The organism is Sphaerisporangium perillae, assembly GCF_023276435.1.
GTDB lineage: Bacteria > Actinomycetota > Actinomycetes > Streptosporangiales > Streptosporangiaceae > Sphaerisporangium > Sphaerisporangium perillae.
The window spans coordinates 1-56,954 of record NZ_JALLPO010000036.1 but is presented as its reverse complement, the minus strand read 5'-3'; the positions used below and the strand labels follow the sequence as shown (position 1 = coordinate 56,954).

Genomic DNA, 56,954 nt, shown 5'->3' with positions numbered 1-56,954 from the left:
TGTCAAGAGGCGCTACCAATCGGCACGCAGGCAGGACCAGGCCCGCCAGACCCGGCGGGCGATCCTGGAGGCGGCGGGCAGGCTGTTCGTCGATCCCGGCTACGCCGCCACGCCGCTGACCGCCGTCGCCGCCGAGGCCGGGGTGGCGATCCAGACCGTGTACGCGGTGTTCGGCGGAAAGCGTCAGCTGCTGTCCGAGCTGGTCGACGTCACCGTCGCCGGAGACGACGAGCCGCTGAGCCTGCCCGACCGGCCCTTCGTCGCCGACATCCGCGCGCTCGCCGACCCCCGGGCCAAGCTCGAACGCTACGCGCGGCACCTCACCGAGACCCACGCCCGGCAGGCCGATGTGATGATCGCGCTGGCCGGCGCCGCGACCGCCGACCCGGACGCCGCCGCCATCTGGCGCAAGAACATCGAGGAACGCCGGCGCGGCATGGCCATGTTCGCCGCCGAGCTAGCCGCCACCGGCCGTCTGCGGCCCGGCCATGACGCCGGCAGCGTCGCCGACGTCCTCTGGCTGGCCATGGACGTCCGCAACTACGACTGGCTCGTACGCCAACGCGGCTGGTCCCCGGAGAGATACCAGCGGTGGTACGTCGACAGCGTGGCCGGCGCGATCCTCGACACCCCGTAGCAGGACTCCGCACGGCGGTCCTCTCAGCGGAGGCCGCGGCCGTGAACCCCATGACGTCTGTCGTGGGTCGGTCGTGACAAACGGCAGCTTCCGGGGAGGAGTCAAACCACCTGTCCGCGGCCATCGGCAAGACCGGCGCCGGCACGCGGGCCGAGGCCGCGCTGATCGCGGAGGAGTACGGCTGGCTCTAGGGAAGCCGGGGCCATACCCTCCGAGGAATTGTCGGCCTGCTCCCTTTCTCGCAGGATTTCGAAAGGACACACGAGAACCGAGGAGATGCAGTGATCGATATCGATGCGCAGGACCTGACCGCCCGCTACGTCGCCCTGTCCGCCGGCGGTGGTGAGCCGCTGGGCGGCGGCCTGGAGTTCGTCGAACTCGACGTGAACGGGCGGATCACCACCGACTACATGTTCCCCGGGGCCTGACCCATGCGGATGCGGCTGGGAGTCCTCCTCCCCACCAATCACAGCCAGTGGGACGACGCCCGGCGGCTGGTCGACTTCGGCGTCCGGGCCGAGCGGCTCGGCTACGACTCGGTCTGGGCCAACGACACCCTGCTGGGCGCGCGCGTCGAGCCGCTCGCGATGCTCGCCGCCCTGGCCCCGGCGACCGAGCGTGTCACGCTCGGCACCGCGGCGCTGCTGCCCGCCTTCCGCCGCCCGGTCATGGCCGCGCAGGAGCTGGCCTCCGTCGACCACCTGTCGGCCGGGCGGCTGGTCGTCACCGTCGGCGCGGGCTTCCCGGGCCGGTCGGAGGTCGAGTACGCGGTGTCGGAGGTGCCCTGGGAGCGGCGTTTCGCGCGGCTGGACGACACGGTGGCCCTGTGGCGGGCGCTGTGGGCGGGGGAGAGGACGTTCCACGGCAAGGTGCTGCGCTTCGACGGGCTGCCGGAGTCGACGCCGTCCCACCGCCCGGGTGGGCCGCCGATCTGGCTGGGCGGCGCGAGCCGTTCGGCGCTGGAGCGCACCGGCCGGCTGTACGACGGGTGGCTGCCCTACCCGCCGCACGTCGCCGACTACCACGTGGGACTGCAGGCGGTCCGGCAGGCCGCGAAGGCGGCGGCGCGCCCCGCCGGCGCGGTCACCCCGGCGCTGTTCGTCACGGTTCTGGTCACCGACGATGTGAAGCGCGGCGAGCGGGAGCTCGACGCCTACTGCCGGGCCACGTACGGGCTGCCGTCCGAGGCGGTGCGGACGATCCAGTTGCTGGTCGCGGGCCCCGCCGAGGAGGTGGCCGCCACGCTGGCCCGCTACGCCGAGGCGGGCGCGGAGCACGTGGTCTGCCGCATCGCCGCACCCTCTCTGGACGCGCAGCTGGGCCAGCTGGAGCTGATCGCCGGGATCGGCCGCCCGGCCACGACGATCCGGTAGCGCCGGGCCGGCCTGTGCCGGGTGTCACTTGGACAGGTAGAGGGTCTTCCAGGTGCCCGCGTACAGGCAGTTGAGCGACGGCTTGGCGGCCTTCGGCTCCGAGCAGACCTTCAGTTCGACCTGGTAGACGTCGTGATACTTGAAGGTGAAGTTCTTCGGTGTGCCGTAGGAGCAGTCGAGGACGCTGCGGTGCTTGAAGGGCAGGTCGCCGGAGGCGTTGCGGTAGGTGACGCGGAAGACCGCCCAGCCGCAGCTCGACTTGCGCGTGAGGTCGTAGACCTTGCCGGAGATCTTCACGGTGTCGGCGGTCGGGATGTCCGCGTGGTCCTCGCCCGTGGCCTTCAGTGAGCCGAACGCCTTGGCGGCCTTCCCGGGGGCGTAGTAGGAGCCCCACGTGGTGGCGGCGGAGCCGGCGGTGACCGCGTCCGACGTGCCGGTGGCGGCGTTGGCGGCGACGGGGGCGATCGCGACGAAGGCGGCGGCAATGGCCAGACCGGTCAGGGTGCGGGTGATCGTCATCGGAAGCGGTCCTCTCTTTCGTGATGACGGCAGTGTGTGACGGCCCGCTTTCAACCGCCTTGAACGCTCACTGCAAGCGGATGTCAGCCGTCGCCGGCCGGGGCGCAGGGCCGGCCGGCGCGGGTCAAGGGGTGCCGGAAGATCCTCGTCCCCGTGCCCTTCGGCGGGCTGCCCACCGCCTACCCGTACACGCTGATGATCTCCCAGGAGGTCACCGAGGCCGTGCTACTCGAGCGCCTCACCGAGCTCGGCGGCCGGGTGCTCCGCCCGTACACCGCGACGTCCATCGAACAGGACGGCGAGGGCGTGACCGGCATCACCGACGCCGTGGCCCTCGCCCAGGCGCTCGACGCCGTGCTCGCCGGCGGATCGCCCGAACTGCTCGACGCCTACGGCGCCGACCGCAGGCCCGTGGCCCAGAAAGTCGTGGCCCTCGCCGACCGCCTCACCCGGCTCGCCACGGCCGATCGGCGGGTCAGGCCGCTGAGGAACCTCGTCCTGCGGTCGCTGGCACGCATCCCCGCCTTCCGCCGCGGGTTCGCCTGGCGGCTGTCCGGCCTGGTCTACCGGTGAACGGCTCGCCGACGGCGACCACGCGTTCGTGGAGTACCGCCGTCTTCCTTCTGAAGACCCGAGAGCCGCCCACCTCCTCCGCGGCGCGCGGTCGGGCGTAGTGCCTGGTCACGCATAGGCTGACAGGAAGCCCCGCGCCTGTTTCCACACCGGCGCACCTCGGACGAGGTGCTGGCGCCCGGAGGCCGCCACGGGGCCGCGCGTTCAATTTCATCGAGCAGTCGCCGGAACCGATCGCCATTCGGCGAGGCCCTGCGCGTGCCCGCGCCTCAACCGCGCGGCGAGGCCGCGAAAGCCGTACGAGGGGGGACGAACCCCGCTCGCCGGGGTGATTCTTTCCACCAGGTGTGCGAACCACTTGGCCGGAATCACCGCGTCGCACTACGCTTTGCCGCAGATCATTCCGCCCTGTGTCCGCGGAGCTTCCTCATATGGAGGTGGCACCGCTATTGGCACCGGCGTTGACCATGTCAAGCGCGCTGAGGAATCGCATGCCGTCGGCCGCGCTCGTCGATCCCTTCCGTCCGGCAGACGGCGTGGTCGGCGTGCCTGATTCCGTTTCCTGGACCACCACGCCGTCCGGGTTGTTCAGGCTGTCGCTCTCCGGCGTACCGAAAGCGGGACTGTTGTGCCCGATTTCGGGCAGAAGTAATGCGAAACCGCATGCCTCTCCATGACCGCGCCGGCGTAGGGGTGAGGTTAACAAGAGGATGGGAAATGACACGTATAGATGCGGAGGCACTGGTCGCAAGCCTCAGAGGCGTACAGCAGGCCTCGGAGACCACCGGCGTCGTGCATCAATTGGAACGCGTCGTGCGCGTCGTGGACCGGCTGTTCGGCTACGCCGGAGCCGGCCTGATGTTCGCCGACGAGGGCAAGGCGCTGCGCTACCTGGTGACGACCGACGAGGCCGGGCGGAGCCTGGAGCACGCGCAGGCCGCTCTGGGCCACGGGCCGTGCGTGTCGGCGTTCTTCAGCAACGCCGCGGTGACCACGCGTGACGTCCAGAACGACGAGCGATGGCCCGACCTGGCCGAGCTGCTGGATCCCAGCGTGCGAGCGGTGGCGGGCGTGCCCGTACGGCTCGGGGACGGGCCGGTGGGCACCCTCAACGTCTACCAGGCCGAGCCGCACGACTGGGAGGAGTCCGACACCCAGGCCCTTCTCGCCTACGCGCACGTCATCGAGGAAGTGCTCGCGGCGGCGGTGAAGGCGGAGGAGAAGAGCGCGCTGGCCGACCAGCTGCAATACGCGCTGGACTACCGCATCGTGATCGAGCGGGCCATCGGGTACCTCATGGGCAAACACGACCTGACGGCCGCTGAGGCGTTCACGGGCCTGCGCAAGCGGGCGCGCGACAGCCGCCGCCGCGTGGCGGACCTGGCCGCCGAGATCCTGGGCGAGCAGGCGCCCCCGGCCTGATCCCGGCTACCCTGGGCGGTGATGTATCGACTGCTCTTCGCGCAGGTGCTCCGGCGGTTCGACGCCGAGACAATGCACCACCTGACCCTCCGCGCGCTCCGGGTCCTCTCGATCGCTCCCATCGTGAAGCGCCGGCTGTACACAAGGCTGGCGCCACACGATGAGGCGCTGAGGATCCAGGCGTTCGGGGTGCACTTCCCGAGCCCCTTCGGGCTCGCGGCCGGCTTCGACAAGGACGCCGGATGCGTGGAGGGGCTCGCGGCCTTCGGGTTCGGCCACGTCGAGGTGGGCACCATCACCGCCCACGCCCAACCGGGCAACCCCCGGCCGAGGCTGTTCCGGCTCCTCTCCGACCGGGCCGTCGTCAACCGCATGGGGTTCAACAACCGCGGCGCTCAGCAGGCCGCGCGCCGCCTGAGCCGGCCGCGGAGCCTTCCGGTCGTGGTCGGGGTCAACATCGGCAAGACCAAGGTCATCCCCGCGGAGCTGGCGGTGCGCGACTACGTCGCCAGTGCCAGGAGGCTCGCTCCGCTCGCGGACTACCTCGTCGTGAACGTCAGCTCGCCCAACACTCCCGGCCTGCGCGACCTGCAGGCCGTCGAGCTGCTCCGGCCGTTGCTCTCCGAGGTGCGGCGCGCCGCCGGGCGCACGCCGCTACTGGTCAAGATCGCCCCCGATCTGGCCGACCAGGACATCGACGCCGTCGCCGACCTCGCGCTCGAGCTGGGGCTGGCGGGCATCATCGCCACCAACACCACGATCAGCAGGGAAGGCCTGTCCAAGGCCGGGGCCGCCGGGGCGGCGGAGGCGGGCGGGCTGTCCGGACGGCCGTTGAAGGGCCGCTCGCTGGAGGTGCTGAGGAGGCTGTACGGCCGGGTGGGCGACCGGCTGGCCTTGGTGTCGGTCGGAGGCGTGGAGGACGTGGACGACGTGTGGGAACGCCTGCTGGCCGGCGCGACCCTGGTCCAGGGCTACACGGCGATGATCTACGAGGGCCCGCTGTGGGCCTGGCGGATCAACCGGGGGCTCTCCCGCCGGCTCCGCCGCCACGGGTACTCCTCGATCCGCGAGGTGGTGGGCCGCGTGGGCCGCGAGCAGGCGGCCTGAACGCGGGCAGTCCGAATGCAGGCGGCCCTGAACGCAGGCGGTCTGAACGCGGCCGGCCGGGCCGGCACGGAAGTGCAGGCCCGGGCCGTGGCGGGTGAGCGGCCCGATCCGCCGGTGGGCCCGGGACGGTCAGCCCAGGCTGGGGCGGGTGGAGTCGGCTTCGTGGGTGAGCTCCTCCAGGTGGCGCATGACCTCGCTCACCGGGACCGCCCCCGGCTGGTGCCGCCTTGCGCCGGTCCCTCCCCGCTGCCAGGGCCGGGGACCCGCCGGCGGCCGGTACTCCACGCCGTAGGCGTCCAGCCGGAGCAGGTGCGCGGGGAGCGCGCCGGTGAACCCGCCCGCGTCTCCCGACCACGCCAGCTGGGCGAGGGCGCACCCGCGAGGCCACGCGCGGTAGTCGAGCGTCCGGCCGTCGGGTATGCGCTCGGTCCACAGCTGGAACTGCGCGCCCAGCACCCGGCCGGCCTCCTCCGGCGTCCATGACACCGGCACCAGGTCGAAGGCCGCGACGTCCTCCACGGTGATCGTGTCGCCGATGGCCACGGGCTCCTCGGGCGACGCGGCCTCGGCGTAGTCGAAGTACAGCGGGAACACGGGGGTCGCCACGATGTCGTGTCCGGCCGCCGCGGCCCGCCGCCCGACCCCCATGCCGCGCCAGGGCATGACGATCGTGTCGTCGCGGAGCATGCCGCTCACGAAGGCCTCGTCCCAGACCACCGCGCGGCAGCCGAGCCCGGCGAGCACGTCGGCGAGCCGGCGCAGGAACCAGGCGTGCAGGTCGGCGGGGGAGGCCAGCCCGAGCGACTCGCGGTATGCCGTGATCTCGGCGGAGGACGCCCAGTCGTCCAGCACGCACTCGTCGCCGCCGATGTGGAAGTAGGGCACCGGGCCGAGGGCCTCGACGATCTCGGCGAAGACAGTCGCGAGGAAGTCGACGGTGCCGGGCAGCGGGGACATGATCGCGGGGGAGATCCCCCAGCGGTCGAGCACGTCGCAGGACCGCGCCGGGTCGGCGCCGAGGTGCGGGTACGCCGCGAGGACGGCGGAGGCGTGGCCGGGGACGTCGATCTCGGGGACGATCGTGACGCCCCGGGCACGTGCGTATGCGCCCATCTCGGCCAGGTCGGCCAGCGTGTAGAAGCCGCCGTGCGGAGTGTCGTCGAACCGCGGCTCCCCGCCGTGGAAGTGCGTCGTGGTGGTCCGCGCCCGGTGCGACCCGATCTCGTGCAGCAGCGGGTAGGCCTTGCTCTCGACGCGCCAGCCCTGGTCGTCCACCAGGTGGAGGTGGAGGCGGTTGAGCTTGTGGACGGCCAGCAGGTCGATCATGCGCAGCACTTCACGCTTCGGCATGAAATGTCGGGACACGTCGAGGTGGGCTCCTCGCCACGAGAACCGTGGCGCGTCCTCGACGTGCCCGCACGGCACCGTCCACCGGACGCCGGGCACCGCCACCGAGCGGAACGCCTCCGTGGGAAGCAGCTGGCGGAGCGTCTGGCCCGCGTACAGCGCCCCCGCCGCGTCCCCCGCGACGATCCGTACGCCCTCAGGGGTCACTGTGACGGCGTAGGCCTCTGCGGCGAGCTCTGTGTCCCTCTCGACGGTGATCGCCGCCTCAGGGACGTTCTGAGCGCCGCCGGCGCCCGCCTGTCCTAGATCGAGCACGGCAAGGGTCAGCCGTATCGCGTCCACCAGATCAGAGGGACCCGAGATCGGGGCCCCCGGGATGAACGTGAAGGAGCCCGGAGCGGTACGCAGGACGCGCGGACGCGGGATCAGATCGGTCACGCCTAGATCATGCCAAACCCCGGACGCCGGGCAGGCGAACCCGCCGTCAGCCGAGGTAGTTCCGCAGGCCCTCGACCAGGGAGGTGGCGATGCGCTGCCGGAAGCGGGGGTCCTTGAGCATGCCCGCGTCGGTCGGGTTGCGCATGTTGCCGGTCTCGATGAAGACCTTCGGCACCGTGGAGAGGTTCAGCCCGCCGAGGTCGCTGCGGAAGTTCAGGGCGTTCTTGCCGATATAGGTGGAGTACGGCATGCCGGTGCCCTCTTTGTACGCGTCGCGCAGCGCGAGGCCCAGCTTCTTGGACCGGGCCACGACGGGGTCGACCGGGCCGCCGATCTTCTTCGGCATGATGATGTGGAAGCCGCGAGCCGACGCCGCGGCGCCGTCGGCGTGGATGGAGACGGCGGCGTTCGCGTGGGCCTTGTTGCCGATGTCGGCGCGCTCGGTGATGCACGGGCCGACACCGGTGTTGCTGTCACGGGTGAGCTCGACGGTCGCGCCCTCCGCCTTCAGCAGCTTGACCATGCGGTTGGCGACGTCCCAGGTGAAGGCGGCCTCGGAATAGCCGTCGTCGGTGGCGGTGCCCGTCGTGTCGCAGGGCTTCCACTCGGTGCGGACGTCGACCTTCTTGTTGATGATCTCGGGGCGGCGGTAGTTGCCGCCGTTGTGACCGGGGTCGATCACGATGACCTTCCCCTCGAGGGGCCGGGCATGGCTCGGAGTGCCCGCCGTCGCGGCCCGGGCCGAGGCGGACGCCGGTCGTGCCGACACGGCCTTCATCTCCGAGGCCGCGGCCGGGCCCGAGCCGGAAGCAGTGGAACCCGCCGCTCCACCGCACGCTGAGACCCCCAGCCCGCAAAGAGCCAGGAGCGTTACGGCGAGTGCTCGACCTGTCACGATTATCCCCTCCGCAGACGACCGTCGCCCACCAACTTACGCGCAACGGAATGATGGACCGGCCTCTACGTGGGAGATCGTCGGGCTTACCAGGCAGGCTCGCCGAGATCCTGCTTCTGGAGCAGCGCGGCCAGTTCCCTCGCGTCCTCGGCGTCCAGGCCCAGGACGACGCGCGGACGGCCCCACGGATGGTCGATGGAGTGGGCGACGTAGCTGGCGACCGATTCCGTCGACCCCTCGTCGTCCTTGCCCCGGGCGGCCCGCCAGTGCGCCCACGCACGTTCGAGTTCGGCCGCCGCGCGCTGTGCGCAGGAGACCAGTTCCGGATCACGCATGTCTACCCCCCGGTCGGACGCCGGCCGCCTTCCGCCCGCTGCCACCATGACAGGCGAGCGTCCGGCCCTCGTCGGACCGGTCCGGCACGCCGGAGGACCGGCGCCATGCTACGAGTCAACACGGGGACGGTGCCGATCCCGTGGATGTTGACTCACCCTTGGGGATCACTTGGAGCCGGGCCGGTGCTGTGCCGCACGACCAGGCGCGGTGTTACCTGCCGGAGCCTCGCGGTCTTCCCCGGGTCGGTGATGCGGTCGCTGAGCAGCGCCGCGGCCGACCTGCCCATCGCCCGTCTCGGCTGGTCGAGCGTGGTCAGCGAGATGTGGTGCACGGCGGCCAGGTGGGTGTTGTCGTACCCGACGACCGAGAGGTCCTCCGGGACGCGCAGCCCCAGCTCGCTCGCCGCGACCAGCACGCCCAGGGCGACGATGTCGTTGGCCGCGAAGATCGCGGTGGGGCGGGGTGTGCGCTCGAGCAGGGCCCGGGCCGCCCGCCGTCCGCCCTCCTCGGTGAAGTCGCCGTGCTCGACCATGATGTGCGGCGCGAGCCCGTGCCTGCGCATCGCGACGAGGTAGCCCTCGCAGCGGAACCGGGCAGAGGAGGAGGGGGTGCCTTCGATGTGCGCGATGCGCCGGTGGCCGAGCTCGGCGAGGTGGTCGACCGCGAGGCGCGCGCCCAATTGGTCGTCGTCCACGACGATGTCCACGCTGTCCAGCTCGACGTCCCGTTCACCGACGACGACCGTCGGGGTGTAGGCCGCCGCCTCGGCCAGGGTCTCGCTGGACGGGGCGACGCCGAGCAGCACGAGCCCGTCGACGCGCAGCTCGAGGAACGCCTCGACGGCCTCCTCCTCGAACGCCGGGTCCCAGCGGCCGCTGCCGATCAGCAACCGGAGGCCGTCACCGTGCAGGCTCTCCTGCAGGCCGTCGAGGAACTCCGCGAAGAACGGGTTGTGCAGGTCGGCGACGAGCGCGCCGACCAGGTGGGTGCGCCCCTCGACGAGGCTGCGCGCCACCGCGTTGGGGCGGTAGCCCAGCTCCCTGGCGGCCTGGAGCACCGCTTCGCGCCGGTGCTCGCTGACGTGGGGGGAGCCCCTCAGCACCAGGGAGACCAACGACTTGGAGACGCCCGCGCGTTCTGCAACGTTCCGAATCGTCGGCCGAGGGCGCGGCCCTTGGGCGTCGCCGAGGCCTGGCTCGGTCGCGCCGAGATCGGCACGGTACCGATCGGTCGTCTGCATGGACGGTCCTGACATGGTTCTCCCCACGCTGAGTGGATGTGCACCTGTCAGACCAAACGATCGAGTCGCGAAGAGGGTACGGGTTTGTCGTGCGCCTCGGCAGATGGTCATCGGGGCCGCGCTTATTGGCACCCCCTCCGATAGTGTGCGCATTGTGGGTGCGAGATCAAGAGCCCCAGGTGAGCGGGAGAGCGCTGACCCTGGCGACGGACGTCCGGTTCGCAGAAGACTGAGCGTGGACCGCCGCCGCGAGGAGCTCATGGCGGCGGCGCTGGAGCTGTTCAGCAAGCGCGATGCCGAAGATGTCTCGATCGACGACGTGGCCACGGCGGCCGGGGCCTCACGGGCACTGGTCTATCACTACTTCGGCGGCAAGCAGGAGCTGTACGTCGCGGCGTTGCGCAGCGCGGCGCTGGAGCTGGAGGACCGGCTGCGGCCCGTGCAGGGCGGCACCGCCATCGAGGAGCTGGCGGCCGGTCTGACGCGGTACTTCGACTTCGTGGAGGACCACGCGGCGGGCTTCGCGGCGCTGCTCCGGGGAGGGCCGGCGAACCGCGCGGGCGAGGTGGGGGAGATCGTCGAGGGGGTCCGCAAGCGCCTCTTCAAGATGATCACGAATCAGCTCGGCGTGAGCGAGCCGACTCCGGCGTTGCGCACGACGCTCAGGTCGTGGATCGCCTCCGTCGAGACGGCGGGGCTCGACTGGCTGGAGAACCGCGACATCGAGCGCCCGACGCTCGAACGCCTGCTCGTCGACCAGATGGTGGCGCTCCTTGAGGTGGCCACCCGCCACGATGGCGAGGTCGGCGCGCTGCTCCCGGACTTCCCGTCGGGACGCCCGGAGCAGGGCTCGGGCGAGTAGGTCCTGCCGGGCATGAGGGCAGGTGGCCTTCTTGGGGTGACGTCCGTCGTCATACGGCGCGGGGTCGTTCGGGGCATGGGGTGGGGTCGTCTTTCGCGTGGGGCGCGCGGGTCATTCGTGCGGGACAACGGTGGTAGGGCTTCCGTGCGGTGGAGGCCCTAGTTCCGTTACCCACCGGGACGTACCCGCATAGCCGGGTGAGGTGGCGCCGGGCGGGCGGCGCCTCTCACACCGGATCCATGGCCGCGGTCACGGTCGCTCGGGCGCGCAGTGGGGGCATCTGGCCCCCGGGTAGCCCGGGTCCGCTTCACGATCATGGGTGTGTGGACGCGCTCACATACGTGACGCGAGCGCGCCGGTTCTCCCCCTAGGTCCTTGGCGGTCCCGCCTCACTCCGACCGCTGCTGCGGGATGCCCGCGAGCAGCGCACGGACCTCGGTCTCCCGGTACCGCCGGTGACCGCCAAGGGTGCGGATGGACGTCAACTTGCCCGCCTTCGCCCACCGAGTAACGGTCTTGGGGTCGACGCGGAACATGGTGGCGACCTCCGCCGGGGTGAGCAGTGGCTCGGCCTCGGGTGTACGAGCTGACATTTGTGCGGCCTCTCCTCCGTGGACCGGCGACAGCGATCCTGCGACTTGTGTTGGCGCTTGTCACGGATGTCCCTCAATGATCCATTTGTACGGATTTTTCTGGACCATATGTGGTATCACCCGATGTGACCATACAGCCACGTAGAGCGATTGGCGAGCCCTGTAAGTACAACGCCTTGTCCACGGGTTGATGTCACGCTCGGTGATTCTAGCGACACGTTTCGTGGTATCGCAGTGAAAACGGCAAACTACTCAGTTCGCAGAAGCGAGCTGGTGACTCCCGTTACCTACTTTTGCAGGTCACGTGCATGATTTGCGGTTCAGTTCGCCGATTCGAGGGCTTGTATTGACTTCCAGCGCACGATCACGCGCTGATACATGGCGAAGGCCAGCTCTTCTTGACCCGTGTCCAACCCCGTGAGGGCGGCCGCCAGCTCGGCGGCGGACTGGTCGGCCTGCAACGTCGCGTCGTCCATCAGGTGGACCAGGCCGCCGTAGTCGAGCTCCACCAGAGAGTGCGGGTGGAACTCCTCCAGCCAGCGCCCGACCTCCTCGACCTCGGTCAGGGTGCTGACCTCGCCGATGTGCCGGCGGATGACGACGAGTGCCCGCGCGACCCTGCGCCGGGCCTGCGCCATGGAGGTGACGTAGAGCAGGTTCCTCGCCGGCGCGGTGGTGGTCGAGGCGGTGGGCTCGGCGGCAGACTCCTCCTGGCGGCCGAGGACCAGCCAGCGCTCGGCCGAGTCGAACGGCACGAACCACGGGGCCGGGATATGCCAGGTGCTGGTGCGGATGTGCGTCCTCAGGGACGAGGAGCCGCCCCTCTGCTTGTAGCGGTCGAAGTCGTCGGCCGTCTGCTCGGCGATGGCCCGCGGGACGAACCGGTCGGCGAGCTTGATCGGCGTGGCGCCCCGGAAGCGGGAGAAGGCCAGCCAGGACCGGAGCCTGCTCTGCCACGGGCAGACGTACAGCGTCTCCTCGATGCGGCGCAGGTAGGCGTTCGTGCTCTCACCGCCGGGCGCCGGCATCGCCGAGACGCCGAGGAGCCGCCGGACGGCCTCCGCGTGCTCGGCTTCCAGAGCGAACGCGCGGCGGGGCCGGTCCTTGGAGTCGGCGTACGCCGTCCAGTAGGCGCGCTCGCGCTCGGTGAACGCGGACAACGGCTCGTAGACACGGAGATAGGCGGCGTAGGGCAGCACATCTCGAATGGTGCCACGTCGCGGTGAGCCGACGCGAGCGAGAGGACGGGAGTGGAGTGAGTGGCGCGGGCGGCGTGGCCCCGAGGCATGCGCGGCGCGACGCTGAAGTGTCGCAATGCGGACGATCATGGTGGTGGCGGGGGCCGCTGGATAGGGTGGTTGCGGGATCCGCCGCGACGAGGCGGCGGACGAGAACGACCGGGAGTCACCATAGTGACCGACGTCTTCGGGCTGTCCCACAAGGACGCGAGCCCATCGATCGGACAGGCACGACACGAGCAGGTCGTCTTCTGCTCGGACGACCGCAGTGGTCTGCACGCGATCATCGCCATCTACAACACCGCCCTCGGCCCCGGCCTCGGGGGCACGCGCTTCTACCCCTACGAGAGCGAGCAGGCCGCCCTCGCGGACGTGCTCAACCTCTCACGGGCGATGGCGTACAAGAACGCTCTCGCGGGGCTCGACCTCGGCGGCGCCAAGGCCGTGATCATCGGCGATCCGGCCAGGGACAAGAGCGAGGCCCTGCTGCGCGCCTACGGGCGCTTCGTCCAGTCGCTCGGGGGGCGCTACTTCACCGCGTGCGACGTGGGCACCTACAGCGAGGACATGGACATCGTCGCCAAGGAGTCCACGTTCGTCACCGGGCGCACGGTCGCCCACGGCGGCGCGGGCGACTCCTCGATCCTGACGGCGTACGGCGTGTTCCAGGGCATGCGGGCCGCCGCCCAGTACGTCTACGGCGCCTCGACCCTGCGCGGCAGGCGCGTGGGCGTCGAGGGGGTCGGCAAGGTCGGCTACCGGCTGGTCGACCACCTGCTGGAGGACGGCGCCGAGGTCGTGATCTGCGACGTGGGCGAGCACGCCGTCGAACGGGTCCGCAAGATCCACCCGCAGGTCGAGGTCGTGGCGGACGCCGCGGCGATGAAGCTCGCGGACATCGACGTGTACTCCCCGTGCGCGCTCGGCGGCGGGCTGGACGACGACGCGGTGGCGGGGCTGCGGGCCAAGATCGTCTGTGGCGGCGCCAACAACCAGCTCGCGCATCCCGGCGTGGAGAAGCAGCTCGCGGAGCGGGGAATCCTTTACGCTCCGGATTACGTCGTGAACTCCGGCGGCGTGATCCAGGTCGCGGACGAGATCGAGGGGTTCAACATGGACCGCGCCAGAGTAAAGGCGACGCAGATCTTCGACACGACATTGAAGATCTTTTCGATCGCTGATGAGGAAGGGGTACCGCCGGCGGCAGCGGCCGATAGGCTGGCGGAGCGCAGAATGTCGGAAGTCGGGCGGCTTAGGGGTATTTGGCTGGGCCGCTGACGGCGGACGTCCATACGGCGTACCGAGCGGCGCACAAAACAGGTACGGTTGTAGTCGAACGAGAGCTGAGGCCGGAAGTCAGGCGGCAGCAGCGCGTGGAGCGTTAGCGACGAGGGGTCGGGCACGACCCCGCATGAGGGGGTCGAGCCGATGGGGCGCGGCCGAGCCAAGGCCAAGCAGGTGAAGGTTGCACGCCAGCTCAAGTACAACAGCGGCGGCACCGATCTTGACCGTCTTCGCGAGGAGCTCGGAGTCAATCACGACTCCAACCAACACGATGATGACGTCATCGACGATGAGCTGGCCGATCGGTACGCCGATTACGCCGCCGACGTAGGCGACGATGACGAGGACGACAGGTCCCGACGCCGCTAGGCGATTTTCGGGTTGACGCTGGTAGGGCACCCGGTGGGCAGCGGCTCGCCGAGTGCCTCCTTCGCGCACACCGAAAGAGCTCCTTGCCCCTCAGGGTGGCAAGGAGCTCTTCGTCGTGTTTCAGGGTAGAAGCCCCCGCCTCCGGCGCCCGCCTGACCATGCCGGCGCCCCGGCCCATGAGGGCACCGGGGCGCGCGGTGACGGTCAGGCGGTGAAGCGGGTCTCGCCCGTCCCCGGGACGATCTCCCCGAGAACCCAGGCATGCTGGTCGCGGTCACGCAGCGTGCTCAAGGCGGCGTCGGCCGCCTCCGCCGGCACGATCGCGCACATGCCGACGCCGAGGTTGAACGTGCGGTCCATCTCCTCCTGCGGCACCTTGCCGTACCCCGAGATCACCTCGAAGATCGGCTGAGGCGTCCACGACGAGCGGTCGAGCACCGCGTCCACGGAGGCGGGCAGCGAGCGGGCCAGGTTGGCCGCGAGCCCGCCGCCGGTGATGTGGGCGAAGGCGTGGACCTCCACCGAGCGGGTCAGCTCCAGGCAGCCGAGCGAGTAGATGCGGGTGGGTTCCAGCAGCTCCTCGCCGAGCGTGCGATCGAGCTCGGGAAGGGACGCCTCCAGCGTGAGACCCGCCGTGCGGACGACGTGCCGGACCAGCGAGTAGCCGTTGGAGTGCACTCCGGACGACGACAGGCCCAAGACCACGTCACCCGGCCGCACGCGGTCGGGCCCGAGGAGCTCCGAAGCCTCCACGACGCCGGTGCCGGCGCCCGCGAGGTCGTACTCGTCGGCCCCCATCGCCCCAGGATGCTCGGCGGTCTCGCCGCCCACCAGGGCACAGCCCGCGAGGCGGCAACCCTCGGCGACCCCGCCCACGATGTCGGCGACGCGCTCGGGGACCACCTTGCCGCAGGCGATGTAGTCGGTCATGAACAGCGGCTCGGCCCCGCACACCACCAGGTCGTCGACGACCATGCCGACCAGATCGATGCCGATCGTGTCGTGCCTGCCGAGCGCCTGGGCGATCATGACCTTGGTGCCCACGCCGTCGGTCGAGGTCGCCAGCAGGGGGCGCTTGAAGCGCAGCAGCGCCGAGGCGTCGAACAGCCCCGCGAAGCCGCTGGCGTCGTCCACCACCTCGGGCCGCCGCGAGCGGGCGACCCGTGACTTCATCAGCTCGACCGCGCGGTCGCCGGCCTTGATGTCGACGCCCGCCGCGGCATAGCTGGTCATGGGACCTCCTTCGCCGGCCCCTGGACCCTCAGGCGGCTCCGGCTGCACGCCGTCACGCCTTGGCCTCGAGCACGAACTTGCCGACGTTGTCACGGTCGATCGGGATCGGGTACTTGCCGTCGAAGCAGGCGCGGCACAGTCGCTCGGCGGGCAGCGTCGTCGCGTCGGTCAGGCCCTCGAGGGAGATGAACCCCAGCGAGTCGGCGCCGAGGGACGCGCAGATCTCCTCCACGGACTTCGATCCGGCGATCAGCTCGGCCTTGGTGGCGAAGTCGATGCCGTAGAAGCACGGCCAGGCCACCGGCGGCGAGGAGATGCGCACGTGCACCTCGACGGCGCCCGCCTCGCGCAGCATCTTGACGATCGCCCGCTGGGTGTTGCCGCGCACGATCGAGTCGTCCACCACCACCAGGCGCTTGCCCGCGATGACCTCCCGGAGGGGGTTCAGCTTGAGCCGGATGCCGAGCTGGCGGATCGTCTGCGACGGCTGGATGAACGTGCGGCCGACGTAGGAGTTCTTGACCAGCCCCTGCCCGTAGGGGATGCCGCTCTCCTCGGCGTAGCCGATGGCGGCCGGCGTGCCCGACTCGGGGGTCGGGATGACCAGGTCGGCCTCCACGGGGTGCTCCCTGGCGAGCCTGCGGCCCACCTCCACCCGCGTCGCCTGGACGCCGCGCCCCGCGATGGTGGTGTCGGGGCGGGCGAGGTAGACGTACTCGAACAGGCAGCCCTTGGGCTCGGCCAGCGCGAACCGGCGCGAGCGCACCCCCTGCTCGTCGATCGTCAGCAGCTCTCCCGGCTCGACCTCGCGGACGAAGCTCGCGCCCACGATGTCGAGGGCGGCCGTCTCGGAGGCGACCACCCATCCGCGCTCCAGGCGGCCGAGGACCATCGGGCGGATGCCCTGCGGGTCACGGGCGGCGTACAGGGTCTTCTCGTCCATGAAGACCAGGGAGTAGGCCCCCTTGACCTGCGGAAGCAGCTCCGCGGCCGCGTCCTCGATGGACTTGGTGCGATCGTGCGCGAGCAGCGAGGTGAGCACCTCGGTGTCGGTGGTGGCCCTGATCACGCCGGTCGGCAGACGCATGGCCAGCTCAGGGGTGTTGATGAGGTTGCCGTTGTGGGCGAGCGCGAGGCCGCCCCCGTCGGTGGAGCTGAGGGTCGGCTGGGCGTTCTCCCATACGCTGGATCCTGTCGTGGAGTAGCGGCAGTGCCCGATCGCCAGGTGGCCACGTAGCGTGCCCAGCACCGACTCATCGAATACCTGCGCCACCAGGCCCATGTCCTTGTAGACGAGGATCCTGCTGCCTTCGCTTACCGCGATGCCCGCGGACTCCTGCCCGCGATGTTGCAACGCGTACAAGCCGTAGTAGGTGAGTTTGGAGACGTCCTCCCCTGGCGCCCATACGCCGAAGACACCACAGGCGTCTTGCGGCGCGCGGTCACGGGGGTCAAGGTCATGGCCGAGCCGGCCGTCGCCCTTTAGCACGTGCTTCAGTCTAAGTTGGACGTCTCGTTGCCTGGTAATCCGGGTCAGGTCAGGTCGGTCTCCGGCGCTCCTCGGCGGGCTTTCTGTGCGCGCCATGGGGCAAAGATCCCCGTCGTTTTGCCGTGTCGGCCCCGTGCTGGGAAGGGAGATCGGGGGAGAGTGGGGGTTCCGGCATGCCCATACAGGTCGAAAGAGCACACCGTGACGACACCTGGCGATCCGAACAACTCTCCGTCGTGGGGCGCCCCACCGCCGGGCGGGACCCCTCCGGGTGGTCAGCCGCCGTACGGCACCCCTCCGGGTGGCCAGCCGCCGTACGGCGAGCAGCCGCCAGGCGGGACTCCTCCGGGTGGGCAGCCGCCGTACGGCACTCCTCCGGGCGGTACTCCTCCGTACGGCCCGCCGCCCTACGGGGGACCCTCTCCCTACGGGCAGGAGCCGCCGGGCGCCGGGCGGCGCGGTGGGGGGCTCGGCACGGCGGCGCTGGTGCTCGGCATCGTCAGCCTGTTCCTGCTGCTCCTGTGCGGCGTCGGCGTGCTCACGGCGATCGCCGGCCTGGTGGTCGGGATCATCGCCGTGGTCAAGAACAACAACAGAGGGCGTGCGATCATCGGCATCGTGCTGAGCGTGCTCACGATGGTGCTCGCCGTGATCGGCTTCCTGTGGTTCGTGAGCAACTTCAGCGAGTGCTTCAACCTGCCGACGCAGCCCGAGGTACAGCACTGCGTCGAGCAGAGGCTGAGCGCCGACATCCAGCACCCAGCCCGGTGAGCGCCGGGTGACCGGCATCGAGCAACCGTCCCGGTGAGCGCGGGATGATCGGCGTGCAGAGCCCCTGCCAGTAAGCGCCGTGACCGGGCGGCTCAGCGCAGGGGCAGGTGGTCGGACAGGTCCGCGCGGGCGCCGCTCGCGCTGATCTTGCCGGCCTCCATCGCGTCCTGCCAGGTGCGCCGCCCGGTGGCGAGCTCCAGCCAGGTGCGCGGGTCGGTCTCGACGACGTTGGGCGGAGTGCCGCGGGTGTGCCTCGGGCCGGCCACGCACTGCACCGCCGCGTACGGCGGCACGCGCACCTCGACCGTCCGCCCTGGCGCCTTCTCGGCCAGGCGCTCCAGGAGGTGCCGTACGGCAAGGCGCGCGATGTCGCGTTCGGGGCGCAGCCCTCTGTCGTAGACCCGCAGCACCACATCGACGGCGGCGTCCGGCGCGCCGTGCGCCGGGCCGTCGTAGGGATGCTCCCCGAGCTCGGTCAGCTGGGAGTCCAGCGCGGCGCGTGCCCTTTCCAGGTCAATCTTGCGAGCGGCCACGAGTCCATCATGCCGGGTGCAGGAGGGCGAGCAGGCAGGGACGCATCAGCCGTTCGATCTCCTCGCGAGGGGCGTCGCGCAGCGGGTCGAGGTCGAGCAGCTGGTGGCCGATGGTGACGCCGATCATGACCGAGGTCACCAGCGCGGCGCGCAGGCGGGCGTCGTCGCCGGGGAGTGCCGCGCCGATCTGGTCGATCTGCCCGCCCAGCGCGGCTCGGGCGGAGGAGGCCGCCTCGGGATGGGTGAGCATCGACCGCATCATCGCCAGCGAGGTCGGCGGCAGCCCGCTCAGCTTGACGCCGAGCGTTTCCAGCAGCCGCTCGATGAGCTCCCCGGCGTCCGGATCGCCTTCCGCCATGGGGATGGCCTGGACGGCGCAGCCGAACAGGAACCTGTGCTGCCGCTGCGCGACGACCACCTCCTGGCCGGCCGGTGGCACTCCGTCCACGGTGACCGTGACGGTGGCGTCCGCGGTGCGGTGCCTCTTGATGGCGCCATCGGGCGCGAGGGCCGCGGGGGCGGAGTGCGACGGCATGGAGACGTCCTCCAGGGGGTCGGCCGGTTCAGCTCTGGTCGTCGTCGATGGTGGTCGGAGTCGGAGTCGGAGTCGGAGTGGCCGTGGGGAGGGCGCTGCCCTTCTTCCACTGGTTCCAGCTCAGCTGCCAGAAACTCCAGCCGTTGCGCCAGTCGAGCTTACGCTTGGTCCCGGTGACCTGCACGACGTCGCCGCGCTGGGCGATGGTGTAGAACCACTTGGCGCCGGCCGGGGTGGCGCGCACGCAGCCGTGGCTCTGGTTGGACTTGCCGAGGAACTGGTAGTCGCCCGCGCTCTGGTGGACGTACTCGCCGCTGTCGGAGATGCGCACCGCCCAGGGGATCTCCAGCTTGTAGTACAGCGGGTCCTTGGGGTCGGTGACGCCCATCCACCCCGAGGTCATGGTCTCCACCGGCTTCTTGTCCATGGCGAGGTGGACGCCGCTGGTGGTGAGGTAGACGTCCGTGCCGTTCCTGACCAGGCCGCCGCGGCCGGCGCTGATCGGGATGGTCTTGACGAGCTTGCCGTCGCGCCGCACCTTCATCACGTGCTTCTTGGTGTCGACCACCGCGATGTTGGAGGCGCCGATCGCGAAGCGCCGGCCGGTGTCCTTCACGCTCTCGTTGCCGGGGATCTGGCTGAGTCGCGCGTAGAAGCGCACCTTCTGGTGCGGGTGCCAGTAGGTCTTGGTGCGGTACACGACCTTGCGCTCGGAGATCCAGCGCCAGGCGCCCTCGACCGGCCTGTCGGGCCGCACCTCGAGCACGGACTCGACCGCCGTGCGGTTCTTCACGGCCTGGTCGAAGGTGACGATGATCGGCGAGCCGACGCCGATCTTCTCCTTCTTGTCGCCCATCGGTGTGATGTCGGCGATGCGCAGGGGGGCCTTGAGCGGCCGGAGGGCGCTGGTGGCGCCTCTGGCCTGGGTCTGGGTCTGGGTCCTCGTCGCGGCCGGGGACGGGCTGCCCGCCGTGGCCTGGGGCTGAGCGTCCGTCCCGGCCGTGACCCCGCCTGGCGCGGGCTGTGCCGCGCGCGCGTCCGACGAGCAGCCGGCCGCGGTGGCAAGGGCGACGAGGGCCAGCAACGCGGGGGCCGTCCGCTTCAGGGGGTTCACGGTCTACTCCTCATATACGTGCTTCGCTCGGATGTTGGTCCGAATGCGTTCCATATGTGAGACATCTGAGCAGGCTGTTTTGTGCGCGATGGGGCCTAACGATCAAATAACGATGCCTTGTCCCCGGTTCTCAGGCGACCGGCTCGGGCACCGTCGATCGCTCCGGGGTGACTCCGGTGTCCGCGGGCCGGGTCCGCAGGGACAGCAGGCCGACCGGCACTCCGATCGCCACGATGATCCCCGCGACGATCAGCGCGAGCTGGTACCCGTCCAGGAACGCCGTGATCGGACCCGCCCCGGCCCTGGCGGCGGTGCCCTGCCGGGCGCTCAGGACGGTGCCGAGCACGGTGACGCCCAGCAGGCCGAACACCTGGCGGGAGACGTTGAGCACCCCCGACGCCAGGCCCGCGCGCCCGGCCGGAAGCGCGCCGAGGATGGCGTTCGTGAGCGGGACCAGCAGGCCCGCGCCCAGGCCGTACAGCATCAGCCACGGGAAGAGGCCGGCGTAGGTGCCGTGCTCACCGATGGACGACATCGCGATCATCGACCCGGCCATCAGGCCGAGGCCCGTGGCGACGGTCGGGCCGGTTCCGAAGCGCGCGGCGATCCGCGGGGCGAAGACGGCGAGCCCGGCCATGAGCAGCGCCATCGGGACGAAGGCGGCGCCGGCCTCCGTGGGGGAGAAGCCGAGGACGTTCTGCAGCCACAGCGCGGTGAAGAAGTAGATGCCGAAGACCCCGAACGACCACAGCCCCATGGCCAGCATGCCGCCGCTGAAGACCCGCTCCCGGAACAGCGACAGCTCCATCATCGGCTCCTCGGCGCGTGACTCCCACAGCACGAAGGTCACGGCCGCGGCCGCCGCCAGCGCGAACGCGAACGCGATCGCTCCGGAGGTCCAGCCCTCGCTCTCGCCCTCGATGAGCGCGTACGTCAGCGCGAACAGCGCGAGCGTCGAGGTCACCAGGCCGGGCAGGTCGAGCCGTCGCCGCGCCGGGGTGCCGGATCGGCCGATGGCCCACGCGCCGAGGGCGAAGGTCACGGCGCCGATCGGGACGTTGATGAGGTAGATCCAGCCCCAGTGCCAGTTCTCGCTGATGAGGCCGCCGGCCAGCGGGCCGAGGGCGAGGGCGAGGGCGCCGATCGCGCTCCACACTCCCACGGCGATCCCTCGCTCCCGCGCGTCGGGGAAGGTCAGCGGGATCAGGGACAGCGCCGTGGGGGCCAGCAGCGCGGCTCCGAGGCCCTGTGCCGCCCGGCTGAGGATCAGCGTCGTGCCGTCCCCGGAAAGGCCGGCCGCGGCGGAGGCCAGCGTGAACAGGACGAGGCCGATCAGGAAGACGCGCCGCTGCCCGAACAGGTCCGCGAGCCGGCCGCCCACCATGAGCAGTCCGGCGAACACCAGCATGTAGCCGCTGACGATCCATTCCAGGCCGGAGATCGTCAGGCCAAGGTCCCGCTGGATGGTCGGGAGCGCCACGTTGACGACGTTGTTGTCGAGATAAGTCATGAAAGTGGCCAGCGAGACCGCTACGAGTGCCCACCATCGACGATTCACGAAAGTCCTCCTCTACGATGTACTTGTACGTCGTACATGTACGTCGTACAGCAGACCTTGTACGGCGTATAGTTGTCAAGTGGCCCAAGAGAAGCTGACCCGTGAGACCGTCGTCGAGCACGCCCTGACGCTGGCCAACGACGACGGCGTGGGCGCGGTGACGATCCGGCGGCTCGCGGGCAGCCTGGGCGTCACCCCGATGGCCCTCTACTGGCACTTCAAGAACAAGGAAGAGCTGATGTCGGCGCTGGCGGAGCATGTGCTCTCCCGCGTGACCGCCGACGTCTCTCCAGGCGATCTCTGGCACCGGCGGCTGCGGGTGATGGTGGAGGCGCTGGTGCGGGTCATGCGCGAATACCCGTGCGTGCCCGACCTGCTGACCGAGGTGGAGGACAAGCACGAGCTCGAGAGCTTCAAGCGGGCCACCGAGGCGACACTCGACGTGCTGACCGCGGCGGGGTTCACGTTGCGCGAGGGCTTCCAGATCTCGTCCTACCTGCTCAACGGCACGATCGCCCTGGTCAAGGGGCGGCCCGCGTGCTCGCGCCGCCCGTTGGACGCCGAGGAGGCCGAGGCCCGGCGGCAGCGCAGGCTCAAGCTGGAGTCACTGCCGCGCGACCGCTACCCGCACATGGTCGAGTACGGTGCGACGCTCGCCGAGCCGCCGGACGTCGAGGGGTACTTCACCTTCGGCGTCGACCTGCTGCTGGCCGGCATCGAGACGCTGGCCGCCCGCCCTTCGTCCTAGGGCCGGGAGGGCCGGCGGCGGGGACGGGCGCAGGCCGCGGCGAGGACGCCCGCGAGCGCGACCGACGCGAGCACGAGGTAGGTCCGCTCGAACCCGGACATCAGCTGCTCGACCGCCACAGGGGACAGGCGCGAGAGCGTGCCGGCGTACACCAGGTCGCGCAGCTCGGGAGAGACGGCGCTGCTCAGCACGGTGAGGGTCGTGGCGACGCTGAGCACGATGCCGACATTCATGATCATGAGCCGGAAGCCGTTCACCACGCCGAGGCTCCCCGGCGGCAGCGCGCTCATCACCTGCGTCGTGTTGCCGGTGAGGAAGGTCCCGTTGCCGCACCCGGCGAGGAACAGCCCGATCGCGATGATCCAGTACGGAGTGGTGGTACCGGTCGAGAGCATCAGGCTCAGCAGCCCGGCGAAGTTGAGCGCGCAGCCGCCGATGGACAGGGCGTAGGGCGAGATCCGGCGGCCGAGGGTGCCCGCGATGGGCGAGGCGAGCGCCATGCCGATGGGGACGGGCAGTACGGCCAGCGCCGCGGTGAACGCGTCGATGCCCCGCGCCGCCTGGAAGTACAGCGCGATCAGCAGGACCAGGGCCGACCGGGACAGGGCGGTGCAGAAGGAGGCGAGGTTGGCGAAGGTCAGCATGCGCTCGCCGAACAGGCGCAGGTCCAGCACCGGGTGGGACGCGCGCCGCTCGACCACGACGAGCAGCGGGACCAGGACCACGAAGATCAGCCCGCCGGCGATCACGACCGGGCTGGACAGCCCGCGCGAACCGGCCTCGGACAGGGCGATGAGCGCGGCGGTCAGCGCGGCGAAGACGATGAGGTTCCCGGCCGCGTCGACCGGCGTACGGGGCCCGGCCGGCACCTTCCGCAGGGTCGTCCACCCCCAGATCAGCGCGATCACCCCGGGCGGGACGTTCAGCCAGAACACCCACTGCCAGCCGGCGGTGTCGGCGATCAGGCCGCCCAGGGTCGGCCCGGCGAGCTGGGCCACCGACAGCGTGCCGATGTACACGCCCATGCCCTGGCTGAGCCGGTCGGGCGGGAAGGCGTCGGTGATGATGACCGTGCCGTTGGCGAGGATCATCGCCGCGCCGAGCGCCTGCAGCGCCCGCATGGCGATCAGCAGGCCGACGTTTGGGGAGAATCCGGCGAGCAGCGAGCAGACGGTGAAGAGCGCGAACCCGATCAGGTAGATCTCGCGCCGCCCCAGCAGGTCCGCCACCCGCCCGAAGAATACGAGCGTCGCCGTGTTGATCAGCAGGTACGACAGCAGGATCCAGGAGGAGGCGAACGCGCCGGCCTGGAAATGGCGCACCACCGACGGCAGGGCCACGTTGAGGGTGCTCGCGTTGACGCCGATGAGGACGAGTCCGAGGCTGGTGACCGAGCAGACGCGCCAGGCGTAGCGCAGCCTCTTCGCGTATTCGGGGGTTCCGGGGAGAAGGGTCGTGGCCTGCTGGAGGGGGTGGGCGACCATGCCCCTAGTCTGACGTACGCCGTACGTCCGGTTTGTCGGTGGTGCGGGGTGGAAGATCCGCCTAAGGGGCGCGGCCGGGAAGACCGTCCGGTCAGCGGGCCCGTTTGCGCAGGCCGTCCAGGTCGTAGATGATCACGCGACGCCGGCCCGTCTCGATCAGTCCCCGGTCGCGCAGCGAGCGCAGCGCCTTGCTGACCGCCTCGCGGGAGGCGCCAGTCCACCCGGCCAGCTCGTCCTGGGAGAGCGGCAGCGCCACCCTGACCCCGCCGTTGGTCGGCTCGCCGAAGCGCTCCGCCAGCTCCACCAGCCGGGTGGCCACCCGGCCGGTCGTGTCGAACGCGCCGTACTCGACCCGCTTGCGGTCGGAGTCGCGCAGCCTGCCGACGACGAGCTGAAGCAGCAGGACGGCGACCCGGCCGTGGTCGTGCAGGAAGCCCGAGAAGTCGCGGACCACGACACCCTCGATGGGCTCCAGCGCGGTGACCGTGCCCGAACGAGGCTCCCCGCTGATGAACGACATCTCGCCGAGGAGCGCTCCAGGGCCCCGGATGGCCAGCACGACCTCGGTCCCTCCGGCGGTGTGCGAGGAGACCTTGACCCGTCCGGAGGTCAGCACGAGCACCCACTCGGAGGTGTCGCCCTCCGTCATCACGGTGGTGCCGCGTTCCCACCGCTTCCTGCGGCCGCTGGCGCACAGCTCGGTGATCTCGTCGTTCGTGAGCAGGGCCAGGAACTCTCCCGGCTCGGGGGCTGACGAAGACGTCATCGTTCCTCCAGATTGAGGGGCAACGCTCGATTATGTCCACCCGGCCGCGCCTTGGGCCCGGTCGTTCTCCCGGTACACATGCCGGGGATTCGCGTCCTTTTACCGGCGTCAGTCCAGCGCGGTGAGCACGAACGCCGCCACGCTCTGCTCCTTGCCCTTGAGGCTGAGCGCGCCCAGCGACCGCACCTTCGCGGCGGCGCCGATCTGCTCGCGGGTGGTGGCGCCGATGACGACCGTGCCGGGCTCGGCCATCGACTCAAGGCGCGACGCCACGTTCACGGCGTCGCCCATCGCGTTGAACCCGCGCAGCTCGGGGCTGCCGATGTTGCCCACCAGGGCCAGGCCGGTGTTGATGCCGATGCGGAACCGCGGGTAGCCGGGGTTGCCGGCGGCGATCTCCTCGGCCGCGGCCTGCATCGCGAGGGCCGCCCTGGCCGCCTGGGTCGCGTGCATCTCCTGCGCGGCCGGGGCGTTGAACAGCGCCAGCAGCGCGTCCCCGACGAACTGCACGATCGTGCCGCCGTGCCGCAGGATGCACGGCACCGCCGCGGTGTGGTAGCGGTTCAGCATCTCCACGATCTCGCCCGGTGACACCCGCTCGGAGAACGAGGTGAACCCCTTCAGGTCGGCGAACAGGGCGGTCAGCTCTACCAGGGAGCCGCCCAGCGCCGCCTGGTCGGGGTCGGCGAGCAGCGAGGCGGCCACATCGGGCGACATGTACTGCCGGAACAGCGTCTCCAGCTCGCGGTACAGCCGTGCGTTCTCCAGCGCGATCGACAGCTGGCTCGCCAGGGTGGCGGCCAGCGCCTCGTCCTGGCGGGTGGTGCCCACGGGCACCTCCAGCGCCCCGGCGACCACTCCCTTGACGGTGAGCGGGTGGATCACCCGCCCGTCACCGCTGATCGTCTCGGTGGCCTTGAATTCGTCCAGGCCGTACGCGCGGTCGCCCAGCCTGATGGCGCCGTGCGACAACAGGCCGATACGCACGTCCCCGTAGGCCTCGCGGACGCGTTCGAGCGCCCCGGCGAGCAGCCTGTCCTCCCCCAGGCTCACGCGGGCTTGACGGCCGACTTCGACCAGCGCGCCCAGCCGCAGGGACAACTCGCGCTCGGCGGCGAGGGCCTGGCCCGCCCGGTCCAGGACGGCGGCCTGGCCCTCGTTCAGCCGGAACTTGCCGGCCAGCCGCAGCGCGACCGGCGCCCGGGAGGCGGCGCCGCTCTCGCCCATGCGCCGCAGGTGGCCGACCAGCTCCTCCAGCGCCTCGTCGTACTGCGCCTGGATGCGGCGGACGGTCGCGGCGAGCGTCACCGAGTCGAACAGGCCCTGGCTGGACCCCTCCCGCCGGAACTGGATGTAGGCGCTGTAGGCGACGAACACGAAGGCCGTCGTCAGCAGCAGGTGCCACTCCCACCACGACAGCACCCAGTTGGGCCGGAAGAACCCGGCCACCATGGCCTCGCCGAGCAGGGCGTACGCCGTCACCAGGCTCACGATCATCGCCGAGGGGCGGCGGCGGTGGATGCGGAACATCAGCGCCGCGGACAGGGCGTACAGGGCCGCGCCGATCCAGGAGAAGACGCCGATGGTGGCCCCGCCGGGCGGGGGCGGGTCGCTCAGCGGTGTGAGGCCCTCCACCAGGGAGGCCCACCCCCACGCCACCAGGACGAGCACGAGAGCGGCCCGCAGCAGGTCGGCGCGGGCGAGCACGGCCGCCGCGGCCCGTTCACCGAGGGGCAGCGAGGAGGCGAAGGCCAGCACCGCCGCGACGGCCAGCCCGACCGGCTGGCCGATGTCGAAGCCGTAGCTTCCGTGCTCCAGGATGATCGTCGGCGTGGCCAGGCCGTGCAGCAGGAAGAATCCCGCGCTGCTCAGGAAGACCAGCGAGACGAGGAGCAGCCGTGCGTCCTTGTGCCGTGTGGCGGCCTGGCTGATCAGCACGCCGAGGACGACGTTGACGCCCGCCACCCCGACGATCAGCCAGAAGTGGCTCGGCGGGTGCTCCCACCGGAAGTTCAGCTGCTTGGGATAGGCGACGAGCAGCCAGAGGCCGATCAGCGGCACCGCGATGTGGATCGCCCACACGATGCCCCGCACGGGGTGCGTCGCCGGAGGCAGGTACGGCGAGAGCCCGCCGCCTTCGCCCGTGCCCTCACCTGCGGCCGGTTCGAGGGCGGTGGCGGTGGCGGATCGCAGGTCGGCGCCGGATCCCGGACCGGCGGCCGGCCGTGCCGCGGGGTCCGCCTCCGTTCCGGCGGCCCCGCCGGGTACCGGCATGGAAGCCGCCCCCGGAACGGGCCTGCGTAGTGGGCGCGTGTGATCATTCGACGGCACGGTCGCCTCCGCATCAGCCAGTCGAGTTCCCCCCGAACCTGCCGATTATCCCTTCCAGTTAGGCAGCGGGCGAACGGTGACGATGGCCGGTGGAATATCGAGATCGAAACGAGCCGCAGCTATGTACTGGAATGCCCGAAACATCCATTAGTTTGGCGGTGCCTGGCCCTATTAATCCCATATTGGGTGGCCGGTTCAGGCCATGGAGGCGGTGGATCTTGTGGGGGGTCCACCGCCCTGCCCCCGTCCGGAGCCGGCCGGTCGAGACGCCGGCCGGTCCAGAACGGCCGATCAGGAACCGAAGACGGCCGGAAGCGCCCCCTCGTGGACGGCGCGCAGCTCCTCCACCGGGACCTCCAGCACGCCCTCCACCCGCAGCGCCGGCCCCCCGGTCATGCCGAGGCAGTAATAGGGCACCTCGCGCCGCGCGCAGAGCTCGGCGAGCGCGTCGTAGGACTCGGGCCGTACGGCGAGCAGGACCCGGGCCGTGGACTCGCTGAACAGGTCGACGAACGCATCGGGACCGGGAAGCTCCACCGTGCCGCCCACGCCGCGGGCCAGGCACGCCTCGGCCAGGGCGACCGCGAGGCCGCCGTCGGACACGTCGTGCGAGCCCTCGATCAGGCCACGGCCGGCCGCGTCGACCAGGACGCCGCCCAGCGAGCGCTCGGCCTCCAGGTCGGCCGCCGGGGGAAGGCCGCCGAGGTGGCCGTGGACGACGTGCGCCCACTCGGAGCCGCCGAACTCGTCACGGGTGTCGCCCAGCAGCACGATCTTCAGGTCGGGGGCGGTGAAACCGTGAGGTACGCGCTTGCGGACGTCGTCCAGGACGCCGAGCACGCCCACGACCGGGGTCGGGTGGATCGGCGTCGAGCCGGTCTGGTTGTAGAAGGACACGTTGCCGCCGGTCACCGGCACGCCCAGCGTCTTGCAGGCGTCCGCGAGGCCGCGCACGGCCTCGGCGAACTGCCACATCACCTCGGGGTCCTCAGGGGAGCCGAAGTTCAGGCAGTTGGTCACGGCCAGCGGGCGCGCCCCGGTGACCGCCACGTTGCGGTACGCCTCGGCCAGCGCGAGCTGCGCCCCGGCGTAGGGGTCGAGCCGCGCGTAGCGGCCGTTGCCGTCGGTGGCCAGCGCGATGCCGCGGTCGGTCTCCTCCGCCCCGGGCATCACCTCGCCGATGCGCAGCACGCCGGCGTCGGCCGGCATGGCGAGCACGGTGTTGCCGCGGACGTAACGGTCGTACTGGGAGGTGACCCACTCCTTGGAGGCGAGGTTCGACGACCCGAGCAGCGTGAGCAGCGTCGCCCGCAGGTCGTCGGGACGCGCGAGCCGGACGGGGTCGTCGGCGTTGAGCGCGGCCTGGGCCTCGGGCTCGTGGAACGGCCGCTCGTACACCGGGCCCTCGTCGGCCGCGGTGCCCGGCGGGATGTCGACGATGACGTCGCCCTTCCAGGTCATCACCAGCCGCCCGGTGTCGGTCACCTCGCCGATCACCGTGGCGGGGACGTCCCACCTGGCGCAGATCGCCATGAACGCGTCGATGTCCTCCGGCGTCACGACGGCCATCATGCGCTCCTGCGACTCGCTCATCAGGATCTCCTCGGGGAGGAGCGAGGGGTCGCGGAGCGGGACGAGGCCGAGGTCGACGCGCATGCCGCCGGTGCCCTTGGCCGCCAGCTCGGTCGTCGCGCAGGACACCCCGGCCGCGCCGAGGTCCTGGATGCCGACCACCACGTCGGCCTCGAAGAGCTCCAGGCAGCACTCGATGAGGAGCTTCTCCATGAACGGGTCGCCGACCTGGACGGCCGGGCGCTTGGCGTGCGACTCGTCCTCGAACGTCGCCGAGGCGAGCACCGAGGCGCCGCCGATGCCGTCGGGGCCGGTGCGCGCGCCGAACAGCACGACCTTGTTCCCCGGGCCGGGCGCGGTGGCCAGCTTGATCTGGTCCTTGCGCAGCAGCCCGACGCACAGCGCGTTCACCAGCGGGTTGCCGATGTAGCACGGGTCGAAGGCCAGCTCGCCGCCGATGTTGGGCAGGCCGAGGCAGTTGCCGTAGGAGCTGATGCCCTCGACGACCCCTGGGAGCACCCGCCTGGTGTCCGGAGCGTCCAGCGCGCCGAAGCGCAGGGCGTCCATGACCGCCACCGGCCGCGCGCCCATCGACATGATGTCGCGGACGATGCCGCCGACGCCGGTGGCCGCGCCCTGGTGGGGCTCGACGTACGAGGGATGGTTGTGCGACTCGATCTTGAAGGTGGCCGCCCAGCCGTCGCCGATGTCGACCACACCGGCGTTCTCCCCCATGCCGACCAGCAGTGCGTCGGACTTGGGGGCCTTGGTGCCGAACTGGCGCAGGTGCACCTTGGAGGACTTGTAGGAGCAGTGCTCGCTCCACATGACCGAGTAGATGGCGAGCTCGGACGACGTCGGCCGCCGCCCGAGGATCGCGCGGACGCGCTCGTACTCGTCGGCCTTCATGCCGAGCTCGGCGTACGGCTGCGGCTCGTCCGGAGTCTCGGTGGCCCGCGTGACTGAGTCGATCATGTGTTCTCCTCGCGCCCTACTCGCATCGGCTTCGCCCATGGCCTTGGTCACAGGTTCACGAATCTCTTCAGGATCGAGGTGAAGAAGCCGCGGCCGTCCACGCTCGGGGCGCCGGTCAGCTCCTCGACGGCGTGCTCGGGGTGGGGCATCAGGCCGACGACGTTGCCGGCCTCGTTGCTGATGCCCGCGATGTCGTTCATCGAGCCGTTCGGGTTGCCGCCGAGGTAACGGAAGACGATCTGGCCGCCGCTCTCGAGCGCGCCGATCGTCGCCGTGTCGGCGACGTAACGGCCCTCGCCGTGCTTCACGGGCAGCAGGATCTCCTGGCCGGGGGTGTAGTCGCCCGTCCAGGCCGTCGCGGCGTTCTCCACGAGGATGCGCTGGTCGCGGCAGACGTAGTGGAGACCCTCGTTGCGGGTGAGCGCGCCCGGCAGCAGGTGGGCCTCGCAGAGGATCTGGAAGCCGTTGCAGGTGCCGAGCACGGGCAGCCCGGCGCGCGCCGCCGGGATCAGCTCCTCCATCAGCGGCGCGAAGCGGGAGATGGCCCCGCAGCGAAGGTAGTCACCGTAGGAGAACCCGCCGGGCAGGAAGACGGCGTCGACGCCCTTCAGGTCGCGGTCGGCGTGCCACAGGGGGACCGCCTCTCCACCCGCATGCCTGACGGCTCGTGCCGCGTCCTGATCGTCAAGAGTTCCGGGAAAAGTGACCACGCCCACACGGGCAGCACTCATGGCTCTCGTACCCCTCCACATGCGAGCGCCGCGCCGGCGTCTGACTCATCGACGGCGGCCTGCGGCGGGTACATCCAGGCTACCTGTTACCCACACGAGACCGAGACCGCGGCAGGGGGCGTGAGCGCGACCACGGCGCGGAGGCGGGCGGGGATGGGACCACGGCGGGAAGGAGAACCGCGCGACCAGGCGAAGGAGGGGAACCGCGCGAGCCCGGGCGGGAGCGGGAGGGGGATCAGACCGCGGCCAGCTCGCGGTCGTGGTTGGCGAGGAACTCCTCGTCCCAGTCGAGCTCCTTGCGGAGGCAGACCGTGGTGCCGCTGCCGGGGGTGATGTCGAAGGAGAGCTCGTCGACGACCGACTGCATGATCAGGATGCCGCGCCCGTGCTCGGTGTCCCCGGAGGGATACTGCCGCGGGATCGCCCCGAGCCCGAGGCCGCCGTCGACGACGCGAAGCTCGCACCGGCCCCCGCCGATGGCGGCCATCACCGCGTAGCGCTTGGCGGGACCGCCGTGCCGCACGGCGTTCGCGCAGGCCTCGGAGGTGGCCAGGAGCATGTCGGACACGCAGTCCTCGGTGACGCCGATGCAGCGAAGGGTGTCACCCAGAACCCGCCGGACCATCGGGATGCCCATGGCATCCCTTGGCAAGGCCAACGAGAACTCAATATCCACCGGACCCCTCCGTGGCGCCGAAAGTCACGTTGGGGAGGTTCCCCGGAGAATCAGGGCTAACCGCAGAATCACGCTGTTGTTATTTAGTGTTGGTCAGACGCTTGCTTTCTGGTCCGACCAAGATTCCCTTTTGCGTGGTTTGCGAAGAGTTGGGGCGGGCAGGAGGGGTCCTACTGTGCCTCGACGCGCACAGAGTAATCCTCGATCACCGTGTTGGCGAGAAGGGTCTCGGCCATCTTGCGGACGTCCGCGAGGGCGGCCTCGTCGGCGGGACCCTCGATCTCGACCTCGAACCTCTTGCCCTGCCGTATCTCGCTGATGCCGGAGAAGCCGAGCCGGGGGAGCGCCCTGGCGATCGCCTGCCCCTGCGGATCGAGGATCTCCGGCTTGAGCATGACGTCGACGATGACGCGTGCCACGTGGTCCTCCTGTATCGTGCCGCCGGCCCTCGCGGGGACCGGCATGCTTTCCGGCGCCACCAGCCTAACGGTGGCGGCCCGGCCGGCCGTCCCCGCCCCGCCCTCGCACCTGGGGTGCCGGGCGGGTGTGCGATGGGACGCATCGGGAACGGGAGAAGTGTGGATAAGAGGGTGTCCGGTCTTGCGCAGCGGCCTGTGATGTCTGCCACGATGTCCCCAAACGCTGAGGTACCACCACCAGAAGGTACTAATGCGTGTTAACCGGCCGAAAGATGGTGATCCCATCAGCGTGGCCCTGAACGCACAGGAGCGGCACGTGACATTCGACGCCTCTCGTGGTGCCGAGGCACCCCCCGAGCTCGTACAGCTGCTGACCCCCGAGGGTGAGCGGGTGGAGCATCCCGCCTATGACATCGACCTGACGCCGGAGGAGGTGCGCGGTCTCTACCGCGACCTGGTCCTCGTGCGGCGCGTCGACATGGAGGCCGTGGCACTCCAGCGACAGGGCGAACTCGGCATCTGGGCATCACTGCTCGGCCAGGAGGCCGCCCAGATCGGATCTGGACGCGCACTGACCGACGCCGACATGGCCTTCCCGACCTACCGCGAGCACGGCGTCGCCTGGTGCCGCGGAGTCGACCCGGTCAACCTGCTCGGGCTCTTCCGCGGCGTCAACCACGGAGGCTGGGACCCCGCCGAGCACAACTTCCACCTCTACACGATCGTGATCGGCAGCCAGACCCTGCACGCCGTCGGCTACGCGATGGGCATCCAGCGCGACGGCGCCGACGCCGCGACGATCGTCTACTTCGGCGACGGCGCCACCTCCCAGGGCGACGTCAACGAGTCCTTCATCTGGGCGTCGGTGTTCAACGCCCCCGTGGTGTTCTTCTGCCAGAACAACCAGTGGGCCATCTCCGAGCCGCTCGAGAAGCAGTCGAGGATCCCCCTGTACCGCCGGGCCAGCGGTTTCGGCTTCCCCGGCATCCGGGTGGACGGCAACGACGTGTTCGCCTGCCTCGCCGTCACCCGCCAGGCACTCAAGAACGCGCGCGAGGGGCAGGGCCCGACGCTGATCGAGGCCTTCACCTACCGCATGGGCGCCCACACCACCTCCGACGACCCGACTCGCTACCGCGTGGCGGGCGAGCTGGAGGCCTGGAAGCTCAAGGACCCCATCGAGCGCGTCAAGGCCTACATGTTCAAAAACCAGCTCGCCGACCAGGACTTCTTCGACTCCATCGAGGCCGAGGCCGCCGATCTCGGCCGTGACGTGCGCAAACGGTGTCTGGAGATGCCCGATCCCCACCCGTTGGAGATCTTCGAGCACGTGTACTCCGAGCCGCACGCCCTGCTGACCGAAGAGCGCGAGCAGTACGCCGCCTACCTCGCGAGCTTCGAGGGAGGCGAGCGATGACCACGCTCACGCTCGCCAAGGCGATCAACGAGGGCCTGCGCACCGCCATGGAGGACGACTCCAAGGTCCTCATCATGGGAGAGGACGTCGGCAAGCTCGGCGGGGTGTTCCGCGTCACCGACGGGCTCCAGAAGGACTTCGGCGAGAGCCGCGTCATCGACACCCCGCTCGCCGAGTCCGGCATCATCGGCACCGCCATCGGGCTCGCACTGCGCGGCTACCGGCCGGTGTGCGAGATCCAGTTCGACGGGTTCGTGTTCCCGGCCGCCGACCAGATCATCACCCAGCTCGCCAAGATGCCGCTGCGCTCGCTCGGCAAGATCAAGCTCCCCGTCGTCGTGCGCATCCCCTGCGGCGGCGGCATCGGCGCGGTCGAGCACCACAGCGAGTCGCCCGAGGCCTACTTCACCCACACGGGCGGGCTGCGGGTCGTGGCCTGCTCGAACCCGGTGGACGGCTATCACATGATCCAGCAGGCCATCCGCTGCGACGACCCGGTCATCTTCTTCGAGCCCAAGCGTCGTTACTGGGACAAGGCCGAGGTCGAGCGCGGCGCGGCCCCGCTGGCGTTCGACCGCGCCCAGATCGTGCGCCCGGGCACCGACGTGACCGTGCTCACCTACGGCCCGATGGTCAAGACCTGCCTGGAGGCCGCCGCCGCCGTCGAGCAGGACGGCCGCTCGCTGGAGGTCATCGACCTGCGGTCGCTCAACCCGCTGGACACCGAGATGGTCTTCGAGTCGGTCCGCAGGACCGGCCGGTGCGTGGTCGCCCACGAGGCGCCCGTCTTCTCGGGGCTCGGCGCCGAGCTCGCCGCCCGCATCACCGAGGCGTGCTTCTACAGCCTCGAGGCGCCCGTGCTGCGCGCCGGCGGCTTCTCGACGCCCTATCCCCCGTCGCGGCTGGAGGACCACTACCTGCCCGACCTCGACCGGGTCCTGGACGCGGTCGACCGTACGTTCGCCTTCTAGGAGGGGCTGTGCTGAGAGAGTTCAAGCTCCCCGACGTCGGCGAAGGGCTGACCGAGGCGGAGATCATCAAGTGGCACGTCTCGGCCGGCGACAAGGTGGTGATCAACCAGACGATCGTCGAGATCGAGACCGCCAAGGCCGTCGTCGAGCTGCCCTGCCCGTTCGAGGGCGTGGTCGGCGCGCTGATGGCCGCCGAAGGCGAGACCGTCGACGTCGGCAAGCCGATCATCGCCGTCGAGACCGGCGAGGAGGGCCCGCCGCCCTCCGGTGGCGCCCCGGCCGCGGTCTCGGGTACCGGCGCTCCCGCGGGCCGGCAGACGGCGCCGGCCGACGACATGGTCCCCGCGCCGCCCGCCGAAGGAGGCGAGGCGAAGCCGGTCCGCACGCCGGTGCTGGTCGGGTACGGCGTCAAGCCGGGGGCCACGACCCGCCGTCCCCGCAAGAGCCCGGCGCCCTCGGCCCCGGGCGCGCCCGCCACGGCGGGCGCGTACGCGGGGACGGGCGCCGAGCGGACCGTCGCCCCCGCCGAGCCGGCCGCCGTCCGCGAGCCGGCCGGCCCTGCCGCGGCGTCGCGCCAAGGGGTCGCCGTGCTGGCCAAGCCGCCGGTGCGCAAGCTGGCCAGGGATCTCGGCGTGGACCTGACCTCGATCACCGGCACCGGGCCGAACGGCTCCATCACGCGGGACGACGTCCACGCGGCCGCCGAGGGGGCCACCGCGCCCGCGGTCACGCCGGCGATCGGATACGCCGGATACGGCGAGTACGCCGGGAGCGAGAGGGAGGAGCGCATCCCGGTCAAGGGGGTGCGGAAGGCGACGGCCGCGGCCATGGTCGCCTCGGCCTTCACCGCCCCGCACGTGACCGAGTGGCTCCAGGTCGACGTGACCGCCACCATGGACGCCGTGCGGCGGCTGCGCGAGCTGCCGGACTTCGCCGAGGTCAAGGTGTCGCCGCTGCTGCTCGTCGCCAAGGCGCTGATCACGGCCGTCCGGCGGTATCCGCTGATCAACTCGACCTGGACGGGCGAGGAGATCGTGGTGAAGCGCTATGTGAACCTCGGCATCGCCGCGGCCACGCAGCGCGGGCTCATCGTGCCGAACGTCAAGGAGGCGCAGGCGCTGCCGCTCCCCGAGCTCGCCAGGGCGCTGGGCGAGCTGACCGAGAAGGCCCGGTCGGGACGGTGCACCCCCGCGGACCTGACAGGCGGCACCATCACGATCACCAACGTGGGCGTCTTCGGCGTGGACGCGGGCACGCCGATCCTGAACCCCGGTGAGGCGGCGATCCTCGCGTTCGGCCAGGTGCGCGACCTGCCGTGGGTCGTGGACGGCCAGATCGTGCCGCGCAAGGTCACCACGCTCGCGCTGTCGTTCGACCACCGCATCGTCGACGGCGAGGTGGGCTCGTACGTGCTGCGTGACGTGGGCGCGATGCTGCAGGACCCGCTGCGCATGCTCGCCTGGAGCTAGTCCTCCAAGGAGGGCGAGAGGGGGCGGAGAGGGGCCGTGAAGGGCTCCCCTCCGGCCCCTTTCGGCTTCTTCAGAGCTGTTCTCGCGATGTTCCCGCAGCTCAGAGGCTTCTCAAGTTGGCCGCAAGTCATGCCCACAGTCATCAACAAGTGTGATCCAAGTCGGGCTGCCTAACTTCGTCATCACAAGCACGACGGATCCCCGGGGGGACACCAGGGGAACGAGATTTCGCCGCGCGAGCGGCGGGAGGGAAAAACGAGATGTCGAAGATCATGCTGAACGACCTTGCCATCGACGGTGCCGAGCTGACCGACGCCGAGCTCGGCGACGTGGCCGGCGGCCGCTGGTCGGTGAGCTGGACCATCGGCGGCAAGCCCGCCGAGTGGGTGAACAACTGATCCAGCCGGACCGCGGCTGAGCGGGGCCTGCCGGCTCCGCGCTGAGAGGGACACGACGTCACAAGGACGTCGTGGACCGGCCGGGCTTCATCGCGGAGCCCGGCCGGGGTCCCGGTCGCACACGGTGCCCGGAGACCTGCGCATCACAACGAATGAGAGAGTTCGCCGCGCGAGCGGCGGGGGGAAACCGAAATGTCGAAGATCATGCTGAACGACCTTGCCATCGACGGTGCCGAGCTGACCGACGCCGAGCTCGGCGACGTGGCCGGCGGCCGGATGCACGTCTCTTGGTACACCGGCGGCAAGCCCTCCGAGTGGGAGGGCACCAACAACTGACCCGCGTCACGCGGGTCTCGATCAGGAAGGGTCGGCGGGCGCGACGGGGGCGTGCACGGGGGGTGGCACGCGGCGCCTGAGGGGGCGTACGGGGGCCAAGCGGGCGTACGGGGGCGTACGGGGGCGCCCGAGGGGGCCTACGGCCGCCGAGGCCGGTCGCACGGACCGTCCGCCGATCTCCTTCCGTTCCGGCGGAGCGGGCTTGTCCCGCTCCGCCGCTTTTATGCGGCGCGATACCGCGAGCGAGGCGAGCTGGAACATGATTCTCATACTGAGCGAGCGACTGGACGACACGGTCGACCTGGTGCTGCCGAAGCTACGGCGGCGGAACGTCCCGGTGACCTGGTGGGACAGCGGTGACTTCCCCGCGAGGAGCCGGCTCACGGCGGCCTTCTCGGCGGGAGGGCACCGGATCACCCTCCACACCGAGGACGGCCCGCTGGATCTGTCGACGGTGACGGCGGTGTGGCGCAGGCGCCCCACCCGCTCGGCGGCGTCCGCGAACGTGTCGGAGCCGACCCATCGCGCGCATGTCGACTGGCAGGCGCAGTTCCTTCTCGACGGGGCCTGGGACCTCATCCCGGCCCGGTGGCTTCCCTCGCGGCGCGAGCCCGAGCGTCAGGCGCACAACAAGATCATCCACATGGCCCGCGCGGCGAGCCTGGGCTTCTCGGTGCCGGAGACGGTGTTCACCAACGATCCCGCCGAGCTCGTCCCGGCGTACGAGCGCGCCGAGGGCCGCCTGATCGCCAAGCAGATCAACTCCGACTCCTTCACGGTGGACGGGGCCGACCACCGCACGTACACGACCGTGCTGACCCGCCGCCACCTGACCTCGCGCCACCTGCTCCGGCACGAGCCGGTGATCCTGCAGCCGTACGTGCCGAAGGCCGTGGAGCTGCGGGTGATCGTCGTCGCGGAGAAGGTGTTCGCCGCGGAGATCGACTCCCAGGCGTCCCGGACGGCCAGGGAGGACTGGCGCCACTACGACGACGACCGGGTCAGGTACGCCGCGCACGAGCTTCCCGGAGACGTGCGCAGGCGCTGCGCCGAGCTGGTCGCCTCCTTCGGGCTCACGTACGGGGCGATCGACCTCATTCTCACGCCCGAAGGCGAGTACGTCTTCCTGGAGATCAACCCGAACGGAGCCTGGGGGTTCGTCGAGACGCGCACCGGGCTGCCCATCAGCGATGCCATCGCCGACTGGCTGGCCCAAGGAGAGAGCGATGAGTGACTTCGGCGCGGTGCTGGAATCCGGCGTGGAGCTGCTGCGCAGGCTGCCGCGCAGGCGTGCCCGCGTGGAGGAGGCCCGCAGAGCCGCGGCGGAGTGGGGGAACGAGCACCCCGCCGCCGGCGCGCAACTGGTCGTCGACGTGCGGCCGGGTACGCCCGTGGTCGACTACGACCTCCTTCTCGCGCACCCCGGCGGCGGCACGGTGGCGCTGACCGCGCCGTCCGACGAGGGCGTGCCCTGGCTGATCGAGCACTCGACCCACTGGGCGGCCGGGCAGCTGGTCAGCGTGGACGACGTCCACCTTTCGGTGGCGCAGGCGCTCACCATGCTGCGCTCCCTCTCCCGCCGCGACATGACGCCGCACGACGAGATCGTCGACCAGTGCCTGATCCTCAACGAGGTCATGTCCGACGACGAGCCGCTCACCACCGAGGACCTGCAGGCGGCGGCCGACGAGTTCCGCAGGGGGCGCGGCCTGTACGACCGCGCGGCCACCGTCGCCTGGCTCGAACAGATGGGGATGTCGCCCGCGCAGTTCGAGGAGTACATCGGCGGCATCGCCCGCCGGCGCAGGTTCCGGCGGCGCAAGGAGGCCGAGCTCGCCCCGGAGTACCTCGCCGGGCACCGCTCACGGTTCGACCGGGCACGCGCCGTCTGGGCGGTCGGCTCCGAGCGGTGGACCGCCGCCACCCCGGCGGAGCTGCTGGCCATGCTGCCGGCGAGCACCGGTGAGGCCCAGGTGACCATCGGCGACCGGTGGGCCGGCGAGCTGCCGGAGCCCCTGCGGGACGCCGAGGCCGGCGCCGTCGCCGGGCCGGTCGAGCAGGGAACCGGATTCTTCACCGGCGCCGTCCTGAACCGCCGCCCGGCCGAGGACGACGCCGAGACGCTGGCCGCCGCGGGGCGTGCCGCCTTCGCGGCCTGGCTCGCCGAGCGCCGCGGCCGCGCGTCGATCGAATGGCACTGGCTGTGAGCCGCCCGATCTACCGCGAGGAGGCGCTGCGCCGGTACAGCGTCCGGGAGCAGCAGGCCGACAAACCGCTGGTCATCCGCAAAGCGTGGTTCGTCCTGTTCTGGGGGCTGGTCGCCCTCCTTGGCGCCGCCGGCGCGGGGCTGGCGGTCGTCCAGGTGCCCAACCTGGTGACCGTCCAGGTCATGGTCACCGGATACCAGGCCGAGCCGGCTTCGCACTTCGACGTCACGGCCCAGGTGCCGCAGGACCGGGACCTGCCTCGGGCCGGCGACGAGGCGACCGTACGGCTCGCGGGCCGGGCGCGGCCGCTTAGCTGCCACGTCACCGACCCCGGTGGTCCCGTGGTCACGGTGGAGCGGCTCAAGAAGCGTTTCGCCACGGCCACCGGGCCCGCCCGCCTCGCCGTGCTGTCCTGCCAGATCACCGGAGAGCAGCCTGACGGGCTGCTGCGCCGGTCCGGCGAGGCCGTGATCCCGAGCGGGACCGTCGCGGCCGGAACCCTGCTGCTCGGAGGCGGCTCATGAGAAGGCACGTGCCGGTCATCCTGCAGAACTCGGTCACCGAATGCGGAGCCGCGTCCCTGGCCATGATCCTGTCGTACCACGGGCACCGGATCTCACTGCACGAGCTGAGCGACCGGCTCCAGATCGGCAGGGACGGGCTGACCGCGCTCGCCATCGTGTCCGGCGCCCGCGACTCCGGGCTGAACGCCAAGGCGTTCTCCCTGGAACCCGCCGACCTCGCCCGCATCCCCATGCCGGCCGTGGTCCACTGGGAGTTCAACCACTTCGTGGTGGTCGAACGCTGGACGCCCGAGCGGGTGGACATCGTCGACCCCGGACCCGGGCGGCGCAGGCTCACCGCCGAGGAGTTCAACGAGGGGTTCACCGGCGTCGTCCTGGCGTTCGAGCCGGGCCCCGCCTTCCGCCGGGGAAGCTCCAGCGCGGCCAGCGCCTGGCGCCGCCAATTCCTGAAGACCCTCCTCATGCGCCGGCGCGGCCTGCTGGCGCAGGTCGTGCTCGCCTCGATCGTCCTGCAGCTGCTCGGCCTGGCGCTGCCCCTGTTCTCCCAGGTGCTGGTGGACCAGGTGCTGCCCACGGGCGCGGACGCCTTCCTCGCCCTGCTCGGCGGCGGGTTGCTGCTGGCCACGCTGACGCAGTTCGTCGTCGGGGCGCTGCGGTCGATCCTGCTGGTGTCGGTGCGGGCGAGCGCCGACGCCGAGCTGACCCGGGGAGTCATCTCCCACCTGATCGCCCTGCCGTTCCGGTACTTCGCGCTGCGCGGCACCGGAGACCTCGTGACCCGGGCGAGCAGCGTCGCCGTGCTGAGGGACATGCTCACCGGCCAGATCCTGTCGGCGCTCCTGGACGGGCCGCTCGCCGTCGGATACCTGATCCTGGTCTTCATCCGGGACCCGCTGTTCGGCGCGTGCCTGGTCGGCATCGCCCTCCTGCAGATCGTGCTGCTGCTCGTGACCACCCGCCGGGTCAACTACCTGGCACAACAGGAGCTGACGGCGTTCTCCGCGACGCAGAGCAACCTGATCCAGGCCATCGGCGGGATCGAGACGCTCAAGGCGTCCGGGGCCGAGCGGCACGCGGTCGAGCAGTGGTCCAGGAACTTCACAACCCAGCTGAACGCCGACGTACGGGGCGGGATCACGCAGGGCCTGCTGGAGGCCACCCTCGGCGCCATCCGCGTGCTGGCCCCTCTCGGCCTGCTGTGGATCGGGGCCTGGCGGGTGCTGGACGGGCAGCTCACCCTTGGGGCACTGCTCGCGCTCAACGCCATCGCCGTCGCCGCGCTCACCCCGCTGTCGTCGCTGATGTCCAGCCTGCAGAGCCTCCAGCAGGCGGGCGCGCACTTCGACCGGCTCTCCGACATCCTCGCCTCCGACCCCGAACCGGCGGAGGGCATCGAGGTCCTGCGCCTGCGCGGCGCCGTCGAGCTGCGGGATGTGGGCTTCCGGTACGACCCGAGGGCTCCCTGGACGCTCCAGGGCATCTCCCTGAAGATCGCCCCAGGCCAGAAGGTGGCCCTGGTCGGGTCATCGGGGTCGGGCAAGAGCACGCTGGCCCGGCTGCTGCTGGCCCTGCACACCCCGACCACCGGTGAGATCCGGTACGACGGGGTGCCGGTGAGCGAGCTGAACCTGCACACGCTGCGGCGGCAGTTCGGCGTGGTCACCCAGGATCCGTCCCTGTTCACCGGCACCATCCGGGAGAACATCGCGCTGAACGACCCGGGCGCCTCCTTCGCGCGCATCGTCGAGGCCGCGCGCATCGCCCGCCTGGACGACGAGATCAAGCAGATGCCAATGGGGTACGAGACCATGCTGACCGAGGGGGCCGGCCTGTCGGGCGGCCAGAAGCAGCGGCTGGCGCTCGCCCGCGCACTGCTCTCCCGGCCGAAGATCCTGCTGCTGGACGAGGCCACCAGCAACCTCGACAGCGAGAGCGAGGCGGCGATCGAGAGCCACCTCGCCCGGCTGACGCAGACCAGGATCGTCATCGCGCACCGGCTCAGCACGATCCGTGACGCGGACCTCATCCTGGTGGTGGACGGCGGCCGCATCGTCGAGCGCGGCACCCATCAGCAGCTCATGTTCCTCGGCGGCCGGTACGCCAGCCTGGTGGCCGCCCAGACCGACGGCGCCACCTCGAACGCGGGCGGCCCGGCGGAGGCGGCTCCCTCGCGGGGCTCCGAGGACGCCCACCTGACCCAGCCGCTGGTCAGGCACACCCCCGACCCGACCCACCTTGGCGCCACCGTGACGGCGTTCCCCGCAGGACCCGCCCCGAGCCGCTGAACATCCCGGACGGCCGCCTTCAGCGGGGGGCAAGTCATGGTCTCCGGGACAGGGGCGCCGGGGGTGGGCCGTACGCTGGCGGCTCAGACATTCTGAAGGAGAGACGATGTTCCGGCATGTTGTGATGTTCACCTGGGTCGCGGGCGCCACAGAGGAGCAGAAGGCCGAGGTGGAGGCCGGGCTCAAAGGGCTGCCGGCGGTCATCCCCGAAATTCGCCGCTACGATATCGGTACCGACGCGGGTATCACCCCCGGTAACTACGAGTTCGCCGTGGTGGCGGACTTCGACTCGGCCGAGGACTACCTGGTCTATCGAGACCATCCGGTGCATCGCGCTGTGATCGCCGACATCATCAGGCCGATCGTCGCCAACCGCGCCTCGGTGCAGTACTCCTTCTGAGGCGGCCGTCCGGCAGGCCCGGCGTGACCCGGGCCGTCAGACGGAGGGAGGGTTCTCGCGGTGCTGGAGTTCGCCTTCGGAGACCGTGCTGCGGCGGGACAGGAGGAAGAAGCTCAGCAGCATTCCCACGGCGCCTACGATCATGAAGATGACGCCGATGATGTCGATGTGGACGCTGCTGCCCAGCACGTCGGGCTCGATCGCGAACTTCAGAATCGCCCCGATGGTCAGGAAGAAGATGCTGACCCCGATGCCCATGCAGACCTCCGGGACTCGTGTTAGGTAAAGAACGCCTCGCGGCAGGGTAATACCCCGCCCCGCGCGCTAACACTACCTATCCGCCGCCCCTTAAAGCACGATCTTTCCCCTTGCCTGTGGGGCACCGCCGAGGCCGCTCCCGGAACGGCGGATCGCGGGCGCCGGACGCGGCAAGGGGAGGGAGCCCGCGCCGGCTCCCTCCCCTTGCCACTACTTGTCGCGAGTCGCCCCCCGGACGGCCTGCCGCGACGGGCGTCAGAAGGCGTCTTCGGGGAGCTCCATCAGGCTCTGGTCGGTGGCGGCCAGCGTGCGGCGCTCGGCGGACAGGCGCGGCAGCACCGTCTGGCTGAAGAAGGAGGCCGCGGCCACCTTGCCGGTGTAGAACGCCTTGTCCCGGTCGGACGCGCCGAGGGCGTTGAGCGCCACCTCGGCCTGGCGGAGCAGGAGCCAGCCGATCACGAGGTCGCCGAGGGCCACCAGGAACCGGGTGGTGTTGAGGCCGACCTTGTAGACCTCCTTCGGGTTCTCCATGGACCCGATCGCCCAGCCGGCCATCGTGTCGGCCATCGCCTTGATCTCGCCGGCGGCCTCGTCGAGGAGCTTGCGCTCCTCCTTGAGCCTGCCGTTGCCTGCTTCGGAGGCGGCGAAGGCCTTGATGTCGCCGAGCAGCGTGCCGAGCGCGGCGCCCTGGTTGCGCAGGACCTTGCGGAAGAACAGGTCCTGGCCCTGGATGGCAGTGGTGCCCTCGTAGAGGGAGTCGATCTTGGCGTCGCGGATGTACTGCTCGATCGGGTAGTCCTGCAGGTAGCCCGAGCCGCCGAGCGTCTGCAGGGAGCGGGACAGCATCTCATACGACCGCTCGGAGCCGACGCCCTTGATCAGGGGGAGCAGCAGGTCGTTCATCGCCTCGGCCTCGGCGTTCCTGGCGCCCTCGAACTCGGCGATCTGGACGGTGTCCTGGAAGGTCGCCGTGTAGAGGACCAGCGCGCGCATGCCCTCGGAGTAGGCCTTCTGCAGCATGAGCTCGCGGCGCACGTCCGGGTGGTGGGTGATGGTCACCCGCGGGGCGGTCTTGTCACCCGACCTGGTGAGGTCGGCGCCCTGGACGCGCTGCTTGGCGTACTCGAGCGCGTTGAGGTAGCCGGTGGACAGGGTGGCGATCGCCTTGGTGCCGACCATCATGCGGGCGTGCTCGATGACCATGAACATCTGCTTGATGCCCTCGTGCACGTCGCCGACCAGCGTGCCGATGGCCGGGTGCTTCTCGCCGAAGGTGAGCTCGCAGGTCGTGGAGGCCTTCAGGCCCATCTTGTGCTCGACGTTGGTCACGTAGACGCCGTTGCGCTCACCGAGCTCGCCGGTCGAAAGGTCGACGTGGTACTTCGGCACCAGGAACATCGACAGGCCCTTGGTGCCGGGGCCGTGCCCCTCGGGGCGGGCGAGCACCAGGTGGAAGATGTTCTCGGTCATGTCCTGCTCGGCGCTGGTGATGAAGCGCTTGACGCCTTCGATGTGCCAGGTGCCGTCCGGCTGCTGGACCGCCTTGGTGTGGCCGGCGCCCACGTCGGAGCCCGCGTCCGGCTCGGTCAGCACCATGGTGGCGCCCCAGTCGCGCTCGATCGCGAGCTCGGCGAAGCGCTTCTGGGCGTCGTTGCCGATCTTCCACATCGTGTAGGCGAAGTTCGGGCCGGCGCCGTACATGTAGAGGGCCGGGTTGGCGCCGAGCACCATCTCCGCCGCCGCCCAGGCGATGCTGCGGGGGAGGCCGGGGCCGCCCAGCTCCTGGGGCAGGTCCAGGTGGGTCCAGCCGCCGTCGAGCAGCGCCTGGTAGGACCGCTTGAACGCCTCGGGGAGCCGCACCGTGCCGGTCGCCGGGTCGAAGACCGGCGGGTTGCGGTCGGCGTCGGCGAAGGAGTCGGCCAGCGGGCCGGTGGCCAGGCGGTCGACCTCCTCCAGGATGCTCCGGGTGACGTCCTCGTCGACCTCGGCGAACCGCCCGGTGCCGAGGATCTCGCGGCGGCCGAGCACCTCGAAGAGGTTGAACTCAAGGTCGCGAACGTTGCTCTTGTAGTGGCCCATGGCTGCGCGTCTCCTCGAAAACCGGGCATGCGGCTTAGAACGTACTGGTCAGTAACCTTACCTCGAATGCTACCCGCCAGTAACCCCTAGAAAACTGGACGAACGTGGTGTTCACCACTTGGCTAGCGCGCCCACGCCCCTTCGAGGGACGGCTCCGCTTCCGCCCGCGTAGCGCCTTCGCGAGGTCGGTCGCCGCGAGTGCGGCCGCCAGGCAGGCCACCGGGATCACCGGCAGGACGTATCGGTGGTCGAAGTCCAGTGCCGCGATCGGCCCCACGAGCAGGAACATCGCCGCGATCCACGGCAGCAGCGCTCTGCGTGGCCGGACCGCCGCACCGAGCCCGCCCACCAGCAGGATCAGCCCGATCACCGGGCCGCGCAGGTAGGCCGGGTACTGGTAGGCCATGAGGAACCCCGCGTACGGGTCGACCGACCCCAGGCCGCGGATGCCCGGGTCGTACTCCTCGCGGGCCTTCCGGACGAGCGGGTAGTCCGGCAGTGACCACTGCCCCCGCGCGAAGCCGAACGCCGGCGTGACCCGCTCCGGGTGCCGTACCGGCGTCCAGGCGAAGGTCAGCGCGGTGTCCCGGACGACGTCCGCGAGATAGTCGAACGGCTGCGCCAGGATGGCCCGGACGGCGAACGAACGGGCCAGGTCGTTGTTGCCGTCCCGCCCGCCCGGCAGCCGGTTGAGCGAGGCGCCCGGGTCCCACACGTACTCCGACGCCGCGTCCTGGTGCGCCCCGTTGGGGCAAAGGCCCCGCTCCGCCACGGGAGGCCTGATCACGGCGCAGTCGGCGAAGGTCATCGTGCGCGCCCACAGCACGGCCCCCTCGCCTCCGGTCAGCGTGAACCTCCCGTTGACCTGGGCGTTCCAGCCCGCGTACGCCGCCAGTGGCAGCGCGCCCGCGATGGCCACGGCCGCCAGGCGGCGCACGCCCACGCGCTGCGAGGCCAAGACGAGCAGCACGAGCACGAGCAGGGGGAGGGCGATCGTCCGGGTCAGCGTGGCGAGGGCGAGCAGCGCGCCGGCGGCGGCACAGGCGCGAATCGACGGCCTGACCGACCATCCCAGGATCGCGAGCGCCGCCACGATGAGGAAGATGAAGAGGGTGTCCGACAGGACCCCGTGCTCGAGCCGCAGGAACGAAGCGTCGAACAGCCCAGGTACCGCAGCCAGGGACGCGCCCCAGGCCGGTACCCCACGGCGGCGCAGCACCGCGTAGATCATCAATCCGATGCCGAGCCCCATCGCGTGCTGCGCGCCCACCACCACGGCCACGCTGTGCAAGGGCCGCAGCAGCCATAGGAACAGGGGATAGCCGCTCGGATGGAACCCCAGGGACGGCCGTAGGTGCGAGGCCACGTCCAGATAGCTGAACGAGTCGTACCAATAGAGCTGCGCGGGCCGGTATCCGAGCATCGTCACCACGCGCAGCGCGGCCGCCAGGGCCAGGGTGATCGCGAAAAGCCGGTGGGTTCCGAAGACACGCCGGGTCCGCTGAAGGGCGGCGGGCGGTGACATGCGGGGGAGGGTCAGCATCACGGTCCGATTCGTTAAAGGGCATGGCGATGACGCACCGCGTCAGGGCATGCGCGCAGCGTGGTCGATGGTGGGCGTGATCGGGCATCGGCGGTGTCGCGAGGTTCAGGTCAGGTGCCGCGACGCGGACGGTGCCGCCAGGTTCAGGTCAGGTGCCGCGGCGCCGCCGGTGCCGGTGTGCGCGCCCGTCGTTGCCGCCGTGCTGCGCGGCGATCCCGTGCCCGCTACGCGCGGGCGATCGGCGTTCAGGAGCTCTCGGGGCAGTAGTTCTCGAGGGTGACCACCGAGTTCGGGCGCGGCGCGGGATCCACCAATATGAGCGCCGTGCCTGGCTTGCTCATCACGCCGTCGTGGACGTACCAGGAATCCGGTACCGATGACCTGCCGCCGTGGTAGGTCACCAGCTCGGCGCCCGGCACCCCTCGCTCCCGCAGCATCCGCAGCACGGCGGGCAGGTGCTGGTTGACGAAGCCGACGCAGTGGAGCGGCTCGCCTTCGGCGGCCAGTGACGCTCTGGCCGCGTAGAACTCACCAGGGCGTGCCCTGCGCCCGAGCACGATGTGGGCGCTGCCCTTGAAGTCGACCGGAACCCTTATGCCGATCTCGCACCCGCGCAGGCGCGCGAAGCCGCAGCCGCCGGGGCGTTCGAGGGCGGTGATGTCGTTGTTCAACGTCATGATCACCCCCTCGAGGCTGGGGGTGGCGGGCTTGAGGCGCAGCGAGATGTTCAGGTGGACGGCTTTGAACTCCCTCTCGTAGCGCTGGGGATCGGCGAAGAGATCCTTCACGGTGATGAGGTAGTTCGGGCCGATTCGGGTGATGTCGAGCGCGGCGGAGGCCGGGTGCGGCCCGAGGCCGGCGGCGTCCGGCAGGAACCACGTGAGCAGCACGATCGCGGCCGCGAGAGGAGCGAGTATCCGCAGGCGGCGGAGCGACCTCGGCGATCCCTGCGGCGAACCCGGCTCCTGCCCGGAGCCTGTTCTCCTCCGGCGCGGCAGGCGGAGACTCCTGCGATGGGCGGGAGCTCGCGGCCCGGTCGCCGGTACGCAGGCCATGCCCGTCGTGATCTCCTCCATCAGTTCGAGCGCCCCGGGGGTCATGCCAGGGCCGGCGTCGGGAGCGATGGAGGCCACCCTCCGGTCGATGTCGGTCTTCACGATTGCCCCTTCAGCAGCGCGACCGCACGCGGGCCGTACGCGAGGAGGTCCAGCTCGGCGGCCTCCAGCTCCCTTGCCAGGCGTTTGCGCGCGCGGTGCAGGCGCAGGCGCACGGCTCCACGCGAGCATTCCAGGACCGTCGCGATCTGCGCGGTGTCCAGGCCTTCCCAGCTCACCAGCGACAGCAACTCCCTGTCCTCCGGGCTGAGCCGCTGGAACGCCTCGCGTATCGCGCCGACGTCCTGGTGCGGCTGGGAGTCCTCCCACGCCGCCAGCTCCGCGCGGAGCCGTACGGCGAGGGCGCTTCGCCGTGTCTCGCCGCGGTGGTGGTTGGCGAGGACCCGCCGGGCCACGCCGTACAGCCAGAGCCGCGCCTGTTCGCCCTCAGGGATGTCGTCGATCCGGCGCCATGCCGTGGTGAACGTCTCCGAGATCGCGTCGGCGGCGTCGTCGGGGGACTCGGTACGCCGCCGGACGTATCCGAGCAGATCCGCATAGTTCGCCATGTAGATCTCCTCGAAGCGCTGCCTGGGGTCGGGTGGTCCCACGCCGCTTTCCTTCCCGATGGGGTCTGCTCCCCTCAGCCTGGCCAGAGGAGCCACTCGTCACCACACATGTCCGGGTATCAGGAAATGTTTCAGGCGTCCTTCGAGAAATTGGTACAAGTCCGGGCCGGAGCCCGGTGAGATGCCTCACCACGCAATGAGGACGAATGTGATGTTTGCTAAGGTCCGATAACAGAGGCCCCGTTCTGGGATCTCCCGGACGAGTAGCACGTCGTACCCGGCCCAGCGAAGACGACAACGCGAACCGGGGAAACACTGTCGTCTGAGACGCGAACCGGAAACGGCATCGCCCGGGAGACGGAGCGGGTGGCTCCATCGCCCGGGCGGCGGGGGGCACGCCGGTGAGGCGGCCCCGGAGGACGCGTTACTGTGCCGACTTGGCCCTTCCTTTGAGCGAGATGGTGCCGATGGCGGCGATCAGGTAGACCAGCGCGCCGCCCCAGGCGGCGTCCCAGGCCGCGCCGAACACGCCCTCCTGGTCGAAGATCAGCTGTACCGGGTACATGAGGACGGCCGCCCCGATGCCGGGATAGAGGGCGAACCTCCACGGATGCCGCAGCGACCAGAGCCGGGCCTGCCGGGTCACGCGGTCTCCCACATCCGGCTTGCTGACGGCGCCGATGGCGGCCACCGCGCTGAAGAGGCTGATGCCGAGGCAGAGCGCCCAGGTGAGGTCGGCGGGCCCAGGGAGGATGACGCCCATGATGAAGCTGATCGCCGCACTCGCCCCACCAGTGATCGCCGCGGTCTTCCACGGCGCGCCGCGCAGGGCCGCGCCGGCGAGCGACATCTCGTCGCGTCGAGTCAGTTCGTTCATGCACCCAGGTTGCCCTCCGTCACGGCATCGGCACATCGGGGACGAACCCTGATCTGCCCCTGACCCCTGGGAGACGACCTCCACGGCCGGACGCCGGCCCGCGAGGCCACCGGTTCGGAGGGGATCACCAGGGCCTCGATAGCCTTTGACCATGTCTGTGATCTTTCGTCCTGCTCGCCGGGAAGACGTCCCGTTGATCGTCGCCATGCTCGCCGACGACCCGATCGCCGCGGCCAGGGAAGGGGACCCGTCGGACGTGGTCTACCTCGACGCCTTCGAGGCCATCGACGCCGACCCCCGGCAGGAGCTGATCGTCGCGGAGGACGGCGGGCGGGTGGTCGGCACGATGCAGATCACGTTCATCCCGGGGCTGTCCCGTAAGGGCGGGGAGCGAGCCCTGGTCGAGGCCGTACGCGTGGGCGCCTCGATGCGGGGGCAGGGCCTCGGCCGCGCGATGATGCGGTGGGCCATCGACCGCGCCCGCGAGCGAGGCTGCCGGATGGTGCAGCTCACCAGTGACAAGGCCCGGGCCGACGCCCACCGTTTCTACACCTCGCTCGGCTTCGTCGACTCCCACGTGGGCTTCAAGCTCAGCCTCTGACGCCGGCGGAGTCCGGGTCAGGCCACGGGGGCGATCTCCACGAGGTTGTCGTGGTAGACGGCGCCCCTGCCCATGTCGGCGTCGCGCTCGTCGACCAGGACGTTGGCGTTGACCCCGCCCGGGCTCAGCTTGGGCCAGTTGCCCTTCGTGGTCGCCACGACGCCGGGCGCGACCCGGTCGCTGACCCGTAGCTCGACCGTCATCTCGCCGTTGTCGTTGAACACCCGGACGCGCTGGCCGTCGCTCAGCCCCCGGTCGGCGGCGTCCTTCTCGCTGACCAGGACCGCAGGGGCTCCGGCACGGCGGGCCAGCTCGGGGTTGTTCCCGAACACCGTGTTGAGGAACGTGTGGGCCGCCGGAGTGATCAACGCCAGCTTGTACGGCCCGTCGGTGTTCGCCGAGAAGGGTGGGATGTATCCCTGGTTCTCCGGCGCGAACTCGAGCCTCCCCGAGGCCGTCGGGAACCCGTCGGCGAACGGCAGGAACGGGTCGGGGTAGTTGAGGCGGACCCAGCCTTCCTCGCGGAGCCGCTCGACGGTGATCCCGTCCAGCGCCGGGTGGGCGGTGGACAGGAGCTGCTCGGCGATCTCGAGGTCGGAGTCGTACAGGGAGGGGTCGGTCAGCCCGAGGCGGCGGGCGACCCGGCGGAAGGTCTCGGTCGTGGACAGGCACTCGCCGGGCGGGGCCACGGCGGGCTCGTTCCACATCAGGTACATGTGCCCGTACCCGGCGTGCAGGTCGGTGTGCTCGATCTGCATGGTGGCAGGGAGCACGAGGTCGGCGTAGTCCACGGTGTCGGTGGGGAACTGCTCCATCACCACCGTGAACAGGTCCTCCCGCAGCAGCCCCTTGCGGACGCGGTTCTGGTCGGAGGTGCTGCCCATCGGGTTGGCGGCGTAGACCCACAGGCACTTCACCGGATGCTCGGTGTCTTCGAGACCTTCGGCAAGGCGGGTCATCGTCAGCGTCCTGACGGGCTTGTCGAGCAGGTCGAGCCGGACGTCGGCCTGGATGGGGACGTGGCCGCTGGTGGAGTAGGCGACGCCGCCGCCGGGGTGCTTCCAGTCACCGGTCACGCCCGGGATGCAGGCGATCGTCCGCATGGCGGTGCCGCCGCCCCGGTGGCGCTGGATGCCCATCGTGGCCCGGATGCCGGTCGGCCGGGTGTGCGCGAGCCGTACGCCGAGGGCGCGGATGTCCTTCTCGGGGATACCGGTGATCTCCGCCACCACGCTGGGGGGATATTTCCGGATTTCTCGCTCAAAGTCGTCCCAGCCGGTGGTGTGCTGCTCCAGGAACTCCCGATCCTCGGCGCCCTCGTCCAGCACGACGTGCATCAGCGCGAGCGCGAGCGCGGCGTCGGTGCCCGGCCGGATCGCCAGGTACTCGTCCGCCTGGTCGGCGGTGCGCGTCCTGACCGGGTCGATCGCGACGACGTGCGCCCCTGCGGCCCGCGCCTCCTGGATGAACTTCCACAGGTGGTGCCCGCTGGTCAGCGTGTTCGTGCCCCACAGCAGGATCAGCCTCGAAAGCGCGAACTGCTCCGGGTCCATGCCGCCCGGCGTCCCGTTCGTGCGGGTCAGACCCTGGTTCCCGGCCCGGGCGCAGATGTTGAGGTCGTGGTACGACGCTCCCAGCGCGTTCCACAGCCGGCGCCCGGCCTGGCCCGACTCACCCTGGATGTAACCGAGCGTCCCGGTGCCCTGGTACGGCCAGATGGCCTCGCCGCCGAACTCGTCGACGATCGCCGTCAGCCGCTCCGCGATCTCGTCGAGCGCCTCCTCCCAGGAGATGCGCTCGAACCGCCCCGACCCCTTCGGCCCGACCCGGCGCATCGGGTACAGGATCCGGTCGGAGGCCTTGGTGTGCTCCAGGTAGCGGTTGACCTTCACGCACAGAGCGCCGCGCGTGTAGGGCTGGTCATGGTTGCCGCGCAGGCGCACGGCCTCGCCGTCCTTCACGGTGACGACCCACGAACAGGTGTCCGGGCAGTCCAGAGGGCAGGCACCAAGAACATTCAGCTCACGGCTCATGGGCAGAACGGTACCTGGATCGCCCATATCACCACATGGTGGGCGGGAGTTCCGCCTGGTGACATTCACTACTCGACCTGGGGTGGTATGACCGCCCCATACTTACGGTGGATGCGCTCCCGGCCGCGGCACCGGCACCATGAGGGATGCCCATATCGCAGATCGCTCACGGCCGGGTGCGCCGTAGAGTGTCAGCGAATGGCCGGGGTGCACCGGTTCGCCGACGACCGCTGAGGCGTGAGCCCGAGGAGGGTCGCACGGACTCCGGTGGGCTTCCGCGCCCGCACCGGTGAAGACAGCCTAGGGAAAGATCATATGCCCCGAGACGTGCGTAGACGTCAGCGGTGACCGACATACGGGAGCGCGACGAGGCAGAGGAGGCCGCGGGGGAGAACATCTCCGCGGCCGGTTCTTCCGTGACTCCAGAGAGCCCGCGCACTCCTGCGGACACCTCGGAGGCCTCGGACGTCTCGGACGTCCCCGCCGGCGACCCCACCTCCGGTACGGAGACCCCCGAGGGTTCGCGTGCCGCGTCCGGTGATCCCGTCGTGCTCGTCGTCGAGCCGCTGCTGCCCCAGCGCATCCGCAGGCCGTCCGACGCGCTGCGCTTCTTCATCACCCTCCTCACACTGGCGGCGATCGTCCTGCTCGCGCTCATCGCCAAGCAGACGCTCAACGGCCTGGAGAGAGACGTCACCGACGGGACGAGCCGGGCCCCCGACCTGCTGATCGGCGTGGCGAGCTTCCTCGCCGGCACCGCCGTGCTGGCCGTGCCCAGCGCGTTCGCCGTCGAGCGGGTGTTCCACCGCGACGGGCTGCGGGTGGCCGAAGGGCTGATCGCGGCGATCATCGGGATGCTCGTCTCCTTCGTCCTCGGCGAGTGGCTGGCCGCGGCCGGCCCGGGCGACCTGCGCCTGCTGCTCACCGGAGGGCGCCAGGTCGAGCCGCTCAACACCCTGCTCACCTCGGTCGTCGCCTACGTCACCGCAGTGCGCATCTCCCGCCGCCCGACCTGGCGGGCGATGATGTGGATGGCGATCGCCCTCGACGTGTTCGCGCTGTTCACCAGCGCCGACGCCACCGCGCTCGGCGTCTTCGTGACCTACCTCGTCGGCCTGGCCGTCGGGTACGCCACCCTCTACGTCGTCGGCAGCCCCAACACCCGGCCACCGGGCAGCACCGTGGTCGCCGCCCTGCGCCGCCTCGCATTCGTCCCCGCCAGGGCCCGGCGCATCACCGACGACGCCCAGGGAAGCCGCCGCTACGGCGTGACGATGACCGACGGGCGCCGGTTCGACGTCACCGTGCTCGACAGGGACCGGCAGGTCGCCGGGGTCCTCTACCGGCTCTGGCGCGGCATCCGGCTCAGCTCGGAGACCCGCCGCCGGGCCATCCGCTCGCTCCGCGCGGAGCTCGAGCGCGAGGCGCTCATGGCCTACGCCGCCCAGGCCGCCGGCGTGAACACCCCGTGCCTGGTCGGCACCAGCGAGATCGGCACCGACGCCGCGCTGCTCGCTTACGAGCACCTGGACACGCGCGCGCTGGAGGACGTCCCCGACGACGAGCTGGACGACGAGCTGCTCATCAAGATCTGGAAGCAGGTCGAGCTGCTCCAGGCCCAGCGCCTGGCCCACCGGCGGCTCACCGGCGACAGCATCCACGTCGACGGCGACGGCGAGGTCGTGCTGATGGACGCCCGCAGCGGCGAGATCGCGGCCGGTGACCTGCTGCTCCGGCTCGACATCGCACAGCTGCTCACCTACCTGGCGCTGCGCGTCGGCCCCGAGCGTTCGGTGATGTGCGCCTCCAAGGTCATCCCGAAGCGGTCGCTCGCGGGGGCGCTGCCCCTGCTCCAGCGCATCGCCCTCACCAGGGGCACCCGCGCCCAGGTCGGCAGGAACAAGGCGCTGCTTCCCGCGCTCCGCGAGCAGATCGTCGCCCTCACGCCTCAGGTCGAGGTCGAGGAGGTGCGCCTGGAGCGGTTCCAGCCGCGCACCCTGGTGACCATCATCGCCAGCGCGCTGGCGGCGTACTTCCTGCTCTCGCAGCTCAGCAGGGTGAACCTGGCCGACGTCGTCACCCGGGCCGAGTGGGGCTGGGCCGGCGTCGCCCTGGTCGCGGCCGGCCTGAGCTACCTCGCGGCGGCGCTCATGATCCGGGGCTTCGTACCCGAGAAGCTGCCGCTGGGCCCCATGGTCCTGGCCCAGTTCGCGGCCTCGTTCGTCAAGCTGGTGGCGCCCGCCGCGGTCGGGGGAGTGGCCATCAACTCCCGTTTCCTGCAGAAGCGCGGCATCGCACCTGGGCTCGCCGTGGCCAGTGTGGGCGCCTCGCAGCTCGTGGGGCTGGCCTGCCACATCCTGCTGCTCCTGCTCTTCGGCTACCTCACCGGCATCAAGGCCGCCCCGTCGGTCAGCCCCTCGCGTGGCATGGTCATCGCGCTGCTGTCCGGCGCCGTCCTGGTACTGATCGTCCTGGCCGTGCCGCCGCTCCGCCGCCTGATCACCGGGCGCATCCGGTCGCTGTTCTCCGGGGTGATGCCCCGCCTACTGGACGTCCTGCAGTCGCCGCGCAAGATCCTGGAAGGGCTGAGCGGCACGCTGCTGCTCACGCTGGCCTTCGTCGTCTGCCTGGCCGCCTGCGTCCGGGCCTTCGGCGGCTCGCTCAGCTTCGCGGCGGTGGCCATCGTCGTGCTGGCCGGCACGGCCATCGGCTCGGCCGCGCCCACCCCCGGCGGGCTGGGCGCTGTGGAAGGGGCCCTCTACGTCGGCCTGACGCTGTCCGGGCTGGCGCCCACGGTGGCGACGTCCGCCGTGCTGCTCTACCGGCTGCTCACGTTCTGGCTGCCGGTGCTGCCCGGATGGGCGTCCTTCGCCTGGCTCCAGCGGCACGGCGCCCTTTGACCTTCGACCCCGCCGCCGTGCCCGAGGGGTCGGCGGCCTGCCTCCTTGAGCCCTGAGGGCCGGAGGCCCGGCGGCCTGAGCCCCTCGGGCCGGTGACCCTCGGGGCTCTGGGCCGGCGGGTCAGACGATGCGAGCCCCCGGCTCGGCGATCTCCTTCTCGATGGCGGCGAGCTCCTCGGCGGAGAAGTCGAGGCGGTCCACCGCGGCGATGTTGTCCTCCAGCTGCCGGACGCTGCTGGCCCCGATCAGCACCGAGGTCACCCGCGAGTCCCGCAGCGCCCACGCCAGGGCCATCTGGGCCAGCGACTGGCCACGGCTCGCGGCCAGGTCGTTCAGCGCGCGGACCCGCCGGAGCAGGTCGTCGGTGAGCTGGCTCGGCCGCAGGAACCTCTCCTGAGAAGCCCGCGAGCCCTCGGGGACGCCCTGCAGGTACCTGTCCGTCAGGATTCCCTGGGCCAGGGGCGAGAACGGGATGCAGCCGACGCCCTCGGCCTCCAGGGTGTCGAGCAGCCCGTCCTCGATCCAGCGGTCGAGCATCGAGTACCGCGGCTGGTGGATGAGCAGCGGAGTGCCCATCTCGCGCAGGATCCGGGCCGCCTCCCTGGTCTGCTCGGGCGTGTAGTTGGAGATGCCCGCGTACAGCGCGCGCCCGGACCGCACGGCCGTGTCCAGCGCCCCCATCGTCTCCTCGAGCGGGGTGTCGGGGTCGGGCCGGTGGCTGTAGAAGATGTCGACGTAGTCGAGCCCCATGCGGGAGAGCGACTGGTCGAGGCTGGCCAGCAGGTACTTGCGCGAACCCCACTCGCCGTAGGGGCCGGGCCACATGTCGTACCCGGCCTTGGTGGAGATGATCAGTTCGTCGCGGTACGGCCGGAAGTCCTGGGCGAAGATGTGGCCGAAGTTCGTCTCGGCCGAGCCGTACGGCGGGCCGTAGTTGTTGGCGAGGTCGAAGTGGCTCACGCCCAGGTCGAACGCCCTGCGCAGCGTCGCCCTCTGGGTGTCGATCGGCTTGTCGTCACCGAAGTTGTGCCACAGCCCGAGCGAGACGGCGGGCAGCTTCAGGCCGCTCCTCCCCGTCCGGTTGTACGGCTGGCGCCCATAGCGGTCGCTTGATGCCGAGTACGTCACTGGATCTCCCCTATTTCTTCGTTCTTCAGCGAGGCCGCCCGGTCGATGATCCACGAGAGGGTGAAGGCCTCCTCGCGCCACGCGTCGTACCGCCCGCTCCTCCCGCCGTGGCCGGCGCCCATCTCCGTCTTGAGCAGGAACGGCCCGCCGCCGGCGATGTCGCGGAGCCTGGCGATCCACTTCGCCGGCTCGTGGTAGAGCACGCGGGTGTCGTTCAGGCTGGTGATCGCGAGGATGGGCGGGTACACCCGGTCGTCGATGTTCTCGTACGGCGTGTACGACTTCATGTACTCGTAGACGTCCGCGTTGTGGAGCGGGTCGCCCCACTCGTCCCACTCGATGACGGTCAGCGGCAGTGACGGGTCGAGGATGGTGTTCAGCGCGTCGACGAAGGGCACTTCCGCCACGACGCCCCCGAACACGTCGGGAGCGAGGTTGGCCGCCGCGCCCATCAGCAGGCCGCCGGCCGAGCCGCCCCTGGCCACGATCTCGCGCGACCAGCCCGACCTCTTCATATGCCGGGCCACGGCCACGAAGTCGCTGAAGGTGTTCTTCTTCCGGGTCAGCTTTCCCTCTTCGTACCACCGGCGGCCCATCTCGCCGCCGCCCCTGACGTGGGCGATCGCGAAGACGAAGCCACGGTCGAGCAGGCTGAGCCGCGCCACGGAGAACGACGGGTCGATGGAGCTCTCGTAACTGCCGTAGCCGTAAAGCACGGTCGGCGCGGGCCGCTCGGTGCCCTTCTTCATGACGATCGAGATCGGGATGCGGGTGCCGTCGTCGGCGGTCGCCCACCCGCGGAACTGCTCGTAGTCGCCAGGGTCGTACCCGCCGAGCACGGGCCGGCGCTTCAGCAGGATCAGCTCGCGCCTGGCGAGGTCGTAGTCGTACACCGAGGGCGGCGTGACCATCGACGTGTACGCGAGGCGGAGCCTGTTGGTGTGGAACTCGGGGTTTCCCGCCGGCTCGGCGGTGTGGATGGGTTCGGGGAAGGAGATCTCGTACGGTTCCTCGTCCGAGGGAAGCACCCGGATGCCCGTGAGACCGTCGCGGCGGAAGTGCACGGCGATGTGGTCGGAGAACGCGTCCACGTCGAGCAGCCGGGTGTCGTCGCGGTGGGGGATCAGCGGCGTCCACGTGCCGGGGTCGTCGATGGGCGCGGTGGCCAGCTCGAAGTTCTCCGCGCCCTCGTTGTGCAGGATGAGGAAGCGGTCGCCCGCGTGGTCGATGGCGTACTCCACGCCGGTCTCGCGGGGACGCACGACGCTGAACTCCCCGGTGGGGTAGTCGGCGTCCAGGATGCGGACCTCGCTGGTGATCTTGCTGCCCGCGCTCAGGACGAGATAGCGCTCGCTTCGGGTGAGGCCGATGCCCACCCAGAACCGCTCGTCGGTCTCCTCGTAGACCAGGACGTCGTCGTCGGCCGCGGTGCCGAGGATGTGGCGGTACACGCGGTACGGGCGCCAGGCGTCGTCGATGATCGTGTAGAAGAACGCGGAACCGTCCGCCGACCAGGCGCCTCCGTAGAAGATGCCCGGGATCTCGTCGTCCAGGATCTCGCCGGTGTCCAGCCGCTTGAAGCGCAGGGTGAAGCGCTCGTTGCCGCTGAAGTCGGTGGAGTAGGCGAGGGTCGTGCCCTCCGGGCTGACGGCCGAGGTGCCGATGGCGAAGAACGGGCTGTCGCCGGCCAGCTTGTTCCCGTCGAGCAGGACCCGCTCGCCCTCCAGCGGCTCCCCGGGCTTCAGTTCCGGAGGGGTGTCGCCGGAGGCCTGCAGGCGGCACTGGATGCCGTACTGCTTGCCCTCCTCGGTGCGGGAGTAGTACCACCAGCCGCCCTTGCGTGTGGGAACCGAGAGGTCGGTCTCCAGGGTGCGGCCCTTGATCTCCTGGAAGATGCTCTCTTGGAGGTCTTTCAGGTGCTCGGTCCGGGATTGCGTGAAGGCGTTCTCCGCCTCGAGATACGCGACCGTGTCCGGGTCTTCCTTGTTGGTCAGCCATGCGTATTCGTCGATCACGGTGTCGCCGTGATGAGTCCGTTCGGCCGGGACCTTCTTCGCCACGGGAGGCGTGTCGCTGCTCACGTGGCGAGTCTATGGCCGCGGCCTTGGTCGCCTCAGAGGCGTGACGCGTGTTCGCGACATCGAAGTGTGCTCTGACGCTCCCAAAGGCTGCTAATCTTCTGTTGTCGGCATCGCCCGGCGCAACCCCACACCATCGCTTCGGCGGACTGGCGTGGGCACGTGCGGGTGATGACCGAAATCCCTCAAATTATGTAGGTCTGACCGAACGATTTGCGTCGCTCGATCCGGCCGGGTAAGTTCGAGGGGTTGCCCTGGAGACGGGGTGGCTCGAATGCTAGTGGGTTCGGGTGGCTGGAAGTCAAGTGTCGGTAACGGCGCGGTTTGCTTCTGGTCAAGCGGGTTCGGTAGGATGAGGGCATACGAGATGGAAGCCCCGGAGTTCGGGCCTTAGGGTCTGGGTGATGGTGTACGCGTCCGTTTCTTGAGAACTCAACAGTGTGTTAAAAGCCAGTGCATGATTATGCATTAACCTCCGTCTTTCGTGCCTCTTTTTGTGGGTGCGGGGATGGTTCCTTTGGTTGGCATCGCACATGTGTGTGTGGTGTCCGCCGGGATTTCTTCAGACATTGTTTGGAGAGTTTGATCCTGGCTCAGGACGAACGCTGGCGGCGTGCTT

At 70.4% G+C, this 56,954-nt stretch carries 52 protein-coding genes (1 of these 52 running past the window's edge); 23 read left to right on the top strand and 29 right to left on the bottom strand.

Annotated features, from left to right (window positions below):
* From MYF83_RS30660 to MYF83_RS30650, 3 genes are all read left to right on the top strand, one after another.
* Positions 1–637: the 3' portion of a TetR/AcrR family transcriptional regulator gene (locus tag MYF83_RS30660; protein WP_248964228.1), read on the top strand. Its footprint begins 5 nt before the window's first position; only the last 637 of its 642 coding nucleotides appear in the window; the start codon falls outside the window, past its left edge; the stop codon is at positions 635–637.
* A 281-nt stretch (positions 638–918) separates the two neighbouring features.
* A complete protein-coding gene (locus MYF83_RS30655; protein ID WP_248964227.1) occupies positions 919–1,065 on the top strand; it encodes a hypothetical protein in 147 nt (48 codons plus the stop codon).
* Positions 1,066–1,068: 3 nt separating this feature from the next.
* Positions 1,069–2,010 (top strand): LLM class flavin-dependent oxidoreductase, encoded by a 942-nt coding sequence (locus MYF83_RS30650; RefSeq protein WP_248964226.1) that lies wholly within the window; start codon positions 1,069–1,071, stop codon positions 2,008–2,010.
* A 24-nt stretch (positions 2,011–2,034) separates the two neighbouring features.
* Here the strand turns inward: MYF83_RS30650 and MYF83_RS30645 are convergent, their stop codons facing one another.
* On the bottom strand, positions 2,035–2,529 hold the full coding sequence (locus MYF83_RS30645; RefSeq protein ID WP_248964225.1) for a hypothetical protein: 495 nt from the start codon (positions 2,527–2,529) through the stop codon (positions 2,035–2,037).
* Between the two features lie 153 nt (positions 2,530–2,682).
* On the opposite strand from MYF83_RS30645, the gene MYF83_RS30640 reads away from it, so the two are divergent.
* The 3 genes from MYF83_RS30640 (at position 2,683) to MYF83_RS30630 (ending at position 5,631) form a co-directional block, all read left to right on the top strand.
* Positions 2,683–3,102, top strand: a complete 420-nt coding sequence (locus MYF83_RS30640) for an FAD-dependent oxidoreductase (protein ID WP_248964224.1) — start codon at positions 2,683–2,685, stop codon at positions 3,100–3,102.
* Positions 3,103–3,819: 717 nt separating this feature from the next.
* Positions 3,820–4,524 (top strand): GAF and ANTAR domain-containing protein, encoded by a 705-nt coding sequence (locus MYF83_RS30635; RefSeq protein WP_248964223.1) that lies wholly within the window; start codon positions 3,820–3,822, stop codon positions 4,522–4,524.
* A 21-nt stretch (positions 4,525–4,545) separates the two neighbouring features.
* Positions 4,546–5,631, top strand: a complete 1,086-nt coding sequence (locus MYF83_RS30630; RefSeq protein WP_248964222.1) for a quinone-dependent dihydroorotate dehydrogenase — start codon at positions 4,546–4,548, stop codon at positions 5,629–5,631.
* A 129-nt stretch (positions 5,632–5,760) separates the two neighbouring features.
* On the opposite strand, the gene MYF83_RS30625 is transcribed toward MYF83_RS30630, so the two are convergent.
* The 4 genes from MYF83_RS30625 to MYF83_RS30610 form a co-directional block, all read right to left on the bottom strand.
* On the bottom strand, positions 5,761–7,416 hold the full coding sequence (locus MYF83_RS30625) for a beta-N-acetylhexosaminidase (protein ID WP_248964221.1): 1,656 nt from the start codon (positions 7,414–7,416) through the stop codon (positions 5,761–5,763).
* A gap of 46 nt (positions 7,417–7,462) precedes the next feature.
* Positions 7,463–8,194, bottom strand: a complete 732-nt coding sequence (locus MYF83_RS30620; RefSeq protein ID WP_248964220.1) for an N-acetylmuramoyl-L-alanine amidase — start codon at positions 8,192–8,194, stop codon at positions 7,463–7,465.
* 203 nt (positions 8,195–8,397) lie between these two features.
* Positions 8,398–8,646, bottom strand: coding sequence for a hypothetical protein (locus tag MYF83_RS30615; protein WP_248964219.1), 249 nt, complete (start codon positions 8,644–8,646; stop codon positions 8,398–8,400).
* 152 nt (positions 8,647–8,798) lie between these two features.
* Positions 8,799–9,887 carry a LacI family DNA-binding transcriptional regulator gene (locus tag MYF83_RS30610; RefSeq protein WP_248964218.1) on the bottom strand — a complete coding sequence of 363 codons (1,089 nt, stop codon included), beginning with the start codon at positions 9,885–9,887 and terminating at the stop codon, positions 8,799–8,801.
* Between the two features lie 235 nt (positions 9,888–10,122).
* Between MYF83_RS30610 and MYF83_RS30605 the strand changes: the two genes are divergently transcribed.
* Complete coding sequence (locus MYF83_RS30605) at positions 10,123–10,749, top strand: TetR/AcrR family transcriptional regulator (RefSeq protein WP_248964217.1); 627 nt, start codon at positions 10,123–10,125, stop codon at positions 10,747–10,749.
* Positions 10,750–11,138: 389 nt separating this feature from the next.
* Here the strand turns inward: MYF83_RS30605 and bldC are convergent, their stop codons facing one another.
* A complete protein-coding gene (bldC, locus tag MYF83_RS30600; protein WP_013133571.1) occupies positions 11,139–11,342 on the bottom strand; it encodes a developmental transcriptional regulator BldC in 204 nt (67 codons plus the stop codon).
* 320 nt (positions 11,343–11,662) lie between these two features.
* Complete coding sequence (locus tag MYF83_RS30595; protein WP_248964216.1) at positions 11,663–12,541, bottom strand: DUF8083 family protein; 879 nt, start codon at positions 12,539–12,541, stop codon at positions 11,663–11,665.
* Between the two features lie 213 nt (positions 12,542–12,754).
* Here MYF83_RS30595 and MYF83_RS30590 point away from each other — a divergent pair, with 213 nt between their 5' ends.
* Positions 12,755–13,858, top strand: coding sequence for a Leu/Phe/Val dehydrogenase (locus MYF83_RS30590; RefSeq protein ID WP_248964215.1), 1,104 nt, complete (start codon positions 12,755–12,757; stop codon positions 13,856–13,858).
* A gap of 150 nt (positions 13,859–14,008) precedes the next feature.
* Positions 14,009–14,233: a DUF3073 domain-containing protein gene (locus MYF83_RS30585; RefSeq protein WP_248964214.1), complete on the top strand. Its 225-nt coding sequence runs from the start codon at positions 14,009–14,011 to the stop codon at positions 14,231–14,233.
* Positions 14,234–14,437: 204 nt separating this feature from the next.
* Here the strand turns inward: MYF83_RS30585 and purM are convergent, their stop codons facing one another.
* Together purM and purF are read right to left on the bottom strand one after the other, a co-directional pair.
* On the bottom strand, positions 14,438–15,466 hold the full coding sequence (purM, locus tag MYF83_RS30580) for a phosphoribosylformylglycinamidine cyclo-ligase (RefSeq protein WP_248964213.1): 1,029 nt from the start codon (positions 15,464–15,466) through the stop codon (positions 14,438–14,440).
* A 52-nt stretch (positions 15,467–15,518) separates the two neighbouring features.
* Complete coding sequence (gene purF / locus MYF83_RS30575; RefSeq protein ID WP_248964212.1) at positions 15,519–16,955, bottom strand: amidophosphoribosyltransferase; 1,437 nt, start codon at positions 16,953–16,955, stop codon at positions 15,519–15,521.
* A 201-nt stretch (positions 16,956–17,156) separates the two neighbouring features.
* On the opposite strand from purF, the gene MYF83_RS30570 reads away from it, so the two are divergent.
* Positions 17,157–17,726: a DUF4190 domain-containing protein gene (locus tag MYF83_RS30570; protein WP_248964211.1), complete on the top strand. Its 570-nt coding sequence runs from the start codon at positions 17,157–17,159 to the stop codon at positions 17,724–17,726.
* 92 nt (positions 17,727–17,818) lie between these two features.
* On the opposite strand, the gene MYF83_RS30565 is transcribed toward MYF83_RS30570, so the two are convergent.
* The 4 genes from MYF83_RS30565 to MYF83_RS30550 all read right to left on the bottom strand — a co-directional run bounded on the left by MYF83_RS30565 (position 17,819) and on the right by MYF83_RS30550 (position 21,466).
* On the bottom strand, positions 17,819–18,259 hold the full coding sequence (locus MYF83_RS30565) for a sterol carrier family protein (RefSeq protein WP_248964210.1): 441 nt from the start codon (positions 18,257–18,259) through the stop codon (positions 17,819–17,821).
* Positions 18,260–18,266: 7 nt separating this feature from the next.
* The gene (locus tag MYF83_RS30560; protein WP_248964209.1) at positions 18,267–18,794 is read right to left on the bottom strand and encodes a TetR/AcrR family transcriptional regulator; all 528 of its coding nucleotides are present in this window, start codon (positions 18,792–18,794) and stop codon (positions 18,267–18,269) included.
* Between the two features lie 28 nt (positions 18,795–18,822).
* Positions 18,823–19,908 carry a L,D-transpeptidase gene (locus MYF83_RS30555; protein WP_248964208.1) on the bottom strand — a complete coding sequence of 362 codons (1,086 nt, stop codon included), beginning with the start codon at positions 19,906–19,908 and terminating at the stop codon, positions 18,823–18,825.
* 130 nt (positions 19,909–20,038) lie between these two features.
* Entirely contained in the window at positions 20,039–21,466 is a 1,428-nt protein-coding gene (locus MYF83_RS30550) for an MFS transporter (RefSeq protein WP_248964207.1), read from the bottom strand.
* Positions 21,467–21,545: 79 nt separating this feature from the next.
* Between MYF83_RS30550 and MYF83_RS30545 the strand changes: the two genes are divergently transcribed.
* The gene (locus tag MYF83_RS30545) at positions 21,546–22,214 is read left to right on the top strand and encodes a TetR family transcriptional regulator (protein ID WP_248964206.1); all 669 of its coding nucleotides are present in this window, start codon (positions 21,546–21,548) and stop codon (positions 22,212–22,214) included.
* Here MYF83_RS30545 and MYF83_RS30540 read toward each other — a convergent pair.
* From MYF83_RS30540 to purS, 7 genes are all read right to left on the bottom strand, one after another.
* The gene (locus MYF83_RS30540) at positions 22,211–23,698 is read right to left on the bottom strand and encodes an MFS transporter (protein WP_248964205.1); all 1,488 of its coding nucleotides are present in this window, start codon (positions 23,696–23,698) and stop codon (positions 22,211–22,213) included. The two genes, MYF83_RS30545 and MYF83_RS30540, sit on opposite strands and share 4 nt — an antisense overlap.
* 91 nt (positions 23,699–23,789) lie before the next feature.
* Entirely contained in the window at positions 23,790–24,464 is a 675-nt protein-coding gene (locus tag MYF83_RS30535) for a Crp/Fnr family transcriptional regulator (protein ID WP_248964204.1), read from the bottom strand.
* 108 nt (positions 24,465–24,572) lie between these two features.
* Positions 24,573–26,738, bottom strand: a complete 2,166-nt coding sequence (locus MYF83_RS30530) for an adenylate/guanylate cyclase domain-containing protein (protein WP_248964203.1) — start codon at positions 26,736–26,738, stop codon at positions 24,573–24,575.
* A gap of 348 nt (positions 26,739–27,086) precedes the next feature.
* A complete protein-coding gene (gene purL / locus MYF83_RS30525; RefSeq protein ID WP_372500286.1) occupies positions 27,087–29,381 on the bottom strand; it encodes a phosphoribosylformylglycinamidine synthase subunit PurL in 2,295 nt (764 codons plus the stop codon).
* 8 nt (positions 29,382–29,389) lie between these two features.
* On the bottom strand, positions 29,390–30,073 hold the full coding sequence (gene purQ, locus MYF83_RS30520) for a phosphoribosylformylglycinamidine synthase subunit PurQ (RefSeq protein ID WP_248964201.1): 684 nt from the start codon (positions 30,071–30,073) through the stop codon (positions 29,390–29,392).
* A gap of 235 nt (positions 30,074–30,308) precedes the next feature.
* Entirely contained in the window at positions 30,309–30,710 is a 402-nt protein-coding gene (locus MYF83_RS30515) for an ATP-binding protein (RefSeq protein WP_248964200.1), read from the bottom strand.
* A gap of 209 nt (positions 30,711–30,919) precedes the next feature.
* Complete coding sequence (gene purS, locus MYF83_RS30510; protein ID WP_248964199.1) at positions 30,920–31,168, bottom strand: phosphoribosylformylglycinamidine synthase subunit PurS; 249 nt, start codon at positions 31,166–31,168, stop codon at positions 30,920–30,922.
* Between the two features lie 316 nt (positions 31,169–31,484).
* On the opposite strand from purS, the gene pdhA reads away from it, so the two are divergent.
* The 10 genes from pdhA to MYF83_RS30460 all read left to right on the top strand — a co-directional run bounded on the left by pdhA (position 31,485) and on the right by MYF83_RS30460 (position 41,175).
* The gene (gene pdhA / locus MYF83_RS30505) at positions 31,485–32,585 is read left to right on the top strand and encodes a pyruvate dehydrogenase (acetyl-transferring) E1 component subunit alpha (protein WP_248964198.1); all 1,101 of its coding nucleotides are present in this window, start codon (positions 31,485–31,487) and stop codon (positions 32,583–32,585) included.
* The gene (locus MYF83_RS30500) at positions 32,582–33,556 is read left to right on the top strand and encodes an alpha-ketoacid dehydrogenase subunit beta (protein WP_248964197.1); all 975 of its coding nucleotides are present in this window, start codon (positions 32,582–32,584) and stop codon (positions 33,554–33,556) included. Before pdhA ends, MYF83_RS30500 begins: the two co-directional genes overlap by 4 nt.
* A gap of 8 nt (positions 33,557–33,564) precedes the next feature.
* Complete coding sequence (locus MYF83_RS30495) at positions 33,565–35,025, top strand: dihydrolipoamide acetyltransferase family protein (RefSeq protein WP_248964196.1); 1,461 nt, start codon at positions 33,565–33,567, stop codon at positions 35,023–35,025.
* Between the two features lie 260 nt (positions 35,026–35,285).
* Entirely contained in the window at positions 35,286–35,423 is a 138-nt protein-coding gene (locus MYF83_RS30490; protein WP_248964195.1) for a putative ATP-grasp target RiPP, read from the top strand.
* A gap of 192 nt (positions 35,424–35,615) precedes the next feature.
* On the top strand, positions 35,616–35,759 hold the full coding sequence (locus tag MYF83_RS30485; protein ID WP_248964194.1) for a putative ATP-grasp target RiPP: 144 nt from the start codon (positions 35,616–35,618) through the stop codon (positions 35,757–35,759).
* Between the two features lie 259 nt (positions 35,760–36,018).
* A complete protein-coding gene (locus MYF83_RS30480) occupies positions 36,019–36,993 on the top strand; it encodes an MvdC/MvdD family ATP grasp protein (protein WP_248964193.1) in 975 nt (324 codons plus the stop codon).
* Entirely contained in the window at positions 36,986–37,966 is a 981-nt protein-coding gene (locus MYF83_RS30475; protein WP_248964192.1) for a TIGR04500 family putative peptide maturation system protein, read from the top strand. The genes MYF83_RS30480 and MYF83_RS30475 overlap by 8 nt, the downstream gene beginning before the upstream one ends.
* Positions 37,963–38,490 (top strand): hypothetical protein, encoded by a 528-nt coding sequence (locus tag MYF83_RS30470; protein WP_248964191.1) that lies wholly within the window; start codon positions 37,963–37,965, stop codon positions 38,488–38,490. Before MYF83_RS30475 ends, MYF83_RS30470 begins: the two co-directional genes overlap by 4 nt.
* Entirely contained in the window at positions 38,487–40,775 is a 2,289-nt protein-coding gene (locus MYF83_RS30465) for a peptidase domain-containing ABC transporter (RefSeq protein ID WP_248964190.1), read from the top strand. The genes MYF83_RS30470 and MYF83_RS30465 overlap by 4 nt, the downstream gene beginning before the upstream one ends.
* 106 nt (positions 40,776–40,881) lie before the next feature.
* Entirely contained in the window at positions 40,882–41,175 is a 294-nt protein-coding gene (locus MYF83_RS30460) for a Dabb family protein (protein ID WP_248964189.1), read from the top strand.
* Positions 41,176–41,211: 36 nt separating this feature from the next.
* On the opposite strand, the gene MYF83_RS30455 is transcribed toward MYF83_RS30460, so the two are convergent.
* From MYF83_RS30455 to MYF83_RS30430, 6 genes are all read right to left on the bottom strand, one after another.
* The gene (locus MYF83_RS30455) at positions 41,212–41,433 is read right to left on the bottom strand and encodes a hypothetical protein (RefSeq protein ID WP_248964188.1); all 222 of its coding nucleotides are present in this window, start codon (positions 41,431–41,433) and stop codon (positions 41,212–41,214) included.
* A gap of 255 nt (positions 41,434–41,688) precedes the next feature.
* Positions 41,689–43,512: an acyl-CoA dehydrogenase gene (locus MYF83_RS30450; RefSeq protein WP_248964187.1), complete on the bottom strand. Its 1,824-nt coding sequence runs from the start codon at positions 43,510–43,512 to the stop codon at positions 41,689–41,691.
* A gap of 34 nt (positions 43,513–43,546) precedes the next feature.
* Positions 43,547–45,055, bottom strand: a complete 1,509-nt coding sequence (locus MYF83_RS30445) for a hypothetical protein (protein ID WP_248964276.1) — start codon at positions 45,053–45,055, stop codon at positions 43,547–43,549.
* Between the two features lie 245 nt (positions 45,056–45,300).
* Positions 45,301–46,212: a hypothetical protein gene (locus MYF83_RS30440; protein ID WP_248964186.1), complete on the bottom strand. Its 912-nt coding sequence runs from the start codon at positions 46,210–46,212 to the stop codon at positions 45,301–45,303.
* Positions 46,209–46,760 (bottom strand): RNA polymerase sigma factor, encoded by a 552-nt coding sequence (locus MYF83_RS30435; RefSeq protein WP_248964185.1) that lies wholly within the window; start codon positions 46,758–46,760, stop codon positions 46,209–46,211. The genes MYF83_RS30440 and MYF83_RS30435 overlap by 4 nt, the downstream gene beginning before the upstream one ends.
* A gap of 382 nt (positions 46,761–47,142) precedes the next feature.
* Entirely contained in the window at positions 47,143–47,595 is a 453-nt protein-coding gene (locus tag MYF83_RS30430; protein WP_248964184.1) for a hypothetical protein, read from the bottom strand.
* A 151-nt stretch (positions 47,596–47,746) separates the two neighbouring features.
* Between MYF83_RS30430 and MYF83_RS30425 the strand changes: the two genes are divergently transcribed.
* Positions 47,747–48,196 carry a GNAT family N-acetyltransferase gene (locus MYF83_RS30425; RefSeq protein WP_248964183.1) on the top strand — a complete coding sequence of 150 codons (450 nt, stop codon included), beginning with the start codon at positions 47,747–47,749 and terminating at the stop codon, positions 48,194–48,196.
* Between the two features lie 17 nt (positions 48,197–48,213).
* Here MYF83_RS30425 and MYF83_RS30420 read toward each other — a convergent pair whose 3' ends face one another.
* Positions 48,214–50,229: a molybdopterin-containing oxidoreductase family protein gene (locus MYF83_RS30420; protein WP_248964182.1), complete on the bottom strand. Its 2,016-nt coding sequence runs from the start codon at positions 50,227–50,229 to the stop codon at positions 48,214–48,216.
* A gap of 344 nt (positions 50,230–50,573) precedes the next feature.
* Here MYF83_RS30420 and MYF83_RS30415 point away from each other — a divergent pair, with 344 nt between their 5' ends.
* Complete coding sequence (locus MYF83_RS30415) at positions 50,574–53,129, top strand: lysylphosphatidylglycerol synthase transmembrane domain-containing protein (protein ID WP_248964181.1); 2,556 nt, start codon at positions 50,574–50,576, stop codon at positions 53,127–53,129.
* 120 nt (positions 53,130–53,249) lie between these two features.
* Here the strand turns inward: MYF83_RS30415 and mgrA are convergent, their stop codons facing one another.
* Positions 53,250–54,257, bottom strand: a complete 1,008-nt coding sequence (mgrA, locus tag MYF83_RS30410; RefSeq protein ID WP_248964180.1) for an L-glyceraldehyde 3-phosphate reductase — start codon at positions 54,255–54,257, stop codon at positions 53,250–53,252.
* Positions 54,254–56,338: a S9 family peptidase gene (locus MYF83_RS43975; RefSeq protein WP_248964179.1), complete on the bottom strand. Its 2,085-nt coding sequence runs from the start codon at positions 56,336–56,338 to the stop codon at positions 54,254–54,256. Before MYF83_RS43975 ends, mgrA begins: the two co-directional genes overlap by 4 nt.
* Positions 56,339–56,954: the final 616 nt, after the last annotated feature.

What these genes read in the sequence shown, in the direction of transcription:
- MYF83_RS30650 (WP_248964226.1), top strand. Translation starts at nt 1,069, where the DNA reads ATGCGGATGCGGCTGGGAGTCCTCCTCCCCACCAATCACAGCCAGTGG.
- MYF83_RS30645 (WP_248964225.1), bottom strand. Translation starts at nt 2,529, where the DNA reads ATGACGATCACCCGCACCCTGACCGGTCTGGCCATTGCCGCCGCCTTC.
- MYF83_RS30635 (WP_248964223.1), top strand. Translation starts at nt 3,820, where the DNA reads ATGACACGTATAGATGCGGAGGCACTGGTCGCAAGCCTCAGAGGCGTA.
- MYF83_RS30630 (WP_248964222.1), top strand. Translation starts at nt 4,546, where the DNA reads ATGTATCGACTGCTCTTCGCGCAGGTGCTCCGGCGGTTCGACGCCGAG.
- MYF83_RS30620 (WP_248964220.1), bottom strand. Translation starts at nt 8,194, where the DNA reads ATGAAGGCCGTGTCGGCACGACCGGCGTCCGCCTCGGCCCGGGCCGCG.
- MYF83_RS30615 (WP_248964219.1), bottom strand. Translation starts at nt 8,646, where the DNA reads ATGCGTGATCCGGAACTGGTCTCCTGCGCACAGCGCGCGGCGGCCGAA.
- MYF83_RS30610 (WP_248964218.1), bottom strand. Translation starts at nt 9,887, where the DNA reads ATGCAGACGACCGATCGGTACCGTGCCGATCTCGGCGCGACCGAGCCA.
- bldC (WP_013133571.1), bottom strand. Translation starts at nt 11,342, where the DNA reads ATGTCAGCTCGTACACCCGAGGCCGAGCCACTGCTCACCCCGGCGGAG.
- MYF83_RS30585 (WP_248964214.1), top strand. Translation starts at nt 14,009, where the DNA reads ATGGGGCGCGGCCGAGCCAAGGCCAAGCAGGTGAAGGTTGCACGCCAG.
- purM (WP_248964213.1), bottom strand. Translation starts at nt 15,466, where the DNA reads ATGACCAGCTATGCCGCGGCGGGCGTCGACATCAAGGCCGGCGACCGC.
- MYF83_RS30560 (WP_248964209.1), bottom strand. Translation starts at nt 18,794, where the DNA reads ATGCCGTCGCACTCCGCCCCCGCGGCCCTCGCGCCCGATGGCGCCATC.
- MYF83_RS30540 (WP_248964205.1), bottom strand. Translation starts at nt 23,698, where the DNA reads ATGGTCGCCCACCCCCTCCAGCAGGCCACGACCCTTCTCCCCGGAACC.
- MYF83_RS30535 (WP_248964204.1), bottom strand. Translation starts at nt 24,464, where the DNA reads ATGACGTCTTCGTCAGCCCCCGAGCCGGGAGAGTTCCTGGCCCTGCTC.
- MYF83_RS30530 (WP_248964203.1), bottom strand. Translation starts at nt 26,738, where the DNA reads ATGCCGGTACCCGGCGGGGCCGCCGGAACGGAGGCGGACCCCGCGGCA.
- purL (WP_372500286.1), bottom strand. Translation starts at nt 29,381, where the DNA reads ATGGGCGAAGCCGATGCGAGTAGGGCGCGAGGAGAACACATGATCGAC.
- purQ (WP_248964201.1), bottom strand. Translation starts at nt 30,073, where the DNA reads ATGAGTGCTGCCCGTGTGGGCGTGGTCACTTTTCCCGGAACTCTTGAC.
- MYF83_RS30515 (WP_248964200.1), bottom strand. Translation starts at nt 30,710, where the DNA reads ATGGGCATCCCGATGGTCCGGCGGGTTCTGGGTGACACCCTTCGCTGC.
- MYF83_RS30500 (WP_248964197.1), top strand. Translation starts at nt 32,582, where the DNA reads ATGACCACGCTCACGCTCGCCAAGGCGATCAACGAGGGCCTGCGCACC.
- MYF83_RS30490 (WP_248964195.1), top strand. Translation starts at nt 35,286, where the DNA reads ATGTCGAAGATCATGCTGAACGACCTTGCCATCGACGGTGCCGAGCTG.
- MYF83_RS30485 (WP_248964194.1), top strand. Translation starts at nt 35,616, where the DNA reads ATGTCGAAGATCATGCTGAACGACCTTGCCATCGACGGTGCCGAGCTG.
- MYF83_RS30480 (WP_248964193.1), top strand. Translation starts at nt 36,019, where the DNA reads ATGATTCTCATACTGAGCGAGCGACTGGACGACACGGTCGACCTGGTG.
- MYF83_RS30475 (WP_248964192.1), top strand. Translation starts at nt 36,986, where the DNA reads ATGAGTGACTTCGGCGCGGTGCTGGAATCCGGCGTGGAGCTGCTGCGC.
- MYF83_RS30465 (WP_248964190.1), top strand. Translation starts at nt 38,487, where the DNA reads ATGAGAAGGCACGTGCCGGTCATCCTGCAGAACTCGGTCACCGAATGC.
- MYF83_RS30460 (WP_248964189.1), top strand. Translation starts at nt 40,882, where the DNA reads ATGTTCCGGCATGTTGTGATGTTCACCTGGGTCGCGGGCGCCACAGAG.
- MYF83_RS30455 (WP_248964188.1), bottom strand. Translation starts at nt 41,433, where the DNA reads ATGGGCATCGGGGTCAGCATCTTCTTCCTGACCATCGGGGCGATTCTG.
- MYF83_RS30450 (WP_248964187.1), bottom strand. Translation starts at nt 43,512, where the DNA reads ATGGGCCACTACAAGAGCAACGTTCGCGACCTTGAGTTCAACCTCTTC.
- MYF83_RS30445 (WP_248964276.1), bottom strand. Translation starts at nt 45,055, where the DNA reads ATGCTGACCCTCCCCCGCATGTCACCGCCCGCCGCCCTTCAGCGGACC.
- MYF83_RS30430 (WP_248964184.1), bottom strand. Translation starts at nt 47,595, where the DNA reads ATGAACGAACTGACTCGACGCGACGAGATGTCGCTCGCCGGCGCGGCC.
- MYF83_RS30425 (WP_248964183.1), top strand. Translation starts at nt 47,747, where the DNA reads ATGTCTGTGATCTTTCGTCCTGCTCGCCGGGAAGACGTCCCGTTGATC.
- MYF83_RS30420 (WP_248964182.1), bottom strand. Translation starts at nt 50,229, where the DNA reads ATGAGCCGTGAGCTGAATGTTCTTGGTGCCTGCCCTCTGGACTGCCCG.